This is a genomic window from Streptomyces sp. NPDC018693 (assembly GCF_044391385.1).
Taxonomy (GTDB): Bacteria; Actinomycetota; Actinomycetes; order Streptomycetales; family Streptomycetaceae; genus Streptomyces.
Window position 1 is genome coordinate 133364 of the sequence record NZ_JBIRZZ010000007.1, and the last position, 57267, is coordinate 190630.

At 71.4% G+C, this 57267-nt stretch carries 48 protein-coding genes, 1 tRNA gene and 3 pseudogenes (1 of these 52 running past the window's edge); 27 read left to right on the forward strand and 25 right to left on the reverse strand.

Annotated elements, in window-relative coordinates:
- The first annotated feature begins 92 nt into the window (after positions 1-92).
- A complete protein-coding gene (locus tag ACH5AC_RS20095) occupies positions 93-215 on the forward strand; it encodes a hypothetical protein (RefSeq protein WP_398863279.1) in 123 nt (40 codons plus the stop codon).
- A 1-nt stretch (position 216) separates the two neighbouring features.
- Positions 217-1122, forward strand: a pseudogene (locus ACH5AC_RS20100) (SDR family oxidoreductase); the annotation flags it as partial.
- A 52-nt stretch (positions 1123-1174) separates the two neighbouring features.
- Here ACH5AC_RS20100 and ACH5AC_RS20105 read toward each other — a convergent pair.
- Positions 1175-2068, reverse strand: a complete 894-nt coding sequence (locus ACH5AC_RS20105) for a hypothetical protein (protein ID WP_398863280.1) — start codon at positions 2066-2068, stop codon at positions 1175-1177.
- A 70-nt stretch (positions 2069-2138) separates the two neighbouring features.
- On the opposite strand from ACH5AC_RS20105, the gene ACH5AC_RS20110 reads away from it, so the two are divergent.
- From ACH5AC_RS20110 to ACH5AC_RS20125, 4 genes are all read left to right on the forward strand, one after another.
- Complete coding sequence (locus tag ACH5AC_RS20110) at positions 2139-2480, forward strand: chorismate mutase (protein ID WP_398863281.1); 342 nt, start codon at positions 2139-2141, stop codon at positions 2478-2480.
- Between the two features lie 93 nt (positions 2481-2573).
- Complete coding sequence (gene pepN, locus ACH5AC_RS20115; RefSeq protein ID WP_398863282.1) at positions 2574-5072, forward strand: aminopeptidase N; 2499 nt, start codon at positions 2574-2576, stop codon at positions 5070-5072.
- A 199-nt stretch (positions 5073-5271) separates the two neighbouring features.
- A complete protein-coding gene (locus ACH5AC_RS20120) occupies positions 5272-6630 on the forward strand; it encodes a pyridoxal phosphate-dependent decarboxylase family protein (RefSeq protein WP_398863283.1) in 1359 nt (452 codons plus the stop codon).
- Positions 6627-8066, forward strand: a complete 1440-nt coding sequence (locus ACH5AC_RS20125) for a lysine N(6)-hydroxylase/L-ornithine N(5)-oxygenase family protein (RefSeq protein ID WP_398863284.1) — start codon at positions 6627-6629, stop codon at positions 8064-8066. Before ACH5AC_RS20120 ends, ACH5AC_RS20125 begins: the two co-directional genes overlap by 4 nt.
- A 20-nt stretch (positions 8067-8086) precedes the next feature.
- Here ACH5AC_RS20125 and ACH5AC_RS20130 read toward each other — a convergent pair whose 3' ends face one another.
- Entirely contained in the window at positions 8087-9901 is a 1815-nt protein-coding gene (locus ACH5AC_RS20130) for a bifunctional metallophosphatase/5'-nucleotidase (RefSeq protein WP_398863285.1), read from the reverse strand.
- A 167-nt stretch (positions 9902-10068) separates the two neighbouring features.
- Here ACH5AC_RS20130 and ACH5AC_RS20135 point away from each other — a divergent pair, with 167 nt between their 5' ends.
- Both ACH5AC_RS20135 and pyk read left to right on the forward strand, forming a co-directional pair.
- Positions 10069-10764, forward strand: coding sequence for an SIMPL domain-containing protein (locus tag ACH5AC_RS20135; RefSeq protein WP_398863286.1), 696 nt, complete (start codon positions 10069-10071; stop codon positions 10762-10764).
- Between the two features lie 108 nt (positions 10765-10872).
- The gene (gene pyk / locus ACH5AC_RS20140; RefSeq protein ID WP_398863287.1) at positions 10873-12309 is read left to right on the forward strand and encodes a pyruvate kinase; all 1437 of its coding nucleotides are present in this window, start codon (positions 10873-10875) and stop codon (positions 12307-12309) included.
- 20 nt (positions 12310-12329) lie between these two features.
- On the opposite strand, the gene ACH5AC_RS20145 is transcribed toward pyk, so the two are convergent.
- Both ACH5AC_RS20145 and ACH5AC_RS20150 read right to left on the reverse strand, forming a co-directional pair.
- Entirely contained in the window at positions 12330-13118 is a 789-nt protein-coding gene (locus ACH5AC_RS20145; RefSeq protein WP_398863288.1) for a helix-turn-helix domain-containing protein, read from the reverse strand.
- An 86-nt stretch (positions 13119-13204) separates the two neighbouring features.
- Positions 13205-13287 (reverse strand) — tRNA-Leu (locus ACH5AC_RS20150).
- Between the two features lie 94 nt (positions 13288-13381).
- On the opposite strand from ACH5AC_RS20150, the gene ACH5AC_RS20155 reads away from it, so the two are divergent.
- Positions 13382-14038 (forward strand): ANTAR domain-containing response regulator, encoded by a 657-nt coding sequence (locus tag ACH5AC_RS20155; RefSeq protein WP_398863289.1) that lies wholly within the window; start codon positions 13382-13384, stop codon positions 14036-14038.
- 73 nt (positions 14039-14111) lie between these two features.
- Here the strand turns inward: ACH5AC_RS20155 and ACH5AC_RS20160 are convergent, their stop codons facing one another.
- From ACH5AC_RS20160 to ACH5AC_RS20190, 7 genes are all read right to left on the reverse strand, one after another.
- Entirely contained in the window at positions 14112-14828 is a 717-nt protein-coding gene (locus ACH5AC_RS20160; protein WP_398863290.1) for an ABC transporter ATP-binding protein, read from the reverse strand.
- Complete coding sequence (locus ACH5AC_RS20165; RefSeq protein ID WP_398863291.1) at positions 14825-15736, reverse strand: ABC transporter ATP-binding protein; 912 nt, start codon at positions 15734-15736, stop codon at positions 14825-14827. Before ACH5AC_RS20165 ends, ACH5AC_RS20160 begins: the two co-directional genes overlap by 4 nt.
- Before the next feature lie 5 nt (positions 15737-15741).
- On the reverse strand, positions 15742-17565 hold the full coding sequence (locus ACH5AC_RS20170; protein ID WP_398863292.1) for a branched-chain amino acid ABC transporter permease: 1824 nt from the start codon (positions 17563-17565) through the stop codon (positions 15742-15744).
- Between the two features lie 5 nt (positions 17566-17570).
- Positions 17571-18503, reverse strand: a complete 933-nt coding sequence (locus tag ACH5AC_RS20175; RefSeq protein WP_398863293.1) for a branched-chain amino acid ABC transporter permease — start codon at positions 18501-18503, stop codon at positions 17571-17573.
- Between the two features lie 112 nt (positions 18504-18615).
- A complete protein-coding gene (locus ACH5AC_RS20180) occupies positions 18616-19845 on the reverse strand; it encodes a branched-chain amino acid ABC transporter substrate-binding protein (RefSeq protein WP_398863294.1) in 1230 nt (409 codons plus the stop codon).
- Between the two features lie 511 nt (positions 19846-20356).
- Entirely contained in the window at positions 20357-20845 is a 489-nt protein-coding gene (locus ACH5AC_RS20185) for a hotdog fold thioesterase (protein WP_398863295.1), read from the reverse strand.
- A 76-nt stretch (positions 20846-20921) separates the two neighbouring features.
- Positions 20922-23201 carry an FdhF/YdeP family oxidoreductase gene (locus ACH5AC_RS20190; RefSeq protein ID WP_398863296.1) on the reverse strand — a complete coding sequence of 760 codons (2280 nt, stop codon included), beginning with the start codon at positions 23199-23201 and terminating at the stop codon, positions 20922-20924.
- 760 nt (positions 23202-23961) lie between these two features.
- On the opposite strand from ACH5AC_RS20190, the gene polA reads away from it, so the two are divergent.
- Positions 23962-26688, forward strand: a complete 2727-nt coding sequence (gene polA, locus ACH5AC_RS20195; RefSeq protein WP_398863298.1) for a DNA polymerase I — start codon at positions 23962-23964, stop codon at positions 26686-26688.
- A gap of 436 nt (positions 26689-27124) precedes the next feature.
- The gene (locus tag ACH5AC_RS20200; protein ID WP_398863299.1) at positions 27125-27481 is read left to right on the forward strand and encodes a hypothetical protein; all 357 of its coding nucleotides are present in this window, start codon (positions 27125-27127) and stop codon (positions 27479-27481) included.
- Here the strand turns inward: ACH5AC_RS20200 and ACH5AC_RS20205 are convergent.
- Entirely contained in the window at positions 27447-28322 is an 876-nt protein-coding gene (locus tag ACH5AC_RS20205; RefSeq protein WP_398863300.1) for a DUF4184 family protein, read from the reverse strand. The genes ACH5AC_RS20200 and ACH5AC_RS20205 overlap by 35 nt on opposite strands.
- A 234-nt stretch (positions 28323-28556) precedes the next feature.
- Here ACH5AC_RS20205 and ACH5AC_RS20210 point away from each other — a divergent pair, with 234 nt between their 5' ends.
- The 3 genes from ACH5AC_RS20210 (at position 28557) to ACH5AC_RS20220 (ending at position 31614) form a co-directional block, all read left to right on the forward strand.
- Positions 28557-30320 carry a lytic transglycosylase domain-containing protein gene (locus tag ACH5AC_RS20210; protein ID WP_398863301.1) on the forward strand — a complete coding sequence of 588 codons (1764 nt, stop codon included), beginning with the start codon at positions 28557-28559 and terminating at the stop codon, positions 30318-30320.
- Positions 30321-30465: 145 nt separating this feature from the next.
- Positions 30466-30600 carry an SPW_0924 family protein gene (locus ACH5AC_RS20215; RefSeq protein ID WP_398863302.1) on the forward strand — a complete coding sequence of 45 codons (135 nt, stop codon included), beginning with the start codon at positions 30466-30468 and terminating at the stop codon, positions 30598-30600.
- A gap of 21 nt (positions 30601-30621) precedes the next feature.
- Positions 30622-31614, forward strand: coding sequence for a DUF3068 domain-containing protein (locus ACH5AC_RS20220; protein WP_398863303.1), 993 nt, complete (start codon positions 30622-30624; stop codon positions 31612-31614).
- On the opposite strand, the gene ACH5AC_RS20225 is transcribed toward ACH5AC_RS20220, so the two are convergent.
- Both ACH5AC_RS20225 and ACH5AC_RS20230 read right to left on the reverse strand, forming a co-directional pair.
- Positions 31604-34387, reverse strand: a complete 2784-nt coding sequence (locus ACH5AC_RS20225) for an ATP-dependent RNA helicase (RefSeq protein ID WP_398863304.1) — start codon at positions 34385-34387, stop codon at positions 31604-31606. The genes ACH5AC_RS20220 and ACH5AC_RS20225 overlap by 11 nt on opposite strands.
- A gap of 35 nt (positions 34388-34422) precedes the next feature.
- A complete protein-coding gene (locus tag ACH5AC_RS20230) occupies positions 34423-35262 on the reverse strand; it encodes a class I SAM-dependent methyltransferase (RefSeq protein ID WP_398863562.1) in 840 nt (279 codons plus the stop codon).
- A gap of 366 nt (positions 35263-35628) precedes the next feature.
- Here ACH5AC_RS20230 and rpsA point away from each other — a divergent pair, with 366 nt between their 5' ends.
- The 6 genes from rpsA (at position 35629) to ACH5AC_RS20260 (ending at position 40638) form a co-directional block, all read left to right on the forward strand.
- Positions 35629-37119 (forward strand): 30S ribosomal protein S1, encoded by a 1491-nt coding sequence (gene rpsA, locus ACH5AC_RS20235; RefSeq protein ID WP_398863305.1) that lies wholly within the window; start codon positions 35629-35631, stop codon positions 37117-37119.
- Between the two features lie 174 nt (positions 37120-37293).
- A complete protein-coding gene (locus tag ACH5AC_RS20240) occupies positions 37294-38232 on the forward strand; it encodes a PAC2 family protein (RefSeq protein WP_398863306.1) in 939 nt (312 codons plus the stop codon).
- Between the two features lie 46 nt (positions 38233-38278).
- On the forward strand, positions 38279-38926 hold the full coding sequence (gene coaE, locus ACH5AC_RS20245; RefSeq protein WP_398863307.1) for a dephospho-CoA kinase: 648 nt from the start codon (positions 38279-38281) through the stop codon (positions 38924-38926).
- A 50-nt stretch (positions 38927-38976) separates the two neighbouring features.
- The gene (locus ACH5AC_RS20250) at positions 38977-39357 is read left to right on the forward strand and encodes a tetratricopeptide repeat protein (RefSeq protein ID WP_398863308.1); all 381 of its coding nucleotides are present in this window, start codon (positions 38977-38979) and stop codon (positions 39355-39357) included.
- Between the two features lie 59 nt (positions 39358-39416).
- On the forward strand, positions 39417-40100 hold the full coding sequence (locus ACH5AC_RS20255) for a class I SAM-dependent methyltransferase (RefSeq protein WP_398863309.1): 684 nt from the start codon (positions 39417-39419) through the stop codon (positions 40098-40100).
- Between the two features lie 106 nt (positions 40101-40206).
- Complete coding sequence (locus ACH5AC_RS20260) at positions 40207-40638, forward strand: DoxX family protein (RefSeq protein ID WP_398863310.1); 432 nt, start codon at positions 40207-40209, stop codon at positions 40636-40638.
- Positions 40639-40721: 83 nt separating this feature from the next.
- Here ACH5AC_RS20260 and ACH5AC_RS20265 read toward each other — a convergent pair whose 3' ends face one another.
- Positions 40722-41417, reverse strand: a complete 696-nt coding sequence (locus ACH5AC_RS20265) for an RNA-binding S4 domain-containing protein (protein WP_398863311.1) — start codon at positions 41415-41417, stop codon at positions 40722-40724.
- A gap of 70 nt (positions 41418-41487) precedes the next feature.
- Here ACH5AC_RS20265 and ACH5AC_RS20270 point away from each other — a divergent pair, with 70 nt between their 5' ends.
- Positions 41488-42207: a uracil-DNA glycosylase gene (locus ACH5AC_RS20270; RefSeq protein ID WP_398863312.1), complete on the forward strand. Its 720-nt coding sequence runs from the start codon at positions 41488-41490 to the stop codon at positions 42205-42207.
- Between the two features lie 9 nt (positions 42208-42216).
- On the opposite strand, the gene ACH5AC_RS20275 is transcribed toward ACH5AC_RS20270, so the two are convergent.
- The 5 genes and pseudogenes from ACH5AC_RS20275 to ACH5AC_RS20295 all read right to left on the reverse strand — a co-directional run bounded on the left by ACH5AC_RS20275 (position 42217) and on the right by ACH5AC_RS20295 (position 46487).
- Positions 42217-43623, reverse strand: coding sequence for a LamG domain-containing protein (locus ACH5AC_RS20275; RefSeq protein ID WP_398863313.1), 1407 nt, complete (start codon positions 43621-43623; stop codon positions 42217-42219).
- Positions 43624-43897: 274 nt separating this feature from the next.
- Complete coding sequence (locus tag ACH5AC_RS20280; RefSeq protein WP_398863563.1) at positions 43898-44383, reverse strand: GNAT family N-acetyltransferase; 486 nt, start codon at positions 44381-44383, stop codon at positions 43898-43900.
- Positions 44384-44440: 57 nt separating this feature from the next.
- Positions 44441-44872, reverse strand: a pseudogene (locus ACH5AC_RS20285) (RidA family protein); the annotation flags it as partial.
- A complete protein-coding gene (locus ACH5AC_RS20290) occupies positions 44770-45798 on the reverse strand; it encodes a GNAT family N-acetyltransferase (RefSeq protein WP_398863314.1) in 1029 nt (342 codons plus the stop codon). The gene ACH5AC_RS20290 and the pseudogene ACH5AC_RS20285, both read right to left, overlap by 103 nt.
- Before the next feature lie 65 nt (positions 45799-45863).
- Positions 45864-46487, reverse strand: coding sequence for a hypothetical protein (locus ACH5AC_RS20295; protein ID WP_398863315.1), 624 nt, complete (start codon positions 46485-46487; stop codon positions 45864-45866).
- 135 nt (positions 46488-46622) lie between these two features.
- Here ACH5AC_RS20295 and ACH5AC_RS20300 point away from each other — a divergent pair, with 135 nt between their 5' ends.
- From ACH5AC_RS20300 to ACH5AC_RS20315, 4 genes are all read left to right on the forward strand, one after another.
- Entirely contained in the window at positions 46623-47387 is a 765-nt protein-coding gene (locus tag ACH5AC_RS20300; RefSeq protein WP_398863316.1) for a nucleotidyltransferase domain-containing protein, read from the forward strand.
- A gap of 259 nt (positions 47388-47646) precedes the next feature.
- Entirely contained in the window at positions 47647-49503 is a 1857-nt protein-coding gene (locus ACH5AC_RS20305; RefSeq protein WP_398863317.1) for an FUSC family protein, read from the forward strand.
- A 52-nt stretch (positions 49504-49555) separates the two neighbouring features.
- Entirely contained in the window at positions 49556-50929 is a 1374-nt protein-coding gene (locus ACH5AC_RS20310) for an amidohydrolase (RefSeq protein WP_398863318.1), read from the forward strand.
- Positions 50930-51113: 184 nt separating this feature from the next.
- Complete coding sequence (locus tag ACH5AC_RS20315; protein WP_398863319.1) at positions 51114-51290, forward strand: hypothetical protein; 177 nt, start codon at positions 51114-51116, stop codon at positions 51288-51290.
- An 8-nt stretch (positions 51291-51298) separates the two neighbouring features.
- Here ACH5AC_RS20315 and ACH5AC_RS20320 read toward each other — a convergent pair whose 3' ends face one another.
- Both ACH5AC_RS20320 and ACH5AC_RS20325 read right to left on the reverse strand, forming a co-directional pair.
- Positions 51299-51739: a hypothetical protein gene (locus ACH5AC_RS20320; protein WP_398863321.1), complete on the reverse strand. Its 441-nt coding sequence runs from the start codon at positions 51737-51739 to the stop codon at positions 51299-51301.
- Between the two features lie 296 nt (positions 51740-52035).
- Positions 52036-52674 (reverse strand): annotated as a pseudogene (locus ACH5AC_RS20325) (ATP-binding protein); the annotation flags it as partial.
- 212 nt (positions 52675-52886) lie between these two features.
- Between ACH5AC_RS20325 and ACH5AC_RS20330 the strand changes: the two are divergent.
- On the forward strand, positions 52887-53747 hold the full coding sequence (locus ACH5AC_RS20330; protein ID WP_398863322.1) for a helix-turn-helix domain-containing protein: 861 nt from the start codon (positions 52887-52889) through the stop codon (positions 53745-53747).
- Entirely contained in the window at positions 53748-54002 is a 255-nt protein-coding gene (locus ACH5AC_RS20335; protein WP_365472439.1) for a DUF397 domain-containing protein, read from the forward strand.
- A 215-nt stretch (positions 54003-54217) separates the two neighbouring features.
- Here ACH5AC_RS20335 and ACH5AC_RS20340 read toward each other — a convergent pair whose 3' ends face one another.
- The 3 genes from ACH5AC_RS20340 to ACH5AC_RS20350 form a co-directional block, all read right to left on the reverse strand.
- The gene (locus ACH5AC_RS20340; protein WP_398863324.1) at positions 54218-54964 is read right to left on the reverse strand and encodes a dual specificity protein phosphatase family protein; all 747 of its coding nucleotides are present in this window, start codon (positions 54962-54964) and stop codon (positions 54218-54220) included.
- A 126-nt stretch (positions 54965-55090) separates the two neighbouring features.
- Positions 55091-56098, reverse strand: a complete 1008-nt coding sequence (locus tag ACH5AC_RS20345) for a hypothetical protein (protein WP_398863325.1) — start codon at positions 56096-56098, stop codon at positions 55091-55093.
- Positions 56095-57267: the end of a PEP/pyruvate-binding domain-containing protein gene (locus ACH5AC_RS20350; RefSeq protein WP_398863326.1), read on the reverse strand. It continues 1308 nt past the right edge of the window; only the last 1173 of its 2481 coding nucleotides appear in the window; its start codon lies beyond the right edge, outside the window; it ends in the stop codon at positions 56095-56097. Before ACH5AC_RS20350 ends, ACH5AC_RS20345 begins: the two co-directional genes overlap by 4 nt.

Genomic DNA, 57267 nt, shown 5'->3' on the forward strand with positions numbered 1-57267 from the left:
CGTCGTCCGGGGCGGGCGCCGGGGTGTCGGGCGGGTGTACGGCGAGTGGCCGGTGTCGTTGGATGCCGCCGCGATCGGCGAGGGGGAGTGAGATGAGCGGAGGTATCTGCGACGGCCGGGTGGTCGTCGTCCGGGGCGGGCGCCGGGGTGTCGGGCGGGTGTACGGCGAGTGGCCGGTGTCGTTGGATGCCGCCGCGATCGGCGAGGGGGAGTGAGATGGGCGGAGGTATCTGCGACGGTCGGGTGGTCGTCGTCACCGGTGCCGGACGCGGGCTCGGGCGGGCGCACGCGCTCGCCTTCGCCGCCGAGGGCGCCCGGGTCGTCGTCAACGACCTCGGCGTGGGCCTGGACGGCCGCCCCGGCCCCGACAGCCCGGCCGCACACGTCGTCGCGGAGATCCGCGCGGCCGGCGGCGAGGCCGTGGCCCACGGCGGCGACATCGCCACCACCGCCGGCGCCGCCTCCCTCATCCGCACGGCCCTGGAGACGTACGGCCGCCTCGACACCCTCGTCAACAACGCCGGCTTCCTGCGCGACCGCATGCTGGTCAACCTCGACGAGGACGACTGGGACGCCGTCGTACGCGTCCACCTCAAGGGCCACTTCCTGCCCCTGAAGCACGCAGCCGCACACTGGCGCGCCGAGACCAAGGCAGGCCGCCCACCCGCCGCCCGCGTCATCAACACCAGCAGCGGCGCCGGCCTCCTCGGCTCACTCGGCCAGGCCAACTACAGCGCCGCCAAGGCCGGCATCCTCACCCTCACCCTGGTCGCCGCCGCCGAACTCGCCCGCTACGACGTCCAGGTCAACGCCATAGCCCCCGCCGCCCGCACCCGCATGACGGAACAAACCTTCGCCGACACCATGGCCGCCCCCGACTCGGGCTTCGACACGATGGCCCCCGAGAACGTGTCTCCGCTGGTGGTCTGGCTGGGATCCGCAGCGAGCGCCGGGGTGACAGGGAGGGTCTTCGAGACCGAAGCCGGTCGCATCACGGTGATGGAAGGCTGGAGCCGCGGCCCGACGGCGGACAAAGGGGCCAGATGGAGCGCAGGGGAGATCGGCGAGACGGTGCTGAAACTCTTGGCGAGCGCACAGACCCAGGACCAGGTGTACGGCGCTCAGGGGCGCGGGGAACTGCGCGACCAGCCACAACACACCGGCACCGAAAAAACTACGTATCGCACTCCAACACAGTCCGGCACAAAGCACACCGCGCCCGAACCCGCCCCCGCACCGGCACCCGAATCCGCTGATGACACGTAGGACAGGGAAACGTGACCCGCAGCGAGCCAGGGCTGTCCGGCGTGAACGAATACGCCGTATCCGTACCCAACACCGCCCGATGATCCTGCGCATGCCGACGATCCCGCGCATACCGCCGCCGCCCCGCCCACCCCGCCGCCGTCAGCGGCGGCTGCCGCCCGTCATACCGGGCCCGCTCCCGCCCCCGCACATACGCCTCGTACGCCTGCGCACTGGTGAACCACGTCGACGGATCCTCCCCGAACACCAGCGACCGCTTCGCCAGCACATACCCGAACTCCTCCGGCGTCAGATAGCCCAGCTTCTGCGAGGACACCCCGTCCTCCCGGAACGCGTCCAGCAGCAGCCACCCGGCGCCCAGATACGTCGTCGCCGTGTCCGTGAGGATCTCGTTCGCACGGACACCGGGGAAGGACAGATCCAGCCGGTGCAGATACACATGCATGATCTCGTGCGCCAGCGCCGCGCCGATGTCCCGGCGATGACGACGAAAACGCGCGTTCAGCTCGACGAAGTACTCCGGTCCGGCCGTCAGCTCGACGTTCGCCGCCTGCTCCATCTCCCGGAAACTCACGATCAGCCGGGCGTCCGGCAACCGGAAGTGCCGCACCAGCTCACGCGCCACCCGCTGCGCCCCGAGATGAAGATCATCCGTGTCGCAGAACGCCACATCGACCGGCGGCACACTGCAGTCGAACGTGTGGATCGTGTCGTACGACAGCCGCCTGTACAGCGCCGTGATCGCGTCCCGCACCGTCTGAAGATGCGGAAACCCGTGCTCGACCGGTCCGCCGTTCGCCACGCCGCACCCCCAGGACAGCCGTGAACCCGATTCCACTGTACGAGGAGGACGCCGACTAGGGTGAACGCCCATGACCACCAGCAACACCGGAAACGGTGACGTCGATCCCGCCGTCACCGAGGAGCTCGCCCGGCTGCGCGACAGCATCGACAACATCGACGCGGCCGTCGTCCACATGCTCGCCGAGCGGTTCAAGTGCACCCAGCAGGTCGGCCTCCTCAAGGCCCGCCACCAGCTGCCGCCCGCCGACCCGGCCCGCGAGGCCCGCCAGATCGCCCGGCTGCGCGCCCTCGCCGAGAGCGCCAAACTGGACCCGGCGTTCGCCGAGAAGTTCCTCAACTTCATCATCGGCGAGGTGATCCGCCACCACGAGCGGATCGCCGAGGACGCGGTCGCCACCGACCGCCCGTGAACCGAGGGCGCGGGCGGCGGCGCACGAAGCGACACAGGCCGCGTACCGAACCGCCCCTGTGCCCCGTCGAAGCCATCAGGCAGCATGTCGTCCATGTCCGTACTGACGCGCGACGAAGCGCAGACCCGTGCCCAGCTGCTCGACGTCCACCGCTACACCATCGACCTCGACCTCACCACCGGTGACGAGACCTTCGGGTCCCAGACCGTCATCGGGTTCTCCGTGCGCACAGACCGCGACGTGACGGACACCTTCGTCGAACTCAAGCCCGCCGAACTGCGCTCCGCCACCCTCGACGGACAACCCCTCGACCCGGAATCCCTCGACGGCAACCGGCTCCCACTGAAGAACCTCATCCCCGGCGCACACGAACTGCGCATCGACGCGACCATGCGCTACTCCCGCACCGGCGAGGGCATGCACCGCTTCACCGACCCCACCGACGGCGAGACCTACCTCTACACCCAGCTGTTCATGGACGACGTCCAGCGCGTCTTCGCCGCCTTCGACCAGCCCGACCTCAAGGCCGTCTTCGACCTCACCGTCAAGGCCCCCGAGAGCTGGACCGTCCTCGCCAACGGCATCACCGAACACACCGGCGACGGCGTCTGGAAGGCCGCCACCACCCCGCTGATCTCCACCTACCTCGTCGCCGTCGCCGCCGGCCCCTGGCACTCCGTACGCACCGAACACCGCGGCCTGCCCTTCGGCATCCACTGCCGCCGCTCCCTCGCCCCCCACCTCGACGCGGACGCCGACGAACTCCTCGAGGTCACCCGGCAGTGCTTCGACCGCTACCACGAGAAGTTCACCGAGCCCTACCCCTTCGACTCCTACGACCAGGCGTTCGTGCCCGAGTTCAACGCCGGCGCCATGGAGAACCCCGGACTGGTCACCTTCCGCGACGAGTTCGTCTTCCGCTCCGCCGTCACCGACACCGAACGCCAGACCCGCGCCATGGTCATCGCCCACGAGATGGCCCACATGTGGTTCGGCGACCTGGTCACCCTGCGCTGGTGGGACGACATCTGGCTCAACGAGTCCTTCGCCGAGTACATGGGCTACCAGACCACCGCCGAGGCCACCCGCTTCACCGACACCTGGACCGACTTCGGCGTCGTCCGCAAGGCATGGGGCTACGACGCCGACCAGCGCCCCTCCACCCACCCCGTCGCCCCCGAGAACGTCCCCGACACGGCGTCGGCGCTGCTGAACTTCGACGGCATCTCCTACGCCAAGGGCGCCTCCGCGCTCCGCCAGCTGGTGGCCTGGCTCGGCGAGAAGGACTTCCTCGCCGGCATCAACATCCACTTCGACCGGCACAAGTTCGCCAACGCCACCCTCGCCGACTTCATCGACTCCCTCGCCGCCGCCACCGACCGCGACGTCCACGCCTGGGCCGACGCCTGGCTGCGCACCACCGGCGTCGACACCCTCACCCCCACCGTCGGCGGCGCCAACGGCTCCCACACCCTCACCGTCGACCGCACCGGCAGCCGCCCCCACCGCATCACCGTCGGCCTCTACGACCAGGACCTCGCCGACGAGGGCCGCCTCACCCTGCGCGAACGCGTCGAGGTCGACGTCCCGCAGACCACACCCCAGCCCCTCGGCAAGAAGCCCGCGCTCCTCCTCCTCAACGACGGCGACCTCACCTACGCCAAGATCCGCTTCGACGCCGACTCCTTCGACGCGCTCCGCGCCGGCCTCTCCGGCCTGCCCGCCCCGCTCACCCGCGCGGTCGTCTGGAACGCCCTGCGCGACGCGGTCCGCGACGGCGAACTCCCACCCGCCGCCTACCTGGAGGCCGCCCGCGCGCACCTCCCGCACGAGACCGACCTCGCCCTCGTCCAGGGCGTCCTCGCCTTCGCGGCCACCCAGATCACCGACCGGTACGTCACCCCCGAGGACCGGCCCGCCGCCCTCGCCACCCTCTCCGCCCTCTGCCGCGACCTCATCCGCCGCACCGAGGACGGCGACCACCCCGGCCTGCGCCTGATCGCCGTACGCCACTTCATCGACGTCGCCGCCCACCCCGACACCATCGCCGCCTGGCTCGCCGACGGCACCGTGCCCGGCGGGCCCGAACTCGACGCCGACCTGCGCTGGCGCGTCCTCGGCCGACTCGCCGTGCTCGGCGCCACCGACGAGGCCGCGATCGCCGCCGAGCTGGAACGCGACCCCTCCGCCACCGGGCAGGAGGGCGCCGCCCGGTGCCGCGCGTCCCTCCCCGACCCGGCCGCCAAGGCGGCCGCCTGGGACGCCATGTTCGCCGGCGACGACCTCTCCAACTACCTCTTCACCGCCACCGCCCAGGGCTTCTGGCAGCCCGAACAGGCCGACCTCGTACGGCAGTACGTGCCACGCTTCTACGACGACGCCGTCACCCTCGCCGCCCGGCGCGGGCCCGCCATCGCCGAGGCGGCCGGCCGGTGGGCCTTCCCCTTCCACGCCGTCGACACCGAGACCCTCCGCCTCGGCGAGACCTGCCTGGAGGAGGCGGACCCGATCCCGGCCCTCCGCCGCAAACTGGTGGACCAACTGGACGACCTGGCACGGGCGCTTCGCGTCCGGAAGGGGGCGGTGAGGTAGTCAGCCGCCTGCGGGCGCGCGGGGGCTGGTCGCGCAGTTCCCCGCGCCCCTAGGTACGTCCCACCTGGCTGCGCCCCGTCGTGCGCGGCACCTCGTCGCGCCGAGCTGCGCTCCCACCCGCCCGCCCACGTACCCCCTTTCGGGTTCGCTCCCCGCACTTTCCGGGCGCGTCGGCCACAGCGCCGTACAAGCTGTGCGCATGAGCATGCCGCCCCTCGCCTCCGGCCCCGAAGGCCCCGGTGCCCTACGGGAGTTGCTCGCCACCGTTGTGGACGCCCTCGACGCCGGCACCCGCGCAAGGGGCGGCCCCCTCCCGGCAGGCGGCCCCGAGACGGTCGCCGCACGGGTCAGAGCCGCCCTCGGGGACCCACTCCCCGAGACCGGTGACCCACACGCCCTGGCGTCCCTCGTACACGCCCTCACCGAAGGCGCCGCCGACCCCGCCCACCCCCTGTGCGCAGCCCACCTCCACTGCCCACCCCTCGCCGTCGCCACCGCCGCAGACCTCGCCGCATCCGCCCTGAACCCGTCCCTCGACTCCTGGGACCAGGCCCCGGCCGCCTCCGAACTGGAAGCCCTCGTCACCCGCGCCCTGGCCCACCACACAGGGCTCGCCGACGCCCTCGTCACCACCGGCGGCACCGAGGCCAACCACCTCGCCCTGCTCCTCGCCCGCGAGACACACGGCGCCGCCGTACGCCTCATCTGCGGCGCCAACGCCCACCACTCCCTGCCCCGCGCCGCCTGGCTGCTCGGCCTGCCCGAACCCGTCGTCGTCCCCGCCCCGGCCGGCACCCTCGACCCCGCCGCCCTCGACGCGGCCCTCACCACCCTGCCCGGCCCCTTCCTCGTCGCCGCGACCGCCGGTACCACCGACGCCGGCCTGATCGACCCCCTGCCCGACATCGCCGCCCGCTGCGCCGCCCACCGCGCCCGCCTCCACATCGACGCCGCCTACGGGGGAGGGCTCCTCTTCAGCGACCGGCACCGCCCGAAGCTCGCCGGACTCGACGCCGCCCACACCGTCACCCTCGACCTGCACAAACTCGGCTGGCAACCGGTCGCCGCCGGCCTCCTCGCCGTCCGCCACCCCACCGACCTCACCGCGCTCCACCAGCGCGCCGACTACCTCAACGCCGACGACGACACCGACGCCGGCCTCCCCGATCTCCTCGGCCGCTCCCCACGCACCAGCCGCCGCCCCGACATCCTCAAGATCGCCGTCACGCTCCGCACCCTCGGCCGCACCGGACTCGGCGCCCTGGTCGACCGGGTCTGCGACCTCGCCCAGGAGTTCGCCGACCTCGTCGCCGCCCGCCCCGGCCTCGAACTCCACGACCGGCCCACCCTCAGCACAGTCCTCTTCCGGCCCGCCCACGCCCCCGACGACACCGTGGCCGCCGTACGCCGCACACTCCTCACCGACGGCCGCGCCGTCCTCGGCCGCGCCCACCTCGACGGCCACCTCTGGCTCAAGGCCACCCTCCTCAACCCGCACACCCGGCCCGACGACCTGGCCGCCCTCCTGGAACTGGTGGAAGGACACACCCCCCGATGACCGCCCCACAGCCCGCAGACACCCCCGACAACACCGGCGCCCACACCGGCGACACCCCCCGCGACCTCGTCGGCATCGGCATCGGCCCCTGCAACCTCTCCCTCGCCGCCCTCGCCCACCCCCTCCCCGAACTCGACACCGTCTTCTACGAACAACGCCCCGCCTTCCACTGGCACCCCGGCCTGCTCCTCGACGGCGCCCGCGTCCAGGTGCCCTTCCTCGCCGACCTCGTCACCCTCGCCGACCCCGCCAGCCCCTGGACCTTCCTCAACCACCTCAAGACCCGCGATCGGCTCTTCCCGTTCTACTTCGCCGAACGCTTCCACATCCAGCGCGCCGAGTACGACGCCTACTGCCGCTGGGTCGCCGAGAACCTCCCCGCGCTCCACTTCAGCCACCAGGTCGACGCCGTCCGCTGGAACCCCGAACGCGACGTCTTCGAGGTCGACTTCACCCAGCTCGACCCCGACGGCGAGGCCGAGGCCCTCGGCCGCACCTACACCCGGAACATCGTCCTCGGCATCGGCACCCAACCCCACGTCCCCGACCCCCTGCGCCCCCTCGTCGACGCCCCCGGCGTCCCCGTCGTACACGCCGCCGACTACCTCACCCACCGCGACACCTTCCTCGCCGCCGGCCACATCACCGTCGTCGGCTCCGGACAGAGCGGCGCCGAGATCTTCCTCGACCTGCTCCGCCACCGCCCCGCCGGCCACGAACGGCTCCACTGGATCGGCCGCACCCCCGCCTTCGCCCCCATGGAATACTCCAAACTCGGCCTGGAGCACTTCACCCCCGACTACACCCGCTACTTCCACGCCCTGCCCGAAGGCGTCCGCGACAAACTGGTCGCCGCCCAGTGGCAGCTCCACAAGGGCATCGACACCGACACCCTCGCCGCCATCCACGACGAGCTCTACCGCCGCACCCTGCACGGCGGCTGGCCCGACGCCGTCCTCACCCCCGGCGTCCGCGTCCGCACCGCCGGCCGCATCGCCACCAGCCAGGTCGAACTCCACCTCGAACACATCCAGCAGAACACCCGCTCCCGCCTCACCACCAACGCCGTCGTCCTCGCCACCGGCTACCACGAGCGCCCCCTCGGCCGCCTCCTCACCGGCCTCGACCCCTATCTGCGCCGCGACAGCGCCGAACGCCCCCGCATCGACGACCGCTTCCGGCTCGCCACCGACCCCTCCGTCACCGGCTCCGTCTTCGTCCAGAACGCCGAACGCCACACCCACGGCGTCGGCGCCCCCGACCTCGGCCTCGCCGCCTGGCGCAGCGCCACCATCCTCAACACCCTCACCGGCAAGGAGACCTACCCCCTGCCGACCCGCACCGCCTTCACCACCTTCGGCCTGGAACAACAGCAGCCCCAGATCCCCTCGGCGCGTCAGCCGAAAGAGCTGACACCCCTCGTGGAGGGAATCTGAGGCCGCCGCCACAGAACCGACTAGAAGACCGGCGTACCGTCACGCGTCAGCTTCCAGTCCACCGACGCGAACTCCCTCGGGTCCAGCACACCCTTCGCGGTCACCCACTCCGCGATCCGGGTCCGGATCTCCGTCGACTCCGACCACAGCTCCTGCGCCGACGCGACATGCGGGAACGCACCGCCACCGTTGGCACGATAGTTGTTCACCGCGAACACGAACCGCTGCGCGTCGTCCAGCGGCGCACCGTTGTACGTCAGGTTCTTGATGCGCGAACCCGCCGCCTGGGCGATGTCGATGTCGTACGACAGCCCCGACACATAGTCGTAGTTGTAGTCCGGGCGGCCGTTCGCGTTCGTCAGCGCCGCCACGTCGACCGGGGCGCCGGGGGCCGTCCGGACGAAGTACTCCGCCGAGTACTCCAGGTACGCCTTGATCTGGGCGCCCGTCATCAGCTTCGCGACCAGCGTGTTGTCGTACACGTACAGGCTCGACAGATCGCGGATCGTCACCTCGCCGGCCGGGATCTCCGAGGTGCGGGAGAAGGGGGACGCCTGCGAGATCACCGGCAGCGCCGCGTACTCGGTGCCCGTCAGGGCCTCCCTGACGACGTCCTCCTGGACCTTGGTGATCAGGTCGATGATCGGGGCGTCCTTGTAGCGGGCGTCGACCGTCGTGAGGGTCTCCGTCGCGGTGCCGACCACCTGGTTGACGTACGCGACGACCAGGTCGTGCTCGTCCTGCAGCAGCTTGGTGATCTCCGGGTCGTCGGGAACCGTCCGGGAGTCCCGCACCGTCGCCGCCACCGACTCGACCGTCCACCGGCCCTTGGCGAACACCAGCTCGATGTCGAAGAGGGACAGCCGCTGGGCGTAGGCCAGCGGCTCCGACAGCACCACTGTCCTGCCGGTCTGCTCGTTCGTCACCTTCAGCTCGACGATCTCCGTGTGCGCGTGGCCCACCAGGATCGCGTCGATGCCCGGCACCTTCTGCGCGACGAGCGCCGAGGAGTTCTCGATGTACGGCAGCTGGTCACCGTACGACGACGTGCCGGACGACCCGGAGTGCGCCGAAACCACCACGACGTCCGCACCCATCGAACGCAGCTTGGGCACCCACTTCGCCGCCTGCTCCTCCAGACCGGGGAACACCATCTTCCCCTGGACGTACGCCTTGTCCCAGATGGCGATGCCCGGGTTGGTCAGACCGAGCACCGCGACCTTGACCGGCGGGGCGTCCTTCACACAGAACGTCTTGATGAAGTAGGGCGGGAAGGCCGGCTTCAGGGTCTTGGCGTCCAGCGCGTTGGCGCCGAGCAGCGGGAAGTCGCACTGCTCCTCGAACTTGCGCAGCGTGTCGATGCCGTAGTTGAACTCGTGGTTGCCGAGCGCCACCGCGTCGTACCCGATGGCGTTCATGGCCTGCGCCATGGGGTGGACCGGCCCGCCCGGGGCGGTGATCGGGTCGACCTTCGCGTAGTAGTACGTCAGCGGGGTGCCCTGGATCGTGTCGCCGGCGTCGATCAGCAGCGTGTTCTCGCGGCCCTTCTCCTCCCGGACCTGCTCGACCAGCGTCGCGACCCGAGCCAGGCCCTTCGCGTTGCCCTTGGAGTCGGAGTAGTCCGCGTTCTTGAAGTAGTCCCAGTTGAAGATGTTGCCGTGCAGGTCGGTCGTGCCCATCACGGTCAGGGAGTACCGCTTGGGCTGCTTCCGCGCCGCCGAAGCCGCCGTGGTCTCCGCGGCCTGCGCCGACGGAGCGGCCGCCGCACCGGCGATCGCCACCCCCGCCCCGGTCGCGGCCGACTTCTTCAGGAACTTCCGGCGGTTCAACGGCATGTCTTGCTCTCCTCGGGAAACGATCACCGATATGCGCGCACGTAGATACGCGCGTAGATTCTGACCCGCTCACGACCGACCGCAACAGGGCCGAGAGGTTTCGATCTGGTGACCGGAAGGGGCAACTCCTGGTCCCCAAACGGGAAAGAGATGACAGAGTGGGGCGTATGACCTCCCCCTCCAGCGCTTTCCACGGCACACCCGACGCCCCCCTCCTCACCGTCCGCGGCGAAGCCGAACTCCAGACCGAACCCGAACTCGCCCGCATCACCGTCACCGTCACCGCCCGCGGCCGCGACCGCCGCACCACCCTCACCGACCTCACCCGCCGCAACGCCACCGCCCTCGACCTCATCAAGTCCTACGGCGACGCCGTGGAAAACCTGTCCACCGGCACCCTCACCGTCACACCCGAACTCACCGAACGCGGCCGGGGCGAACGAGTCCGCGCCTACCACGGCCGCGTCCACATCGGCGCCGACCTCACCGACTTCACCGCCCTCGGCGAACTCACCACCCGCCTCGCCGACCTGGAACTCACCCGCATCGACGGCCCGTCGTGGGAACTCCGCCCCGACTCCCCCGTCCACCGCCAGGCACGCGAACACGCCGTCCACGCGGCCCTCCAGCGCGCACGGGAGTACGCGCAGGCGCTCGGCACCAGCGTCGCCGCCCTCATCGAACTCGCCGACGCCGGCACCCAGAACGGCCGCCCCCGCGCGGCCTTCGACAGCCGTACCGTCCGCGTCTCCGCCATGCACGCCGTCGAACAGGCCCCCGAACCCCTCGACCTCGAACCCCCCACCCTGCACGTCAGAGCAGAGGTCGGCGCGCAGTTCACGCTGGTCCCGCCGCGCATCTGAGCACCCCGGCGCACACTTCAACACTCGTCAATAACCCTTCACCCAAAGGTTGTTGAGCAGTCACGCGCGGCTGACTACCTACTGAGTGGTAAGTCATAGGCTCGTGCCATGCGCCGAGCGAAAATCGTCTGCACCCTGGGCCCCGCCACCGACTCATACGACCAGATCAAAGCCCTGGTCGACGCGGGAATGGACATCGCCCGCCTCAACCTCAGCCACGGCGGCCACGCCGAACACGAGGAGCGCTACCACCGCGTACGCAAAGCCGCCGACGAGACCGGACGCAGCGTCGGCATCCTCGCCGACCTTCAGGGCCCGAAGATCCGCCTCGGCCGATTCACCGAAGGCCCCGTACTTCTCGAACGCGGCGACACCTTCACCATCACCGTCGAAGAAGGCGTCGAAGGCGACCGCGCGATGTGCGGCACCACCTACGCCGGCCTCGCCGCCGACGTCACCCCCGGCGAACGCGTCCTCGTCGACGACGGCAAGGTCTGCCTGGAGGTCACGACGGTCGACGGCCCCCGCGTCCACACTCGCGTCATCGAGGGTGGCATCGTCTCCGACCACAAGGGCCTCAACCTCCCCGGCGTCGCCGTCTCCGTCCCCGCCCTCTCCAAAAAAGACGAGGACGACCTGCGCTGGGCGCTGCAGACTGGCCTCGACGTCGTCGCCCTCTCCTTCGTCCGCAGCGGCCGCGACATCATCGACGTCCACCGCATCATGGACGAAGAAGGCCGCCGCCTCCCCGTCATCGCCAAGGTCGAAAAACCCCAGGCCGTCGAAGCCATCGACGACATCGTCGCCGCCTTCGACGGCATCATGGTCGCCCGCGGCGACCTCGGCGTCGAAATGCCACTCGAACAGGTCCCCATCGTCCAGAAACGAGCCATCAAACTGGCCCGACGCAACGCCAAACCGGTGATCGTCGCCACCCAGATGCTCGACTCCATGATCGAGAACTCCCGCCCGACCCGCGCGGAGGCATCGGACGTCGCCAACGCGGTCATCGACGGCACGGACGCGGTCATGCTCTCCGGCGAGACCAGCGTCGGCAAGTACGCGGTGGAAACTGTCAGCACCATGGCCAAGATCGTGGCCGCGGCGGAGGAAGACCTCCTGGCCAAGGGCCTCCCCCCACTCACCGAAAGCAACAAACCCCGCACCCAGGGCGGCGCGGTCGCCCGTGCGGCAGCCGAAATGGGCGACTTCCTCGGCGCGAAGTTCCTGGTCGCCTTCACCCAGTCCGGCGACACAGCCCGCCGCCTCTCCCGCTACCGCTCCCCGATCCCTCTCCTGGCCTTCACCCCCGACCCGGCCACCCGCTCCCAACTCAGCGCCAGCTGGGGCGTGGAGACCTTCCTGGGCCCCCACGTCGACTCAACGGACGCGATGGTCAGCCAGGTCGACGAACTTCTCCTGAAGTACGGCCGCTGCGAAAAGGGCGACGTGGTCGTGATCACGGCAGGCTCCCCGCCTGGCGTGTCCGGTTCCACGAACATGGTCCGCGTCCACCACATCGGCGAGGCCGACGACCTCAAGTGACGGGCGGAGGGCCCCTGTCATCAGTACTTGGGGCCCACGTGCGCGTCCATCAAAGCCACTGAGGCTTTGCGGGCAATCGAGATGTTGAAGGGGTCGCTGCCGCGAGCGAGGGTGGTCCACTCGACGCCGACCCTGTCGAGGGCGTCGGTGAAGAGCTTCCGGATGTCGTCTGACTTGTTGGAGAAGAAGTACCGGGGGTATTCGTACCGCTTCCGCTCACCGCCGACCATACGGGTCGTCCAGTTGGTGATACGGCACCCGTCCGAGTGGATCAGACCACGGATGAAATCCCAGGGGTACGCATCGACGATCTCCTGCTGCCACGGTTCGAGGGTGATGGCGCGCTCGTGCTTCTTGCCGGGGCCGTGCTGGGGGAACAGGCAGGGCAGGTGTGTCGAGTAGATCTTCACGTTGTGGCAGCCCTTCTTGCGGACACGGCATACAGAGTTGCCGGGGAGGACGCTGCGCATGGCCTCCTCGCAGGCGCACATGAGGCCAGGCCACGAATCCGCGCACGTGATCATGAGGTTTGGTGCTCCCTGCCCCGAGTAGTGGCTGATATGGCCGTCGCCGAGGTAAAGACCCAGCAGATAGCTGTAGGCCGCCTCGTCGAGCGGCCGACCAGCGCAACGCGGACATGGTGGGCTGTATCGCCCCGGGCATTCGCCGCGTTTCGCCCGGTCCACGTGTTTCCAGTAGCTGATCGTTCCGGTCGGGATGCCGAACTGGCGAGCCACGTCAGCGTTCCGTGCTCCGTCGCGCAGCAGTGTGAGCACCCTCTGTCGAACCTCAGTGTTGTGAAAGTTCATACGGATACTCTGAGTGAGTGATCGCGACTGGGGGCAGCAAAAAGCGGATGTTCACGAGAACGTGGACATCCGCTTCTGGTCAGAAGTGCCGGGTGCGGGATTCGAACCCGCACGCCCTTTCGGACAGATGTGTTTGAGACATCAGCGTCTGCCATTCCGCCAACCCGGCTGGGCAACCCGAGAGGAGTGTACCGGGTCACCGCGCGGAGTCGCAGCTAGGTAGGCTCTTGTCAGCAGCACCCCGCCCTGAACGAGGAGCCCCTGTGACCGCCCCCGAGTCGCCCCAGCCCACAGACGTGCCCGACGACGACAAGTCGCACGTGCCTCCGGTGACGACCCGTGTCGTCATTGCCGAGGACGAGGCGCTGATCCGGCTCGATCTGAAAGAGATGCTGGAGGAGGAGGGGTACTCCGTCGTCGGTGAGGCCGGGGATGGGGAGCAGGCGATCGAGTTGGCGCGGGAGCATCAGCCCGATCTGGTGATCCTGGATGTGAAGATGCCGAAGATGGACGGCATCTCGGCGGCGGAGAAGATCGCCGAGGAGCGGATCGCGCCCGTGCTGATGCTGACGGCGTTCTCGCAGCGTGACCTGGTCGAGCGGGCCCGGGATGCCGGGGCCATGGCTTATCTGGTCAAGCCCTTCAGCAAGAGCGATGTCGTGCCGGCGATCGAGATGGCCGTGTCGCGGTTCACGGAGTTGAAGGAGTTGGAGAAGGAGGTCGCGGACCTCTCCCAGCGGCTGGAGACGCGGAAGCTGGTGGACAGGGCGAAGTCGATTCTGCAGACGCAGTACGGGTTGACGGAGCCGGCCGCGTTCCGCTGGATCCAGAAGACGTCGATGGACCGGCGGATGTCGATGCAGCAGGTCGCGGAGGCGGTCATTCAGGACGCTGAGGAGAAGAAGGCGTCGAAGGGCTGAGCAACCCGGGCATGGGAGAGGCCCGCGTCCCTGTCACCAGGGGCGCGGGCCTCACTCATGGGTGGCGGGGCTGTCAGTCCTCGCCGAGGTATGCCTTGCGTACCGACTCGTCGTGGAGCAGGTCCTGTCCGGTGCCGGAGAGGACGATGTTGCCGACCTCCATGACGTGGCCGTGGTCGGCCAGGGACAGGGCGGCCTGGGCGTTCTGCTCGACGAGCAGGATGGTGGTGCCCTGGGACTTCAGCTCGGCGATGGTCGCCATGATCTTCTGCATCATGATGGGGGAGAGGCCCATGGAGGGCTCGTCGAGCATGAGCAGCTTGGGCTGGGACATGAGGGCTCGGCCCATGGCCAGCATTTGCTGCTCACCGCCCGACAGGGTTCCCGCGGCCTGCTTGCGCCGTTCGCCCAGGATGGGGAACAGGTCGTAGGCGCGCTGGATGTCCTTTTCGATGCCTTCCTTGTCGCTGCGGAGGAAGGCGCCGAGGCGGAGGTTGTCCTCGATGGTCATGCGGGGGAAGATGTGCCGCCCCTCGGGGGAGTGGGCGAGTCCCAGCGAGACGATGTGGTGGGCGGGGACTTTCTTCAGTGAGCGGCCGTTGAACTTGATCTGGCCGCCGACGGGCTTGAGCAGGCCGGAGAGTGTGCGCAGGGTGGTGGTCTTGCCGGCGCCGTTGGTGCCGATGAGGGTGACGACTTCGCCGGCTTCGACCTTGAAGGAGATGCCCTTGACGGCTTCGATCTTGCCGTAGGCGACCCGGAGGTCTTCGACTTCGAGGAGTGCGGTCATCGGTCGTTCTCCTTGCCGGGCGCGGCGTCCGTCGGGGTCTCGGCGTGTGCTTCCGCGGCCTCGACCTCGGCGACTTCTTCCTGGCCGGGGTCGCCTTCGAAGGGTTCGCCCAGGTAGGCGGCGACGACGCGTTCGTCGCCCTGGACGGTGGCGCTGTCGCCTTCGACGAGTTTCTCGCCCTGGACGAGTACGGCGACGCGGTCGCAGAGGTTGAAGATGAACCGCATGTCGTGCTCGATGACGAGGACGGCGATGCCCTTGTCGCGGATGGCGAAGACGAGTTCTTCGGTGGCCCGCGTCTCCTGGGGGTTCATGCCGGCGGTCGGCTCGTCGAGGAGGAGCAGGCCCGGTTCGCTGGCGAGGGCTCGGGCGATTTCCAGCTTGCGTTGCTCGCCGTAGGGGAGGTTGCGGGAGAGGTGCTCGGCCTTGTTCGCGAGGCCGACGAACTCCAGGAGTTCCATGGCGCGTTCGCGGGAGGCCGCTTCGGCCTTGTGGAAGCCGGGGCCGCGCAGCAGGGCGGACCAGAGTCCTTCCTTGGTGCGGGTGTGCCGGCCGACGAGGACGTTTTCCAGGACCGTCATGTTGGCGAACAGGCGGATGTTCTGGAAGGTGCGGGCGATGCCGGCGGCGGTGACCTTGAACGACTTGGGGGGCAGGACCTGGCCTTTGTAGCGGACCTCTCCCTCGGTGGGGATGTAGAGGCCGGTCAGGCAGTTGAAGAAGGTGGTCTTGCCGGCGCCGTTGGGGCCGATGAGGCCGACGATCTCGCCGCTGTTGACGGTGAGGTCGACGTTTCGTACGGCGGTGAGGCCGCCGAAGCGCATGGTGACGCCGCGGGCGTCGAGGACGGTTTCGCCGGGTGCGGCCGGGCCGGGGGCGGTGTCCTTGGTGGTGGTGTCGGTTGTCATGGTGGTCAGACCCCTGCCTTGCTGAGGACCGTGGGCGGTTCGGCTTCCTCGTGGAATTCGAGCTGCCGGCGCCGGTTGGGGATGAGGCCCTCCGGGCGGAAGCGCATGAGCAGGACGAGGGCGAGGCCGAAGGCGAAGAGCTGGTAGTCGCCGAGGAACTGGAGCTTGGCCGGGATGAGGTAGAGGAGGGCGGCGCCGACGAGGGGGCCGCTGATGGTGCCCATGCCGCCGAGGACGACTGCCGCCAGGAGGAATGCCGAGTTGGGCGGGACCACGTGGGCGAACTGGTACTGCTCGGGGGTCACGGTGTAGGTGACGTGGGCCTGGACGGTGCCGGCGAGGCCGGCGAGGGTGGCGCCGAGGGCGAAGGCGATGAGTTTGACCCGGAAGCCGTTGATGCCCATGGCGAGGGCGGCGGTCTCGTCCTCGCGGATGGCGATCCAGGCGCGGCCGATCCGGGAGTCGGTGCTGCGTCGGAAGACGATGACCACGACCAGCGTGATGAGGAGCATCAGCAGGAAGTAGTTGGCGAAGCGGCCGATGGTGAATCCGAGGATCTCGTGCTGTTGGCCGAAGTCGTAGCCGAGGATTTTCAGGTTCGGGATGGAGGAGATGCCGTTGGAGCCGTTGGTGATGTCGGGGCCGGAGGTGCCGTCCATGTTGAGTGCGGCGATGCGGAAGATCTCGCCGAAGCCGAGGGTGACGATGGCGAGGTAGTCGCCGCGCAGGCGGAGGGTGGGGGCGCCGATGATGACGCCGAAGACCATGGCGACGGCGGCGCCGAGGAGGGCGGAGGCCCAGAACGGCAGGTGGATGTCGAACGGTGAGGCGGGGGATCCGGAGACCAGGGCGGCGGTGTAGGCGCCGACGCCGAGGAAGGCGACGTAGCCGAGGTCGAGGAGGCCGGCGAGGCCGACGACGATGTTCAGGCCGAGGGCGACGGTGGCGAAGATCAGGATGTAGACGCCGATCGTCGCGTACTGGTCGTCGGACTGGGTGAAGGGGAAGGCGGCGGCGGCGATGAACGCGCCGATCATGGTGATGGTGCGGTATTGGCCGGTGATCGCGGCGACGCGGCGGATGAGTCCGGACTTGGCGGCGGCGGCGAAGCCGAAGCCGGTGGTGATGAGGAAGCCGATGAACAGTTCGTCGTACTCGGTGCCGATGCCGTAGGTGAAGACGGTGAGGCCGATCGCCATGACGGCGGTGATGATCAGGATTTCGGCGTAGGAGGGCAGTTTGCGGGCCGGGGCGAGGGGGCCGGAGGCGACTGCCGCCTTGAGGACGGCCCAGTTGTGGCGTCGTTCGTGCTTGAACTGCTCCCAGCCGGTGTCCTCGGGGTCGATGGGGTCCGGCTCGGGGTGGTCGAACGGCAGGGCTGCTGCGCCGATCACGGAGAGCAGGGTGACGACGGCGACGATCCAGCCACCTGGTTCGAGGTTGACCAGGCCGCCGAGCTTGCCGCTGATGGCGAGGACGGTGTACCAGGCGGTGGCGAAGGTGCCGAAGGCGGCGAGCTTGAGGGCTCCGTCGGCGCCGGCGGGGGTGAGCCAGCGCAGGCCCTTGACGCCGTACGAGGAGAGGCCGAAGAGGGTGGTGAGGACGCCGCCTATGAGGACGAGGACCTGCAGTCCGCCGGGGTAGCCGTAGACGGTGAGGTCGCCGGGGAACTCGGCGGTCCAGGTCCAGGCGAGGAAGGTGGACACGGCGGCGAGGGCGCCGCCGCCGGTGGCGAGGGCGCGGGCGATCTTGGGGGAGATGCCGCCGATGAGGCCGGTGGGCGCGGTGGCCGGGGTGCTGGGGTTCTCGGTGGTGTGGGTGGTGGTCATCGGTGTCACGCCCTGTCCGCGACGCGCTCGCCGAGCAGGCCCTGTGGCCTGAAGAGGAGCACGAGGATGAGGAGTACGAAGGCCCAGACGTCTGCCCAGGACTGGCTGCCGAACTTGTCCATGCCGGGGATGTCCGCGATGTAGGCGGTGGACAGGGCTTCCGCGACGCCGAGGACGACGCCGCCGAGCATGGCGCCGTAGATGTTGCCGATTCCGCCGAGGACGGCCGCGGTGAACGCCTTGAGGCCGAGGATGAAGCCCATGCGGAAGTCGATCTGGCCGTACTTGAGGCCGTAGGCGACACCGCCGACGGCGGCGAAGGCGGCGCCGAGGGCGAAGGCGATCACGATGATGCGGTCGGTGTTGATGCCCATGAGCTTGGCGGTGTCCGGGTCCTGGGCGGTGGCCTGCATGCCGCGGCCGGTGCGGGTCTTCATGACGAAGAACGCCAGGAACGCCATGCTGACGGGGGCGGCGACGACCAGGAAGATGTCACCGGTCTGGATGGTGACGTTGCCGATCTCGAAGGGGCCGCCGTCGATCTGAGGGAACTTCAGGGCGGACTTGGCGTCGGGGTACCAGGCCCAGACCGCCTGCTGGAGGGCGAGGGAGAGGCCGATGGCGGTGATGAGGGGGGCGAGGCGGGGACCGCCGCGCAGGGGCCGGTAGGCGAACCGTTCCGCTCCGACGGCGACGAGGACGGCGACGAGGATGCCTCCGATGAGCATCAGGGGCAGCGCGATCGCCATGGAGGTGCCGTCGGGTAGCGCGTAGAGGTAGACCGAGATGGCGCCGAAGGCCCCGGTCATGAAGATCTCGCCGTGGGCGAAGTTGATGAGCTGGACGATGCCGTAGACCATCGTGTAGCCAATGGCGACCAGCCCGTACATGGATCCCAGTAGCAGGCCGTTGACCAGCTGCTGCGGCAGTTCGTTCACCGCATGTCCTCCGAGACGGTTCGGATGTTTCGACGTATGTGGCCGGATGCGAGTCCGCGCGGGGCGCCAGTGGTGCAGCGCCCCGCGCGGCTCATGCGTGGTGCGGGTGTGGTCAGTCGGCGAGGGTGCCGGACTTCACGTCCTTCCACGCGCCGTTCTCGACTGCGTAGACGGTGAGCTGCTTGTTGGTCGTGTCACCGAACTCGTCGAAGGAGACCTTGCCGGTCACTCCGTCGAAGGAGATGTTCTGCACGGCGTCGACGACCTGGGCGCGGGCGTCTTCGGGGAGCTTGCCGTCGTTGCCCTCGACGACCTTCTTCACGGCCTCGATGATCGCCCAGACCGAGTCGTAGGCGTAGCCGCCGTACGCCGCGTACGGCTCCTTGTAGCCCTCGGTCTTGTAGTTGGCGATGAACGCCTTGGCGGAGTCGAGGGTCTCGATGGGCGCGCCGACGGAGGTGGCGATGTCGCCCGCGCTGCCGGCGCCGGCCAGCTTGATGTACTCGGGGTCGTAGAGGGCGTCACCGCCGGCGAAGGTGACCTTGGCGCCCGCGTCCTTGATCTGCTTGGCGAGCGGGCCGGCCTGCGGGTATTCGCCGCCGTAGTAGACGACTTCGGCGCCGGAGTTCTTGACCTTGGTGGCGACCGCGGAGAAGTCCTTGGTGTCGGGGTTGATGTGCTCGGTGCCGACGACGGTGCCGCCGAGCTTCTTGAACTCGTCGGTGAAGGTGCCTGCGAGGCCGGCGCCGTAGGTCTTCTTGTCGTCGATGACGAAGACCTTGGTCTTCTTGGCCTCGTTGAAGATGTACTGCGCCGCGAACGGGCCCTGGATGGCGTCCGTGGTGGAGGTGCGGAAGTACGACTTGTACGTGCGGACCTTCTCGGTCTGCCACTTCTGACCCTGGGTCAGCGACGGGCCGGTGTTGGCCGGGGAGATCTCGACCATCTTGGCGTCGTCGAAGACCTTCTGCATGGACTCGGCGACGGAGGAGTTCAGCGGGCCGACGACGCCTATGACGTCCTTGTCGGCGACGAACTGCACGGCGTTCTGCTGGCCGGAGGAGGGCTGCGCCTGGTCGTCGAGGGCCTTGATCTTGAAGGTGATGCCCTCGACGTACTTCTCCTTGTTGGCCGTCTTGGCCGCCAGGTCCGCGGAGTTCTTGATGCCGAGGCCCAGCGCGGACAGGTCGCCGGTCAGGGGAGCGTCGACGCCGATGACGACAGTGGTGCCGCCGCTGCCGGTGTCCTTGCTTTTGTCGTCGTCGCGCGAGCCGCATGCGGTGAGGGTGAGTGCCCCGGCCGCCAGTGCGGCGGTGACGGCGATGAGCGAACGTTGACGCACGATCCAGTCCTTTCCCTGGCACGACCTCTCCGCCTCTGGAAGGGGTCGAGTCGAGCGCTGGGTCGAAGTGACATTCCGACTGCGCGGTGACTGGGCGTGACTCTAAGGGTGTGTAGGGAACGTGGAGGAGTATCTGACTCAGGCTGTGACGCTCTTGTTATGACACGAGGTAATGCAGAGCGGTACTGAGTGGGCGGAACAGCGGAATTCCAGCCGATTCGCCCTGTCCACATGGTGAGAACTCCCAGGAGGGGGCGCCGGGCCGTTCAGGTGTCTCGGGCGTTTTGGTGATTACCGGGAATCGTTGCTACAGGCGACTTGTGGTGCCTGTATTGCGCGCGTATTACGCAGAGTTACGCGGAGGAAAGGTGTCCGGCGTTCTCCGGTACTTTTCCGCATTCCGGCCCATGGGCGGTGAGGGTGATCCAGTGGGGGAAACCGGGCGGAAACCGGAATGTGTTGGGGGGAGCCGACCGGAAGTCGGCCTCCCTCTCCACGCCGTGGGTGCGCGTCAGTCCGCCGCGCGCACATGTGCTCCGTCGTCCGGCCGCACGTCCCGCAGCAGGCAGGTCAGCCGCGCCGTGCACACGCGCCGGCCGGCCTCGTCGCTGATCACGATCTCGTACGTGGCTGTCGACCGCCCCTGGTGTACGGGCGTGGCCACGCCGGTGACCAGGCCGGAGCGGACCCCGCGGTGGTGCGTGCAGTTGAGGTCGACGCCGACGGCGATCTTCCCGCTGCCGCCGTGCAGCATCGACCCGACCGAGCCGAGCGTCTCGGCGAGCACCGCCGAGGCGCCGCCGTGCAGCAGCCCGTACGGCTGGGTGTTGCCCTCGACCGGCATCGTGCCGACGACCCGGTCGGCCGACGCCTCGACGATCTGCACGCCCATGCGGGTGCCCAGATGCCCGGCGGAGAACAGGGCCGGCAGGTCCACGCCCAGCGCGGCGTACTCGTCGATGACCTCTTGCGGGAACTTCACGTGCTGCTGCTCACCCATGGGGCCCGGCTCCGTTCAATCGTCGTACGTCAGGTCGTACGTCAGGTCGTACGTGAGGCTTCGGCTGAGCGAACGCTCAGTCGGCCGCCGATTGTTCCAGACGGACCACGACGGACTTGCTGGCCGGGGTGTTGCTGGTATCGGCGGTCGCGTCCAGCGGCACCAGGACGTTCGTCTCCGGGTAGTACGCCGCCGCGCAGCCCCGTGCGGTCGGGTAGACCACGACCCGGAAACCGGGCGCCCGCCGCTCCACGCCGTCCTTCCACTCGCTCACCAGGTCGACATACGAGCCGTCGGCGATCTTGAGTTCCCGCGCGTCCTCGGCGTTCACCAGGACCACCCGGCGGCCGCCCCTGATGCCCCGGTAGCGGTCGTCCAGGCCGTAGATCGTGGTGTTGTACTGGTCGTGCGAGCGCAGCGTCTGCAGCAGCAGCCGGCCCTCGGGCAACTCCGGGAACTCCACCGGCGCGGCGGTGAAGTTGGCCCTGCCCGTGGCCGTCGGGAAGCGGCGCTCGTCGCGCGGGGCGTGCGGCAGGGCGAAGCCGCCCGGGCGGGCCACGCGCGCGTTGAAGTCCTCGAAACCGGGGATCACGCGCGCGATGCGGTCACGGATCGCCGCGTAGTCCTTCTCGAACTCCTCCCAGGGCGTGCGGGATTCGGCCCCGAGCACCCGACGGGCCAGCCGGCACACGATGGCCGGCTCGGACAGCAGCCGGCCGCCGGCGGGCTCCAGCCGGCCGCGTGAGGCGTGCACCATGCCCATGGAGTCCTCCACGGTCACGAACTGCTCACCGCTGCCCTGCACATCCCGCTCGGTGCGGCCGAGGGTGGGCAGGATCAGCGCCCGCGCGCCCGTGACCGCGTGCGAGCGGTTGAGCTTGGTCGACACGTGCACGGTCAGCCGGGCCCGGCGCATGGCGGCCTCGGTGACCTCCGTGTCGGGGGAGGCGGAGACGAAGTTGCCGCCCATGGCGAAGAAGACCTTCGCCTCGCCGTCGCGCAGCGCGCGGATCGCCCGCACGACGTCGTAGCCGTGCTCACGCGGGGGCGCGAAGCCGAACTCCCGCTCCAGGGCGTCCAGGAAGGCCGGGGCGGGCCGCTCGAAGATGCCCATGGTGCGGTCGCCCTGCACGTTCGAATGCCCGCGCACCGGGCACACGCCCGCGCCCGGACGGCCGATGTTGCCGCGCAGCAGAAGGAAGTTGACGACCTCACGGATGGTGGGCACCGAGTGCTTGTGCTGGGTGAGACCCATGGCCCAGCAGACGATGGTGCGTTCGGAGGCGAGGACCATGCGCAGGGCCTGCTCGATGTCCGCGCGCGTAAGGCCGGTCGCGGTGAGCGTCTTGTCCCAGTCGGCGGCTCGGGCGGCCTCGGCGAACTCCTCGTAGCCATGGGTGTGCTCGCGGACGAAGTCCTCGTCGACGGCGCCCTGCGTCTCCACGATCAGCTTGTTGAGGAGACGGAACAGGGCCTGGTCGCCGCCGATGCGGATCTGCAGGAACAGGTCGGTGAGGGCGGCGCCGGTGGTCAGGCCCTTGGGGGTCTGCGGGTTCTTGAACCGCTCCAGACCGGCCTCGGGAAGCGGGTTGACGCTGATGATCCGCGCGCCGTTCGCCTTGGCCTTCTCCAGCGCGGAGAGCATGCGCGGGTGGTTGGTGCCCGGGTTCTGCCCGGCGACGATGATCAGATCGGCCTGGTACAGGTCCTCCAGCAGGACGCTGCCCTTGCCGATGCCGATCGTCTCCGACAGCGCCGAGCCGGACGACTCGTGGCACATGTTGGAACAGTCCGGCAGGTTGTTGGTGCCGAGCTCACGCGCGAAGAGCTGGTAGAGGAACGCGGCCTCGTTGCTGGTCCGGCCCGATGTGTAGAAGACGGCCTCGTCCGGGGAGCCGAGGGCGGCGATCTCCTCGGCGACGATGTCGAAGGCGCGCTCCCAGGTGACCGGCTCGTAGTGCGTGCCGCCCTCGGGCAGATACACGGGGTGCGTGAGCCGGCCCTGCTGACCGAGCCAGTAGCCGCTGCGGGTCGCCAGGTCGGCGACCGGGTGCGCGGCGAAGAACTCCGGGGTGACCCGGCGCAGGGTGGCCTCCTCGGCCACCGCCTTCGCGCCGTTCTCACAGAACTCCGCCTTGCTCCGGTGATCCGCCTCGGGCCAGGCACACCCGGGACAGTCGAAGCCGTCCTTCTGATTGACCCGCAGCAGGGTCAGCGCGGTCCGCTTCACACCCATCTGCTGCTGCGCCATGCGCAGGGTGTGCCCGATCGCCGGCAGCCCCGCCGCGGCGTGCTGCGGCCCGCCGACCCGCGGTGCGTCCTGCACCGGATCGGTTTTGGGCGGCTTCGTTGCCATCGCGCAGTCTCCTTCACGCACATGTGAGGTACGTCTCCGATCCTCGCACGCGCCACCGACAACGATCGTGGGCGGTGCTCGACCGGGGCCGCGACGCTTGGCTGGGGCTGGGGCTGGGGCTGGGGCTGGGGCTGGGGCTGGGGCTGGGGCTGGGGCTGGGGCTGGGGCTGGGGCTGGGGCTGGGGCTGGGGCTGGGCTGGGGCTGTTGCTCGCGTCCTGGTTGGTGCCCGTCCGCGGCACTGCCGTGCGGCTGGGGAGGGCGGCGTGGGGCCGGGGCACCGCGGGGGGTTTGTGCCGTGCCTTCGAGAGGGTGCCGGTCGTCCGCGTTGGGCGGACCCCGCACGGTGCGTCCTCGTCGGCACCGCGCACCGCGTGTACAGCGCCGGTTCCGCGGTCGTCGCGGCGGGGCCGGCACCGTTCCTTGAGGCGGGGCGCCCCTTCGACTGTTGCTCGTCCCCGACTCCCGGCCTCGCTCCGTTCCGCCAGGACATGATCCCGCTCCGCCCCGACTCGGTCACCTCCACCCGCACCGGCTGTCCACCCCTCCGTGCCGTTCTCCAGCCGGCTGTCTCCCGCCGTGTCTCTCTCCGGCCGGTCCGTCTCCCGCCGGTCGTCCTTCCGAGTCCGCTCACTCCTCCCGGCTCCGCAGGACCTGTCGGCGCGACGGAGAACAGCCACGGCGGTGTGGCCCGGCGGTGCCGGAGCGGCCGGAACCACGGGTGGCGGTCGAGTGTCAGTGGGCCGTGGCAGGATCGGGGGCGTGGCAGAGACAGCATCGAAGAAGACCGACAGCACCTCCGGCGAGAGCCGCCCGCGCCTGATGCTCATGGACGGGCACTCGCTGGCCTACCGCGCGTTCTTCGCGCTGCCCGCGGAGAACTTCACCACCGCGACGGGCCAGCCGACGAACGCGATCTACGGCTTCGCGTCGATGCTGGCCAACACCCTGCGCGACGAGGAACCCACGCACTTCGCGGTCGCCTTCGACGTGTCCCGCAAGACCTGGCGCTCCGAGGAGTTCACGGAGTACAAGGCGAACCGCTCCAAGACCCCCGACGAGTTCAAGGGCCAGGTGGAGCTGATCGGCGAGCTGCTGGACGCGATGCACGCGCAGCGCTTCGCCGTCGACGGCTTCGAGGCCGATGACGTCATCGCCACCCTCGCCACCCAGGCCGAGGCCGAGGGCTTCGAGGTCCTGATCGTCACCGGCGACCGCGACAACTTCCAGCTGATCACCGAGAACGTCACCGTGCTGTACCCCACGAAGGGCGTCTCGGAGCTGACCCGCTTCACCCCGGAGAAGGTCGTCGAGAAGTACGGGTTGACGCCCGCCCAGTACCCCGACTTCGCGGCCCTGCGCGGCGACCCGTCCGACAACCTCCCCGGCATCCCCGGCGTCGGCGAGAAGACCGCCGCCAAGTGGATCAACCAGTTCGGTTCCTTCGCCCAGCTCGTCGAGCGCGTCGACGAGGTCAAGGGCAAGGCCGGGCAGAATCTCCGCGACCATCTGGAGGCGGTCAAGCTCAACCGCCGCCTGACCGAGATGGTCCGCACCGTCGAGCTGGACCGCACGGTCGCCGACCTGGAGCGCGCGCCGTACGACCGCAAGGCCGTCGCGATGGTCCTGGACACCCTGGAGATCCGCAACCCCTCGCTGCGCGAGCGCCTCCTCGCCGTCGACCCCGGCGCCGAGGAGGCCGAGACCACCCCGGTCGTCTCCGGCGGCGCCGAGCTGGACGGCACCGTGCTCGGCACGGGTGAGCTGGCCGGCTGGCTCGCCGAGCACGCCACCGACACCCTCGGCGTGGCCACGGTCGACACCTGGGCGCTGGGCACCGGCTCCGTCGCCGAGATCGCGCTGGCCGCGGCCGGGGGAGCGGCTGCCTGGTTCGACCCGGCCGAGCTGGACGAGGCCGACGAGACCGCCTGGGCGGCCTGGCTGGCCGACCCGGCCCGGGCAAAGACCTTCCACAACGTCAAGGGCGCGATGCGCGTCTTCGCCGAGCACGGCTGGACCATCGCCGGCGTCTCCATGGACACCGCCCTGGCCGCCTACCTGGTCAAGCCGGGCCGCCGCTCCTTCGACCTGGACGCGCTCTCCCTGGAGTACCTGGGCCGGGAGCTGGCCCCCGCCGCCACCGCCGACGGCCAGCTGGCCTTCGGCGCGGACGACGGTGCCGAGGCCGAGGCCCTCATGGTGCAGGCCCGCGCGATCCTCGACCTGGGCGAGGCGTTCCGGGGCCGGCTGGCGGAGGTCGGTGCGGCGGACCTGCTGCGCGACATGGAGCTGCCCACGTCCACCCTGCTCGCCCGCATGGAGCGGCACGGCATCGCGGCCGACCGGGCCCACCTGGAGGCCATGGAGCAGATGTTCGCCGGTGCCGTCCAGCAGGCCGTGAAGGAGGCCCACGCGGCAGCGGGGCGTGAGTTCAACCTGGGCTCGCCCAAGCAGCTCCAGGAAGTCCTCTTCGGCGAGCTGGCGCTGCCCAAGACGAAGAAGACCAAGACCGGCTACACCACGGACGCCGACGCTCTCGCCTGGCTCGCCACCCAGACGGACAACGAACTGCCGGTCATCATGCTCCGCCACCGCGAGCAGGCGAAGCTGCGCGTCACCGTCGAGGGCCTGATCAAGACGATCGCGACGGACGGCCGTATCCACACCACGTTCAACCAGACCGTCGCCGCGACCGGCCGCCTCTCCTCCACGGACCCCAACCTGCAGAACATCCCGGTCCGCACGGACGAGGGCCGCGCGATCCGCCGCGGCTTCGTCGTCGGGGAGGGCTACGAGTCCCTCATGACCGCCGACTACAGCCAGATCGAACTGCGCGTCATGGCCCACCTCTCCGAGGACGAGGGCCTGATCGAGGCGTTCACCTCCGGTGAGGACCTGCACACCACGGTCGCCTCCCAGGTGTTCGCCGTCGAGCGGTCCGACGTGGACGCGGAGATGCGCCGCAAGATCAAGGCGATGTCGTACGGCCTGGCGTACGGGTTGTCGGCGTTCGGCCTCTCCCAGCAGCTGAACATCGACGCGGGCGAGGCACGCGCCCTGATGGACACGTACTTCGAGCGCTTCGGGGGCGTACGGGACTATCTGCGCCGGGTGGTGGACGAGGCCCGGGCGACCGGCTACACCGAGACCCTCTTCGGGCGCCGCCGCTACCTCCCCGACCTCAACAGCGACAACCGCCAGCGCCGCGAGATGGCCGAGCGCATGGCGCTCAACGCGCCCATCCAGGGCACGGCGGCCGACATCGTCAAGATCGCCATGCTCAAGGTGGACACGGCCCTGCGCGAGGCGAACCTCACCTCCCGCATGCTCCTCCAGGTCCATGACGAAATCGTCCTGGAGATCGCCCCCGGCGAGCGCGCGTCCGTGGAGGACCTGGTCCGCCGGGAGATGTCCACCGCAGTGGAGCTGAGAGCCCCCTTGGACGTCTCGGTAGGCGCGGGCCCGGACTGGGAATCAGCCGCACACTGACCCCCACGGCCCAGGGGGCGGCACCGCACAACCGCCGCCCCTGGGCCCTGCTCCACCGCGCCGCCCCTCATCTCCCGGCCCGCTCTCTCCGCCGGCCCTTCGCGCCCGCCGCCCCCATATCCCCGTTGCGACGGTGGGCAACCGCGACGACGCGCCCCGGCGGTGCGGAACTACTCGCACCCCGTCCACCGCCGTCCGTTCTTTGCCCGCTTCCCCGCCCTGGACCCGCCGTCCCGTCTCCTCTCCGCTTCTCACTCTCCGGCCCGCTCTCTCCGCCGGCCCCTTCGCGCCCGCCGCCCCCATATCCCGCGCAACGGCGAGTACCCGCGACGACGCATCCCGGCGGTGCCGAACAACCCGCACCGGGCCGCCACCCCTTCACCCACGTGGCCCCCGCCAACAGGCCCCCGTCCCCGCCGCCCGCCAAGATGCCGCCATGGGTATACGCATGCTCCACCGCCGGACGGCTACCGCACGCGTTGACGCCACGGCGACCGCAGACACGCAGGTCCACCCCCACGCGGCCCTCTTCCGACCGCTCCGCGCGATCGCCCCCGGTGCCGCGACCCCCCGTCTCCCGGCGACCCCGGGCAGGGTCCTCCGCGACACCACCGCGCCCCTGCGCCGCGGGCTCAGCCGCCTTCAGGAGGCCACGGCCTGGCAGGTGGCCCGCGGCTACCTCGACCTGGCGCTCGGCGTCCTCAGCCGGCTTCCGAGGCCCCGCACACTCCGCCGCACCCGCCGCACCCTCACGGTCTTCACCGGGCCCGCGAACCGCTCCGCACCGCACTGATCCCGGCCCCCGAGTCCGGCCCCCCGACCCCGCGGGAACCCCGGGCGGCCGGACGCCACACCCGCACTCCCACGGCGTACGCGAACATCCCCACGACCAGCCCGGCGCCCGCGCCGAAGCACACCGTGGGGATCAGCTCCCACGGCTTGGCCCGCGACCCCCAGTAGTCCCACCAGACCACCGCCCGCCGCACCGCCGCGACCAGCGCACAGCCCCCGATGACCACCCCGGCCCACCACCGGTCCCGTACCGACAGCTCCGGCACACCGACCGGCGCGCCCGAGGGCGCCCGTCGTAGCGCGTGGGCGAGGAACGCGACGATCACCGCCGCGGCCACGGCCGAACCGCCGTACTGCAGGTACCAGTACAGCGGTGCCCCGGCCACCGTTTCGCCGAGCACCGGGAACAGCCGCATGCCCCACCGGTCGAGATGCGTGAACGCGTCCCAGACGACATGCGTCAGCGCGCCGAGCACGGCGGAGACGTACCACCACAGCAGCAGCGACGGCCGTACACGCGCGCGTGGCGCCCCGCAGCGCGTCAGGGCGGCCGTCCGCCCCTGACGCGCCCTCGGCAACAGCGCCACCAGCGGCTCCCGCACGAGCAGCCACAGCCCCACCAGCAGCCAGGCGAGGAGCACATCAAGGGTGAACACCCCCGGGAAGGAGTGAGTGACATCACCGAACTCCATCGCCCCGGACACGGCACTCGCCGCGTAGTAGGTCATGTCGGGAGCAAAGGACCCGGCGACGAGAACGGCGGGCACCAGCCGCCCCCGCCCGGTCCCGTCCGTGCGCACGGCCGGCAGCACCGCCGCCGCATGGCTCAGGGTGAACGGCAACAGTGCTCCCGAGGACCGAGGTTGACGGGCCGACCGGCCTGGTGATCGACACGTTCAGTATGCGGGACGCCGTCCACACGCCCGTGTCCTCGATCCCACCGGGAAAAGGCGAACGCGAACTGGGTCCCGGCGCAAAAGAAGTTGTCGTAGGGTCGCTGGAGCACAACACAAGAACAACAGCAGACGGAACAGGCAGAGACAGGCGCTCGCGCGTCCACGGGAGGGGTTCGGTTCATGGCGGCGCTCAACGGCAGGCGGCTGCGCAAGGGGGCGGTCACCACCGCCGTCGCGGCGGCGGCGGTCGCGGCACTCTCCGCGTCCCAGGCTCCCGGCGTCACCACGGACGGCCAGGCCAGACAGACCGCCGCCGACGCCCAGCCCACCCCCGACGAGGCCGCCGAGAACAGCGCCACCGGCAATTCGCCGTACTACACGGACCTGCCGCCGCTGAACAGCCCGGCCCCCGCGCCGAGCGCGAGCACCGCCCCGAGCACGGGCACCGTCGGCCCCTCCGAGGCCGGCATCCCCGCGACCGTCCTCGACGCCTACAAGAAGGCCGCGGACCGGCTCGCCACCTCGAAGCCCGGCTGCAACCTCCCCTGGCAACTCCTCGCCGCCATCGGCAAGGTCGAGTCGGGCCACGCCCGCGGCGGCCGCGTCGGCGCGGACGGCACCACGCACTCGCCGATCCTCGGCCCGGTCCTCAACGGCGTCGGCTTCGCCAACATCTCCGACACCGACAACGGCGCCTACGACGGCGACACCCGCTACGACCGCGCCGTCGGACCCATGCAGTTCATCCCGTCCACCTGGGAGTGGGCGGGCCGCGACGGCAACGGCGACGGCCGGGCCGACCCCAACAACATCTACGACGCCGCGCTCGCCGCCGGCCACTACCTGTGCCGCTTCGACTGGGACCTGTCCACCGACCGGGACCTGCACAAGGCGATCCTCAGCTACAACAACTCGCGGGAATACCTGAACCTGGTCCTCAGGTGGCTGGAGTTCTACCGCAAGGGCACCCACGAGATCCCGGACGGCACGGGCACAGTGCCCTCCAACCGCAGCGACGGCGGCACGCCCACGCCCGGCGTCACGCCCACCCAGCCGGTGACCCCCGCGCCGAGCACCACCCCGACGCCGACCCCGAGTCCGGGCACCGCGTCCCCCAGTCCCAGCCCCAACCCCACCGCGCCCGGCACCGGTTCCAGCACCCCGCCGCCGACGACGCAGCCGCCCACCATGAACCCGCTGCCGCCCACGCCCACCGAGTCGGTCCACCACCTTCAGGCCGTGGGCGCGACCGGCATCGACGCGATGGCCGGCGACACCTTCGCCGAGCGGATCGCCGCCCGTGCGGAGACCTCCGCGGGCCAGCCGGTCGGGAAGGTCCGGATCCGCTTCACCATCACCGGCGACACCGACGCCACCTTCGCCGGCGGCGAGACCGTCGCCACCATCATCACGGGCAGCACGGGCGTCGCCGTGGCGCCCGCGCTGCAGGCGGGCGAGAAGACCGGCACCTTCAAGGTCAGCGCCACCCTCGTCGGCCGCACGGTCACCCCCGTGACCTACACCGCCACCGTCACCCAGCGCGCGGCCGACACCCTCGCCCGCACCACCACGACCGAGCTGACCTGCGTCCCCGGCGGAGAGTTCGCCGAGCAGGTCGAGGTGAAGGCCACCTACCAGGGCGCCGTGGCCGACGGGGTCGCCGCCACCGCCACCCTCGTCAAGTCGGCGGACGACCCGACGGAGAACGACAAGGGCCCCCACTTCAGGGACGCCGACGACAACCCCGTTCGCACCCTCACCGGCCTGCGGACGGACGCGAACGGCCTGCTGACGCTGCCGAAGCTCTACGCGGACGACACCACCGGCACCTTCCTGCTGCGCATCACCACCGCGGGCGGGGCGACCCTGACGGTCGAACTGACCGTGGCGGCACCCGCGTCCCCGTCGCCGAGCCCGTCCCCGTCGGGGACCACCGGCGCCTAGGCCCGTCCCGTACGACGCTGACGGCGCCCCCTTCCGGCAAGGGGGCGCCGTCAGCGTGCGCGATGTGTTCTCTTCTCACCCGCCCGTTGCTACGGTGCCGCACCTGACGATGCATCAGTTGCCCTGGAGTCCGAGAGGGGACGGCATGCGCGCCCTGATCGCCGCCGCGACCGGTCTCGCCGTCGCGCTCGCCCTGGTCCTCACGCTCACCGCCCTGGGCACCCCCACGGGCAGCACCTCCCCGAAGCCCCTGCTGACGACGGTGCCCGCACACCCGTGACCACCCGGGAGGGAGGCCGAGATGAGCCGCAAGGCCAGCCTGATCCTGCTCGCCCTCGCCGTGTTCTTCGCGACGCTGTCCCCGCTGCTGCGCTGGTACGCCTTCCCACGCCTGGCGAAGATCCCGCCGAACACCTACCAGACCATGGTCCTGGAGGCGAAGAACGCCACCCTCCTCGACTACGGCACGATGACCGCCCGTACCGTCCCCAAGGTCACCATCGTCCAGACACTCAAGGGCAACGTGGAGGAATCCGAGCGGATCGAGAAGACAGCCGGCCGCGACGTCGTCGTCTGGGACGGACTGTCCTACATCCAGGGCCCCGACGGCACGATGGTCTCCAAGGTCCCCGAGCGCTACATCTTCGACGCGCACACCCAGGAACCCGTCCACGCCACCGGCGAGATGGTCGACGGCGACCCGGTCGAACGCACCGGCATCGAGTTCAAGTGGCCGTTCCTGACCGAGAAACGCGACTACGAGTACTTCGACGCCCAGACGCGCACCAGCGCCCCCATCCACTACAAGGGCACCCGCACCTTCCGCGGCGTGCACGTCTACTACTTCGAGCAGACCATCCCCTGGACGAAGGTCCGCATGCCGAAGACGATGCCCGTCGAGGGCATCACCCCCGAGACGGTCGCCAGCACCGGCACCACCCGCTGGTACACCACCGTCCGCAGGTTCTGGGTGGAACCGGTCACCGGGGCGCCCGTCTACGGCGAGGAGATCCACCGGGAGGAACTGCGCGGCGGCACCCTGCTCGGCGACCGGGACAAGGTCACCGCGTTCGCCGGGCACGTGAAGATGCGCGAGGACTACATCCAGCACACCGTCGACCTCGTCAAGTCCAACCGGACGGCGGTCCTTGTGCTGAGGTCCTACCTGCCCTGGACCTTCCTGACCCTGGGCGTGCTCCTGCTGGCCCTCTCCCTGTATCTGGAGGCCCGCGGCCGCCGTCCGCACGCGCCGTCCCCGGCCGAGCCCGCCGCGCCGGAGCCGGTCAGCGCCTGAGCCGCGCGTTGGTGTGCCGGGTCGGCTCGGCGGCGGCCGGGTCCTCCGGCCACGGGTGCTTGGGATACCGGCCACGCAGCTCCGCCCGTACGCCCTTGTAGCCGTCCTTCCAGAAGGACGCCAGGTCGGCGGTCACGGCGGCGGGCCGCCCCGCGGGCGACAGCAGATGCACCAGCAGCGGCACCCCGGCGACGCGCGGCGACTCCTGAAGCCCGAACATCTCCTGCAGCTTCACCGCCAATACGGGCCGTTCCGGGTCGGCGTAGTCGATCCGGATCCTGGACCCGCTCGGCACGGTGATCCGCTCCGGCGCCAGCTCGTCCAGCCGCCCCGCCTCCCCCGAGGCCCACGGCAGCAGCCGCGTGAGTGCCTCCCCGGCGTCGATCCGCCCGAGGTCGGCCCGCCGCCGGGCCCGGCTCAGCTCCGGCTCCAGCCACTCGTCCACGCGCGCGTGGAGCGCGTCGTCGGACACGTCGGGCCAGGGCTCACCCAGACGCGACCGCAGGAACGCCAGGCGCTGCCGCAGTACGACCGCCTCGGCCGACCAGCGCAACAGCCCCAGCCCCTCCTGCCGCAGCCCGTCCACCAGCGCCCGCCGTACGAGCCCGGGCTCGGCGTCCCGCAACGGCCGCACCGCCAACTCGATCGCCCCCAGCCGCTCCACCCGCCGAGCCACGACCTCACCGTCCGCCCAGCGCACCTCCTCCCGCTCCTCGAGCAGCGCCCCCGCGGCGAGCCGCGCGACCTCCTCGTCGATCACGGCCCCCAACTGCACACGCGCGTGCCCCCGCCCGAGCGGACGATCGGCAACCGCGACGGCGATCCACGGCGAGCCACGCAGAGGCGACCCTTCCCGGAGCTCGGCACGCGTACCGGACGCCATCAGATACGACACACCGTCAACCCTGGCCACCCGCTCGGGAAACGCAAGCGCGACGACGACCCCGGCGCCCGTCCCATGGACATCAGCGGGAACACCAGCGAAGCGAGCCACCAAACCCGCCGAGAGCGCATCGCCGCCGGGCACACCCGCTCCGGCTTCGGCGTTCGCCTCCGCGTCGTTGCCCGGGACACCTGATCCGGGTTCGGTGTTCGGTTCCGCCGTGGGGGAGTCGCCGTGGGCTGGCTGGTGCGAGGGCGCGTCGGCGCCGTCGGCGTTTGCCTCCGCAGGAGGAGCGTCGCCGTCGGCCCGCCCGGCCGAGGGTGCGTCGCTGTGCGGGGTGCGTGGTCCGGCCTGGGCGGTCACTTCCGTCGGAAGGGAGTCATGGGTGGGTGGGTGGGAAATCTCCCCCGCGACCGACCGCAGGCGCCGTACCTCGGCACGCCACCGCGCGGCGTAGGCGTCGCCGCCGCGCCGGGCACCCCGCAGAGCCGCGTCGAGATCGTCGACGTACTCCCGCGGCACCTCCTCGGACAGCAGCGCCACGACTTCCGCACCCCCGGCGGGGGTGTCCAGCAGCGCCCGCCCCAGCCGTGGGTGCAACCCCAGCCGAGCCATCCGCACCCCCCGCTCCGTCGCCCGCCCGGCGGAGTCCACCGCGCCCACTCCGGCGAGAACGTCCCGCGCCGCCGCCATCGCCCCACCCGGCGGCGGATCCAGCAGCGCCAGCCCGGACGCGTCAGGATCGCCCCAGCAGGCCGCCTGGAGGGCGAACGCGGTCAGGTCGGCCACCTTGATCTCGGGTGACGGAAAACGCGGCAGACGCGCGTCCTCGGCCTCCGCCCAGCACCGGTACACCGTCCCCGGCGCCTCACGCCCGGCCCGCCCCGCCCGCTGCCGCCCGGCCGCCTGCGAGGCCCGTACCGTCGTCAGCGCGCTCAACCCGCGCGCGTGGTCGACACGCGGCTCACGCGCCAGCCCCGAGTCCACGACGACCCGCACCCCCGGCACGGTCAGCGACGACTCGGCCACGGAGGTGGCCAGCACCACCCGCCGCCGCTCCCCGGGCGCCAGCACCGCGTCCTGCACCGCCGCCGGCGCCCGCCCGTGCACCTGGAGCACCTCGACCCCGCCCGGATCCCCGAGCTGCCCCGCCACCCGCGCGATCTCGCCCACGCCCGGCAGAAAACACAGCACGTCCCCGGACCGCTCGGCCAACGCCCGCCGCACCACCGACGCCACGTGCGCCAGCAGCGCCGGGTCGACGCGCGTGCCGTGCGGCGGCCGCACCGGACGTACGGGCGGGGCCCACACCACCTCCACCGGGTGCGACACACCGTCCGCCTCGACCACCGGCGCGCCGCCCAGCAGCCGCGCCCACCCCTGCGCGTCGGTCGTCGCGGACGCGGCCACCAGCCGCAGTTCCGGCCGCAGCGCCTCCCGTACGTCCCACAGGAAGGCCGCGGCCGTGTCGGCGTCCAGATGCCGCTCGTGGCACTCGTCGAGCACCACCACGTCGAGGCCGGTCAGCTCCTGGTCGCGCTGGAGCCGCTGCAGCAGCACACCGGTCGTGACGACCTCCACGCGCGCGTGGCGGCCGACGACGCGTTCCCCGCGCACGGTGTAGCCGACGCTCCCGCCGGCCTTCTCGCCCAGCAGCCACGCCATGCGCCGGGCCGCCGCCCGCGCCGCGATCCGCCGCGGCTCCGCCACGACCACCCGCCGGGCCGGCCCGTCACCCAGCAGCCCGGCCAGCGCGAGCGGCACCAGGGTCGTCTTGCCGGTGCCGGGCGGCGCGACCAGCACGGCGGTGCCGGGCCCGTCCAGGGCGTCGCGCAGAGCGGGCAGGGCACCGCGTACGGGAAGGGCGTCGAGGGCGTCGTAACGGATCACGGGCTCAGTCTCGTACGGGGCTCGTGCGGGCCTGCTCAGTCCCGCACGCACACGAAGATCGCCGTCCCCGGGATCAGGCCCCCGCGCAGCGGCGACCAGCCGCCCCACTCGGAGGTGTTCCAGGCGGGCCACTCCGGCTCGACCAGGTCCACCAGCCGGAAGCCGGACGCCACGATGTCGCGGACCCGGTCGCCGAGCGTGCGGTGGTGCTCGACGTACACCGCGACACCCCGCTCGTCCTGCTCGACGTACGGCGTGCGGTCGAAGTACGAGCCCGACACGCTCAGTCCCTCGGGGCCCGGCTCGTCCGGGAACGCCCAGCGGATCGGATGCGTCACCGAGAACACGAACCGCCCGCCCGGCCGCAGCACCCGGCGCACCTCGCCCAGCACCAGCCGCGGGTCGGCGACGAAGGGCAGCGCCCCGTACGCCGAGCAGGCCAGGTCGAAGGAGGCGTCCGCGAAGGGCAGCGCGCCCGCGTCCGCGCACACCAGCGGGAAGGAGCCGCCGATGCGCAGCGCGTGCTGGAGCTGGCGGTGGGAGAGGTCCAGGGCGACCGGGCGGGCGCCCTGCGCGGCCAGCCAGCGCGCGCACTGGGCGGCGCCGGCGCCGATCTCCAGGACGTCCTTGCCCTTCAGCTCCTCCGGCGGCCCGAGCAGCTCGGCCTCGACCTCGTCCAGGCCCTCCGGGCCCCACACGAAGCGGTCGTCCCCGAGGAACGTGCCGTGCTCGACCTGGTACTCGTCCGCGTTGCGGTCCCACCAGCCCCGGTTGGCCCGGGAACTCTCCGCGACACCGGCGTCGCGCCGGGTCGCCTCCGCCTCGGGCTCGCTGTCGTCGTCCCCGGGCCCGGGTGATACGCGCTCTTGGATGATCGGCTCCCTCGTCGTACTCTTCCGTCCAACCCGTCCCCGAGGGCGAGCCGAAGGGGTTTCGTGCGGCCTGCGCGGCCTCAGGGGACGGATTGTGTGCCGGGTATGCGGCGATCCGCCCCGGGTGTGCGCCTTCGCGCATTGACCCCGCCCGGCTGCCCCCGTATGCTACAAGTTGCGCTGCGGGCCTGCGCACCTCAGACGTAGCAGGCTGCGCTCGCATCTGTTGTATGTCCCCTCGGTTGTCGAGGCGCCGCCACCGTTTCGGTGGGGCGCTTCCTTGGCTGTCCGGCTTCTGCAGAGCGAAACGGGCTCCCGGCGCAAAGCAGTACCTACGACTTCAATGTCCGTACCGGAGCCCTTTCCCACATGACGAGCAGCACCGAGACCACCGCCACCACCCCGCAGGTTGCGGTCAACGACATCGGTAACGAGGAAGCCTTCCTCGCCGCGATCGACGAGACGATCAAGTACTTCAACGACGGCGACATCGTCGACGGCGTCATCGTGAAGGTCGACCGGGACGAGGTCCTGCTCGACATCGGTTACAAGACCGAAGGTGTCATCCCGAGCCGCGAGCTCTCGATCAAGCACGACGTCGACCCCAACGAGGTCGTCGCCGTGGGCGACGAGATCGAGGCCCTGGTCCTCCAGAAGGAGGACAAGGAAGGCCGCCTGATCCTCTCGAAGAAGCGCGCCCAGTACGAGCGGGCCTGGGGCACCATCGAGAAGATCAAGGAAGAGGACGGCATCGTCACCGGTACCGTCATCGAGGTCGTCAAGGGTGGTCTCATCCTCGACATCGGCCTCCGTGGCTTCCTGCCGGCCTCCCTCGTCGAGATGCGCCGTGTCCGCGACCTCCAGCCGTACGTCGGCAAGGAGCTCGAGGCCAAGATCATCGAGCTGGACAAGAACCGCAACAACGTGGTCCTGTCCCGCCGTGCCTGGCTGGAGCAGACCCAGTCCGAGGTCCGCCAGACGTTCCTCACCACCCTCCAGAAGGGTCAGGTCCGTTCCGGCGTCGTCTCCTCGATCGTCAACTTCGGTGCCTTCGTGGACCTGGGTGGCGTCGACGGTCTGGTCCACGTCTCCGAGCTGTCCTGGAAGCACATCGACCACCCGTCCGAGGTCGTCGAGGTCGGCCAGGAGGTCACCGTCGAGGTTCTCGACGTGGACATGGACCGCGAGCGCGTCTCCCTGTCGCTGAAGGCGACCCAGGAAGACCCGTGGCAGCAGTTCGCCCGGACCCACCAGATCGGTCAGGTCGTCCCGGGCAAGGTCACCAAGCTGGTTCCGTTCGGTGCGTTCGTCCGCGTGGACGAGGGCATCGAGGGTCTGGTCCACATCTCCGAGCTGGCCGAGCGCCACGTGGAGATCCCGGAGCAGGTCGTCCAGGTCAACGACGAGATCTTCGTCAAGGTCATCGACATCGACCTCGAGCGTCGTCGCATCAGCCTCTCGCTGAAGCAGGCCAACGAGGCATTCGGCGCCGACCCGGCGACGGTCGAGTTCGACCCGACCCTGTACGGCATGGCCGCGTCGTACGACGACCAGGGCAACTACATCTACCCCGAGGGCTTCGACCCCGAGACCAACGACTGGCTCGAGGGCTACGAGAAGCAGCGCGAGGAGTGGGAGCGCCAGTACGCCGAGGCGCAGACCCGCTTCGAGCAGCACCAGCAGCAGGTCATCAAGTCCCGCGAGGCGGACGCCGCCGCTGCCGCCGAGGGTGGCGAGGCCGCGGCTCCGGCCGCGACCGGTGGCTCGTACTCCTCCGAGGGCGCGGACACCTCCGGTGCCCTGGCCTCGGACGAGGCGCTGGCCGCTCTTCGCGAGAAGCTGGCGGGCGGCCAGAGCTGAGCTCTCACCGAGCAGCAGCTCTGAGCAGTAGCTCCTGACTGAGGGGCCGTACCTTTCGAGGTGCGGCCCCTCAGGCGTTCGCCGCGGGAGGCCGCCAACACCGGTGCCGGGGACGGGGAATGCCCACGTCCGCGCGGGCGTTGTGCAGTACGAACACGAGGAGGAGCGGTCCAAGTGCTTGATCCGCAGGGTTTGTACGCATGGGAGCCGAAGGGCCTGGCCGTCGTCGACATGGCGCTGGCTCAGGAGTCGGCCGGACTTGTCATGCTCTACCACTTCGACGGATACATCGACGCGGGCGAGACCGGCGACCAGATCGTCGACCGGCTGCTCGACGCGCTGCCCCACCAGGTCGTCGCCCGCTTCGACCACGACCGGCTGGTCGACTACCGCGCCCGCCGCCCGCTGCTCACCTTCCGGCGCGACCGCTGGACGGAGTACGAGGAGCCGGCGATCGAGGTGCGCATCGTCCAGGACACCACCGGCGCGCCGTTCCTGCTGCTGTCCGGCCCCGAGCCCGATGTGGAGTGGGAGCGCTTCGCCGCCGCCGTGAAGGAGATCGCGGAGCGGCTCGGCGTCCGCCTCTCGGTGAACTTCCACGGCATCCCCATGGGCGTCCCGCACACCCGCCCCGTGGGCCTGACCCCGCACGGCAACCGCACCGACCTGGTCCCCGGCCACCGCAGCCCCTTCGACGAGGCCCAGGTGCCCGGCAGCGCCGAGTCGCTCATCGAGTACCGCCTCATGGAGGCCGGCCATGACGTCCTGGGCGTCGCCGCGCACGTCCCGCACTACATCGCCCGCTCGCCGTACCCGGACGCGGCCCTGACCGTCCTGGAGGCCATCACGGCCGCCACCGGCCTGGTCCTGCCGGGCGTCGCCCACGCGCTGCGCACGGACGCGCACCGCACCCAGACCGAGATCGACCGGCAGATCCGTGAGGGCGACGAGGAGCTGACCTCCCTCGTCGAGGGCCTTGAGCACCAGTACGACGCCGTCGCGGGCGCCGAGACCCGCGGCAACATGCTCGCCGAGCCGGTGGACATCCCGTCGGCGGACGAGATCGGGCAGGAGTTCGAACGCTTCCTGGCGGAGCGGGAGGGCGAGGGCTGAGGCCGGGCCGGTCCACTGCCGGCGGCGGGGCCTTAAGCTACCGCTCATGCTGACAGTGGGCCTGACCGGCGGTATCGGTGCCGGCAAGAGCGAGGTCTCGCGACTGCTCGTCGCCTGCGGGGCCGTGCTGATCGACGCGGACCGCATCGCCCGTGAGGTCGTCGCGCCGGGCACCGACGGCCTCGCGGCCGTCGTCGAGGCGTTCGGCACCGACGTACTGGCCCCGGACGGCAGCCTGGACCGGCCCCGGCTGGGATCGATCGTCTTCGCCGACCCGGAGAAGCTGGCCCTCCTCAACTCGATCGTGCACCCCCTGGTCGGCGCCCGCTCCCGTGCCCTGGAGGAGGCCGCGCCCGAGGACGCCGTGGTCGTCCATGACGTGCCGCTCCTCACCGAGAACGGCCTCGCCCCGCTGTACGACGTCGTGGTGGTCGTCGACGCCGACCCCGCGACCCAGCTCGACCGGCTGGTCCGGCTGCGCGGCATGAGCGAGGAGGACGCACGCGCGCGTATGGCCGCGCAGGCGACGCGCGAGGAGCGGCGGAAGATCGCCGACATCCTGATCGACAACGACGTACCGCTGCCGGAACTGGAACAGCGCGTACGGGACGTGTGGGCCGATCTGCGGAACAGGGAGCGTACGGCGCACATCGGGCGGAAGCCGTCCGTGGACCGGGACAACCGCACGGAATAGGGGCACCCGGCCAGGGCGTTGAACCGTCGTAGCCAGGGAAGGAATTTTCCGTGCCCGAAACCACCGGTTCGACCGGACGTACTCCGGAGACGCACGTCATCGACTTCCGTGCCGCCGAGCAGTTGCTCGCCGCACGGGACCCGCGGGGTGCGGTGAAACTGCTCGACGGCGTCATAGCCGCGCACCCCGAGAACACCGCCGCCCGGCTGCTGCGCGCCCGTGCCTTCTTCGCCGCCGCCCAACTGAGGCCGGCCGAGCTGGAGTTCACCATCGTCCTGGAGCGAGAGCCGGACAACGCCTTCGCGCACTTCGCACTCGCCCGCACCTACGAGCGGCAGGGCCGCGACGACCAGGCCAAACGCCACTTCCGGCTGGCCGCGGCCCTGGACCCGAACCCGCAGTACCTCAAGGCGGCCCGCTTCGACACATGACCGGATGCCGCGGGAACGGCCTTGTGGGGGGCGGTCGTTGGACGGGCATGAGGCAGAGAATGCGAGAGGGATACGAGGGCACGGGGCCCGGCGTCATCACCCCCGACGGCTGCGCGGTCGAGTTCTACTCGCGGATCTCCGTGCGGGACGAGCCGGACATCATCGCCGCGGCGGTGCCCGCGGGGGCGCACATCCTGGAGCTGGGCAGCGGTGTGGGCCGGGTGACACACGCCCTGCTGGAGCGGGGGTTCACGGTCACGGCGGTGGACGAGTCCCCGCAGATGCTGGAGCGCGTCCGCGGGGCGCGCACCATCGTGAGCCCCATCGAGGAACTCGACCTGGGCGGCGAGACCTTCGACGTGGTGATGCTCGCGTCGTTCCTCGTGCACAACGGGGACCCGGAGGTGAGCCGGGGCATGCTGCGCACCTGCGCGCGGCATGTCGCGGACGGCGGCTGTGTGCTGATCCAGCGGGAGGGCGAGCACTTCCACACCGATCTGCCGACGGAGCGGGTCGATCCGAGCGGCTACACCGTGCGGATCCGGTCGGAGGGGCTGGGCGAGGACGGGGTGGACGCGCTGCATGTGGAGTATGTGTTCCCGGACGTCGTATGGACGCAGACCTTCCGGTCCCGGCCGCTGACCCAGGAGCAGTTCGAGGAGGCGCTGGCGGAGGCGGGGCTGCGGGTGGACCGGTATCTCACGGAGGACGGGATGTGGGTGAGGGCGGTGCCGATGGGCTGAGGAAAACCGGGAAACTCGGGCGGACAGCGATGAGTTCGGCGGCGCGGGCCGGTCTTTCTCTGTGACAGCAACACGGAGCGCCATCCACCCTCCCCGGGAGAACCTCATGTCCGAGACCACCGCCCCCGCCACTGCCGTCGCCGGTGGCCGCCGCGCCCGGATCGCCCTGCGTGGGCTTCAGGTGCTGCTCGCTCTCTTCTTCGGCATCGCCAGTGCCCTGCCGAAGCTGATCGCTCACCCGTCGGCGGCCGAGGCGTTCGACGACATGGGCTGGGGCAGCGCCGGCATGTACACCATCGGCCTGCTCGAACTCGTCGGCGCGGCGGCCCTGTTGGTCCCGCTCCTGCAGTCGGTGGCGGGGGTGGCGCTGAGCGGGCTGATGGTGGGCGCGTTCGTCGTCCAGATCACCACCTTCGACGGCCAGAACGCGGCGACCCCGCTGATCCTGATCGTCCCGCTGCTGCTCATCGCCTGGCTCCGGCGGGGGCAGAACGCGGAGCTGGTGCGCCGGGTGCGGCGAGTCCGAGGGACGGCGTGAGCCGCCGCCCGGCACCCCGGTCCGCACCATTCCGGTCGCCGACACCTCGGTCACCATCGGCCAGGCCGTCCCAGGCCGCTGCTTCACCGGTCGGCTGAGCCGCCTCGGCGGTCTGAGCCTCGTCGGCCACCGGTGGAACCGGGGCGCCCGGTGCCGCCGCGGCGATCGGCACCGCCTTGCCCACCGGCAGTTCCCCGGCGTCCGGCGCCGCCCCGGGCAGCCGCGCCGGCAGGGCCGCCCGTACCGCTTGGCGCGCCGGAGGCGGTCGTGTCGTCGAAGTCGGGGGGAGGGTTCAGGGGGTCGAAGCTGTGCAGGGCGCGGAGGCGTTCCAGTTCGCGGCGGTCTCGCTTGGTGGGGCGGCCGGTGCCGCGGTCGCGGACGCCGGCGGGGGCGACGGCCTCCCGGGGCGGCGGCGGTGGGCTGTTGTCGAGGTAGCACTGGACGGCCACGGGTGCGCCCACCCGCTTGCGGATCAGGCGGGTGACGACGACGATCCGCTCCCGGCCCTCCTGCCGGACGCGCACCTCGTCACCGACGCGCAGGGAGTGGGCGGGCTTCACCCGCTCGCCGTTCACCCGCACATGCCCGCCGCGGCAGGCGGTGGCGCCCTGGGAGCGGGTCTTGACCAGCCGTACGGACCAGATCCAGCTGTCGACGCGCACGGAGGCGCCGGGCGCGGCACCGGCGGCCTCGGCGGCGGCCACCGCGGCGGCGATCTTCGGATCGGTGGTCCCGCCCGTGGTGCCCGTCGTCTCGTGGTCCGCGTCTTCAGAGGCCATGTACCGACCTTAGCCGCCAGGGCGTGGCGTACCCGAACGGTTTCCGCGCGGCCCGGCCTACCGTGGGGGCATGGACAGCAGCGGGCCCGCCGGTCTGCCCGGCCTGGACGAGCGGCTCGCCGGGTGCCGGGCGTGCCCCCGGCTGGTCGCCTGGCGGGAGGAGGTGGCCCGGACCAAGCGGGCCGCCTTCGCGGAGTGGACGTACTGGGGGCGCCCGGTCCCCGGCTTCGGACCGCAGGACGCCCGGCTGCTGATCGTCGGGCTGGCGCCGGCCGCGCACGGGGGCAACCGCACGGGGCGGATGTTCACCGGGGACCGCTCCGGGGACGTGCTGTACCGGGCGCTGTACGAGGTGGGGCTGGCCTCGCAGCCGGAGTCCGTGTCGAGGGACGACGGGCTGCGGCTGCACGGTGTCCGGGTCACCTCACCGGTGCACTGCGCGCCGCCCGCCAACCGGCCGACGCCCGGGGAGCGGGACACCTGCCGGCCGTGGCTGGTGCAGGAGCTGCGGCTGCTGCGGCCGACGCTGCGGGCGGCGGTCGTCCTCGGGGCGTTCGGCTGGCAGGCGGCGCTGCCGGCGTTCGCGGCGGCGGGCTGGCGGGTGCCGAGGCCGCGGCCCGTCTTCGCGCACGGAGCGCGGGTGACGCTCGACCCGTCGGAGGGCCAGGGGGCCCTCGACCTCTTCGGGTGTTTCCATGTCAGCCAGCGCAACACCTTCACCGGCCGGCTGACGCCCGAGATGCTGCGTGAGGTGCTGCGCACGGCGGCGACGGCGGCTGGGCTGCCGTGAGCGGGTGGATCAGACGATCCGGGCCGCGGCGATGGGCCGCTGGGTGACGGTGTGGCTCGTCGAGGCGCTGGCGCTCCACCGGTAGCGGGAGAACTCGCCGCTGGTGTTGGAGGCGTAGAACATCATGTGGCCGATGCCCACGCCCTCGAAGCGGTCGGCGGCGGCGCTGCCTCCCATCCGGGTGTCGGGGAAGGGGGTGTAGGCGGCGTTCCCGTACGCGCCGTGCGGGGAGGAGGTGCAGTCGACGATCTCGACGGCGTACTGCGTCTCGCCGGTGACGGCGCCCGAGCCGGTGTGGACGCCCTTGACCTGGCGGACCATCACGATGTGGCCGGTGGCGTCCGGGTCGGAGCCGTTGTAGTCGATCGAGATCAGGTCGCCGGGCCGCAGGTCGGCGACCTTGCGGATGAGCCGGAAGCGCGGACCGCCGGTGCCGTCCGTGAACGCCTTGCGGTAGTCGGCGGCCTCGGGGATGCGGTCCTGGAAGTACTGGCGGAAGTAGTCGTCCGTGGCCCAGCCGTAGGTGTGCCGCAGCACCCAGGTGATGAAGGACGAGCAGCGGGCGTGGGCGATCCAGGTCGTGAGGTCGTCCGGGCGGCCCCAGGTCACGGTGGACGGGGAGCCGATGAGGTAGACGTTGTTGGCGCGGGCGGTCAGGCCGCTGACCAGCGCGATCTCATCGGCGTTCAGGGCGCGGTCGTAGGCGCGGACGTCGTCGATCGAGCCCTTGAACCGGTTGACGTACGCGCCGTCCCAGCGCGCCCGGCCGATGTTGAAGCCCTGGGTCGCGGCCCAGGACAGAGTGGCGTCGGCGCTGCCTTCGAGGGCACCGTCGACGTAGAGGTGGACGCGGCTGCCGTCCCACACTCCGGCGAGGTGGGTCCAGCGGCCCATCGTGACCGCGCTGGTGGACAGCGCCGAGATCTTGACGCTCTGGTCGGCGCTGCGCACCTTGAACGCCCACCTGCCGACGGTGTCGTCGTACTGGAGCAGGAAGCGGCTGGCCGTGGCGCCGTCCTGGCTCACGGCGGTGTACATGTTCGCCGGGTTGGCGTCGGCCGCGAGCCGGACCCACGCCGAGACGGTGAACGGGGCCGTCGTGTCCAGCGCGGAGGCCGTGGCGGCGTACGCCCCGGAGGTGCCGTCGAGGCTCAGTTCGCCACCGGCCCGCAGGGTGGTCCAGGACGCGCCCGAGCCGAGGGTGACGGGGCGGCCGAGGCCCGAACCGTCGGCGCCTGAGCCGTCCAGCGGCCAGTGCCCGGCCAGGCCGGTGGTCAGCTGACCGGCGGCCAGCAGCCGCTGGTAGTGCACCATCCGCTCGGCCTCCAGCAGATGCGGTGCGGCGACCGGGGTGAAGGGGGTGTCCAGCGGGGCGTCGGCCGCGGCCGGGCCCGCGCCTGCCATCACACCGCTCATGGCTCCCACCCCCACGAGTGCGGCTCCGCTCAACAGTCCGCGTCTGCTCACCATGATCGCGCTCCCCATCCCGACCCCGACCGCTGGGCCGAAGTCCCGTTCTCCAGTGACGGGAGAACTCTAGGGGAACGACTGTTCGCCTTGGTCGCCGAGGGTGATCGCCTCGTACAACTCCTGTTGTTCGGTGAGGAGTTGTGCCACATCCCGTTCGCGGGGTGCTGGGCGTGCCGGGGTCGACGGGGTCCCGGCCGCGGGAATGGACTGAGCGCCGCCTCTACGGCTGCCAGACGTACCGCACATCCGGCTCCCGCTCCTCGTTGCCGCTGCCGTCGGTGTGCTCGGCGGCGGTGAAGCCGTGGCGTTCGTAGAAGCGGTGGGCCGGGCCGTTGACCTGGAAGGTCCACAGGCTCAGTCCCTGCGGGCGGCGCTCCTTGGCCAGGGCGACGAAGCGGTCGCCCATGCCGCGCCCGCGCCACTCGGGGGCGAGGTACAGCTGGGACAGCGACTCGCCCTCCAGCACCATCAGCCCCACGACCTCGCCCGTGCCGGCGGCCTCGGCGACCCAGGTCTCCCGCATGGGTATGAGGACGTCCCGGAAGTAGGCGCGCACCTCGTCGTCGGTGTGTGCCCGGACGACCGTCGGCAGCGCGGCGCCGAACGACCGCAGATAGACATCCGCGGCGGCGACCGCGTCGCCGGCCGTGGCCCGGCGCAGGGTGACGTCCGGGTCGGATCCCTCCCCGACGGGACCGGAGGGCACCACCGCCGTCGCCGTGATCTCCACCAGCTGCCCCGTGTAGCCGAGACAGGCCACCCCGATGAGCGTCGACGAATGCGGGCCGATGCTCAGGCCGGACGCCTCGACCACGTCCCACACGGCGGACAGCACCGCGGTCTCACCGCTCATCACATACACATCGGTGCTCACGACATGGGCCAGATCGCTCCCGACCGCCCGCAGCTGCTCCCGCAGGTTGGCGATCACCTGCTCGGCCTGGCGGACCGGATCCCCCGCACCGACCAGCTTCCCCTCCGCGTCGAGGGGGACCGATCCGGCGAGGAAGGCCAGCCTGGTCCCGGCCTCGACCACGGAGGCGTGGGAGTAGCGGGGCGGCGGGAACAGAGCGGGGACGGTGACACGCCTGATCACGAGGGCTCCTGCGGTTGAACGGCCGGCAACCCGCCGATCATCGGCGGTGACGAGGAGTTCCGCATCCTCATTTCGGATGCGCTTCCCGGCGCGCCGCACGAACCGCCCCGCGCGGAGGGAGCCTCCACCCGCCAGCCGTCCTCCCGCGCCACCTGCTCGAAGATCTCGATCTTGCGGGCCAGCCCCTCAGGCTCCCCGATGTCGCACGACCAGGAGGCCCGGGCCCACTCCTCCTCCCCGCGCACCAACGGGTGCCCCCGCACGGCGAGATGCAGCGCCAGCGTGGACCGCGCGTACAGCCGCACCGCGTCGTACGGGTCCGGGATCCGGTGGTACCCGTCGGTCTCCCGGAGCCGCAGCCACCGTCCCTCACGCCCGGCCACCAGGAGCGGTACCGCCGGCCGGCCGGGACTCTCCTCGCCGCTCTCCACGAAGAGCGTCAACGCGCCGCCGGCCTCACGGACTTCGTACCGAGGCAGATAGGACAGCCGGGCGAGCCCGAGGCAGTGCTTCCAGGAGGTGACCCAGAGTCCGCGCCGGAGGTAGTAGCGGACGGTCGGCTGCCAGGTCCAGTGCGTGTCCAGCCGGTACCCGTGCAGCCCCTCGGCGCGGCAGGCGTCGTACACGATGTCCAGCGCGGCGGTGGCCGTCCCGTGCCGCCGGGCCACGGGGTGGACGTAGAGCGACGAGACGCGCAGTGCCCCCGCGCCCATGGGCCAGATGTCGACGGCGATGGTGCCGACCTCGCGGCGCCGGTCGTCCGGCGACAGGATCCAGTACCGGCTGCGGAACTCCTCGTCGAGCCGGCCCTCGCGCCCACCCGCGCCGAGCCGCATCCGGAGCCGTTTCTCCCCCGAAGCGGTGAGCGAGTCCGGGTCGACGCACGTGCCCAGGGCTCCCTCGGCCAGCGAGGCGAGATCGCAGAGCCCGAACCGCCGGCCCTCGCCCGGCCGGACGGGACGCAACTCGGGCCGGGCGGCGAGCCGTTCGTGCACACGCAGGGCCCGGAAGTGATTGTCCTCCATGCGCCCGGAGCGTAGGGACCCCGCCCGCTCTCCGCGCGGCCGTCGTGGAAGCCCGTTCGGGCAGGTCATCCGCACGATGGACGAACCTCCGGGGAGGACATTCGATGCGCGCACTCCTGAGCGAGGTGGGGGTACGCCTCGGCGACCGCCGCGTACACCCGCCGCCGCAGCAACGCCTCGGCGGCACCACGCCCCGCGCTCCCGCGCAGCCCCCGCAGCAGCTCCTGATAGCGGGTCAGCTGATCGAGCAGATAGTTGACCTGCCATCGCGCCGGCACGGACGCCGCGGAGTCACCGCCCCCGACCGCGCCCCGGCCGGCGCCGAGCCCCAGCTGCTCGCGATGCTCCGCCGCCAGCGCCGCCAGCCGCCGCGGAGCCATCCGCGGCACCTCGATGGGCTCCGCAGCGATGCGCGCCAGCACCTCCCTCCGCCGGCGCAACGCGGCCGCCTTCGCCGCGGCCGACCGCCGCGCCGCGCCACCGGCCAGGACCCGGAACTCTTCACTCCGCTCAGCCGCCTCCACCCGCTCCACGAGATAGAGCCGAACCGGCGGCGCCGCCCGGACGTGTGGATTGTCCCGCCTCGCATCCGCGTCCCCGAGCAGCCGCCGTACCATCCCCGGACTCCAGCCCCGGGCCCGCAGCCCGGCCGTGGACAGATACCGCCGCTCCTGTTCGTGCGCAGTCATCGCTGATTCCCCCGTCGTCGTTACTCTGAGTGACGACTTCATTGATAACGCGCACCACTGACAACGACGCCGGAGCGCCCGGCCGCAGCGCGAAAAGCCCTGGAGCCACAGCAAGCACCCCCTTACCCTGCGCGCATGACCTCCGACCCCGACACAGCCTTCCTCGACGCCACCGCCGAACGCCTCGCCACCCTCCCCACCGTCCGGGCCGTGGCCCTCGGTGGTTCCCGGGCGCAGGGCACGCACCGCCCCGACAGCGACTGGGACCTGGCCGTGTACTACCGGGGCCCCTTCGACCCCGACGGCCTGCGCGCTCTCGGCTGGGAGGGCGAGGTGTCCGACGTCGGCGGATGGGGCGGCGGCGTGTTCAACGGCGGCGCGTGGCTGACGATCGACGGGCGGCGCGTCGATGTGCACTACCGCGATCTCGACGTCGTCGAGCGGGAGTTGTCGGAGGCGAGGGAGGGACGCTTCCGGGTGGAGCCGCTGATGTTCCACCTCGCCGGGATCCCCAGCTACCTGGTGGTCGCGGAGCTGGCGATCAACCAGGTGCTTCGGGGTGAGCTGCCGCGGCCGCAGACCTACCCGGAGAAGCTGCGCGTCTCCGCCGCCGAGCGCTGGCACGGCACGGCCCGGGCGACCCTCGCCTACGCGCGGGCCGCCCACGCCCCGAAGGGTGCCGTCACCCAGGTCGCGGGTTCCATCGCCGTCGCTGCCACCCAGGCGGCCCACGCGGTGCTGGCGGCGCGGGGGGAGTGGGTGACGAACGAGAAGGGCATCGTCGAGCGCGCCGGGCTGAGCGCCGTCGACACCCTGATCCAGAGCCTGGCGGCGCGTCCGGACACCCTGTGCTCGGCACTCACGGAGACGGAGGGGCTCCTCCGCCGGGCTTGTCGATGAACACGGTGGACCGCTCGCCGAACACGGGGACCGGTCGCTGACCTTCCCCCGGCCTGCCCGACGGGCCTCCCGCCGGTGCACCCGACGGGGGCGGAGGCGTTGCGTTCATAAAGAACGTGGTCTTCCGGGGCTTTGTCATCTGTGGGTAACACCAGCGTTCCAGACACCCCGGCTTTTCGATCTACGGTGGAGGACACCACCCCGAGCCCGGTCACCGTCGCCCGAAGGCACACCCCGCCCTCGTCACGACAGGAGCCCCGTGTCCCGCGTCGCCCTCGCTCTGCCGCCCTGGCTCGCCCACGCCCTGCGCGCCCAGCGCGGGCCCGTTCCCTGGAGCGCGGTCGGGCGAGGGGCGCTGGGGGCCGGGCCCTTGCTGCTGCTGGCCATGGCCGCCGGGCGCACCTCCCTCGGAGTGGTCGCCGCCATCGCCGCGATGCTCGCCGGCATCAACGACCGGCCCGGCAGCCGACGGGCCTCCGTGCGGCGGCTCGGGGCGCCCGCGCTCGCGGGTGCGGCGGGGCTGCTCGTCGGGACGTACGCCGGGGACCACCTCGCAGCCGTCGCGCTGACGCTGCTCCTCACCGCCCTCGGGCTGCTCGCCGGCGGGGTCAGCGCCGTCGGGCCCGTCGCCTCCGGAGCCGGGACCCAGTTGCTCGTCGCGAGTGCGATCGGCGCGGGGATGCCGCTGCCCGACGGCGCGGGCCCGCGCGCCCTGGCCTATCTCGCCGGCGCCGCCTGGCTGCTCGCACTGCGGCTGCTCCTGCCCACACCCGGCTCGCTCACCGGGGACTTCCGGTTCGACGGGGAGCGCACGGCCGTCGCCGAGGTCTACGACGCGGTCGCCGCCCTGCTCGACGCCGCCGGGACCCCGGACGCCGCCGCCCGGCGCTCCGCGCTCACCGCCGCGCTCGACCACGCCCAGGACGCCTTCGCCGGACCCCGGTTGCGGCGGTACGCCGGCTCTGCCACCGAGCGGCGGCTGCACGCACAGTACGCCGCCGCGCTGCCCCTCGCCGAGGCCGCGACCGCCCTCGCCTGGGCCGGGGACGCCCTGTCACCGAGGACCTCCGAGGGACCCCGGCGCCTCGCCGCCGCCGTACGCGCCAACACCACCACCGGGCCGCTGCCCGCGCCCTCCCGCTCCGTGCCCGGCCTGCGCGCCCTCGACGACGCGCTGCTGCACGCCGCCGACGCCTTCGACCAGGGAGACGGCGGCCGGCTGCACCACCGGCGGCGCACGGCCGGGGATCTGCTCCGGGCCGCCTTCGGCGCCGGCGGGCGGGAGTACGGCGTGCGGGTCGCCCTCTGCTTCGGCGCCGCCGCGGGCATCGCGCAGGCGCTGCACCACTCCCACCGGTACGGGCAGCACGCCCACTGGTACTGGCTCCCCGCCACCGCCGTCTTCCTCGTCAAGCCCGACCTCGGGCCGCTCGTCTCCCGCGTGCTGTGCCGGGCCGCCGGTACCGTCCTCGGGGCGCTCGTCTTCGCCGGCTTCGCCGCCGTACTGCCCCGGCCCGAGGGACTCGTGGCGCTGGTCGCCGTCAGCGGGGCCCTCATACCCGTCGCCACCCGGCACTTCGCCGCGCAGACCGCCGTCGTCACCGTCCTCGTGCTCGCCCTGGTGATGATCGGAGGCGAGCCCCAGGCGTCCGTCAGCCGTATCGGGGAGACCCTGCTGGCCTGTGCGATCGTGCTGATCACCGGCCATCTGCCGCTGCCGGGCGCACACGGTGGGCAGGTACGGGCCCGGCTCACCGCCGCGACCCGCGCCGCGGACGCCTACCTCGCCCACGTCCTCGCCGGGTCCACCGACCGCGCCGCCCGCTGGACGCTGCGGCGTGAGGCGTACCGGACGCTTGCGGAGGCCCGTACGGCGATCGCCCTCGCGTCGGCGGAGCTGCCGGCGCTGGCGAAGCACTCCGTGGGTGGCTCGGAGGTCGCGGGGCTTCTTGAGCGGCTTGTCGACACGGTGACGGCTTGCGCTGTGCACCTGGACGACACGGGGTGGCTGGCACCGCAGTATGCCGAGCGGCTTCGGGAGCTTCTGGAAGAGGGCCGTGTGTTGTCCGCGGGCCGTCCGGGGCTGGTCGCGCCCCGCGGCGGAGCGGCATGTTGATACAGCCCCGCGCCCCTTATGGGGCGCGAGGGTGTGGCCCTACGTTGAGATCATGACGCCCGACATCCTCATCACCGGCTGCGCCGTTCTCCTGCACGACGCCGAAGGGCGCGTCGGATTCCGTGAGGGCGCCGCCGTCGTCGTACGCGACGGAATGATCGAGTCCGTCCTTGACACCGACCGCCCCGACCTCCCGGCCGCCGCCGAGCACATCGACGCCCGCGGGCAGGTCGCCCTCCCCGGGCTCATCAACTGTCATACGCACGCCCCGATGGTCGCCCTGCGCGGTCTCGCCGAGGATCTGCCCACCGAGGAGTGGTTCAACGACGTCGTATGGCCCGTGGAGTCCAACCTGACGGAGAAGGACGTCGAGCTGGGGGCGCGGCTCGCCTGTGCGGAGATGATCCGCGGTGGGGTGACCTGCTTCGCCGACCACTACTTCGCCATGGACGCCGTCGCGGCCGTCGTCGCCGAGTGCGGGATCCGGGCGCACCTCGGGGAGGCGTACTTCTCCTCGCAGGGGCTTGGAGGCAGGGAGCGGTCCCTGGAGTTCGCGCTGCGGCACCGGGGCGGCGCCGACGGCCGTATCACCACGGCCCTCGCCCCGCACGCCCCGTACACCGTCACCGACGCCGACCTCGCCGCGACCGCCGACCTCGCCCGTGAGCACGGCCTCCCGGTCCATCTGCACGCCGCAGAGAACCGCGCCCAGACCCAGGCGTCTCTCGACCGGCACGGTGTCACCCCGATCGAGGTCCTGGAGCGCACCGGCATTCTCGACGGGGATGTCCTGATCGCCCATGGCACCGGCATCCTCGACCGTGACCTGCCGGTCCTGGCACGCGCGCGTGGCCGTGCGGCGGTCGCCACCGCGCCCCGCGGCTATCTGAAGTTCGCGTGGCCGACCACCACTCCCCTCCGCGCCCTGCGTGAGGCCGGCATCCCCGTCGGACTCGCCACCGACGGCGCCGCCTCCAACAACTCCCTCGACGTGTGGGAGTCGATGGCGCTCACCGCCCTCATCCAGAAGTCGGACACGGGCGACCCCCGATGGCTGACGGCCCGCCAGGCACTCCACCACGCGACCGTGCAGAGCGCCGACGCCGTCGGACTCGGCGACCGCATCGGTTCGATCGCCCCCGGCCGGCGCGCCGACCTGATCCTCGTCGACCTCACCGGCCCGCACACCCGGCCCGTCCACGACCTCGCCGCCACCCTCGTGCACAGCGCCCGCTCCTTCGACGTACGCACCACGATCGTCGACGGGCGGATCCTGATGCGCGACCGCGAGCTGCTCACCATCGACGTGCCGTCCGTCGCGGAGGAGCTGGAAGGACGCCTGCCCGCGCTGACCGACCGGAGCCACGGCCGACGGATCCAGGAGTACGACATCCAGGAGTACGACATCCGGGCGTACGACACCTGAGCCGGTCATCACGACACGTACTGCTTCTGACGCGGTGCGTACCGACCCTGTTCGTAAGGTGATCGGATTCTCACATTCCGCAATGAAGTCGTGTCGCCTACGTCTCAGTCGCGTCACTGGGCGAGGTGCTGGGCCGCCGGAGGGCGTTAACTCCTACAAGTTACGACGCTTCTGGAGGTGCGAGATGGTGAACGGGCGAACCGTGCTCGAACGCTTTCCCGCCGGTGGCCCGCGGGGATCGTGGCCCGCGGAGGAGTTCGCGCACGCGCGACGCATGGAGGGGCTGCCGGCCGAGGTGGTCATGGACCTCGCGACGGACACGTTCCTGGTGATCGTCCGGAGCGCCGAGAGCGGCGAGTGACTCGGTGGCTATGCCGTGACCGGCCGTGACCAGGTGGGCGGCGTGTCGGTGAGGCGGCACAGGGCCAGGTAGAGCGGGAGGGGCGGGGTGTACGGAAGGGTACCGTCCGGTCGGTGGATGAGACCGGGGGTGGTGAGCGGCAGCTCGGGAAGGACCCCGTCGAGGGCGTAGCGGGCCGGGGCCGGCCAGTCCAGGGCGTAGTCGGAGTCGGACGGAACCAGCCACCACCAGTGCGTCTCGTCGGCGTAGACGCAGCCCACCCGGGGCAACCGGGGCAGGACCGGTGGCCCGAGCCGGGCCGGCACGCCGACGGCGTCGCAGCCCAGGGGGACCGTCATCCCGTCGGGCACGGTCAGGCGGCGGGGGTTGTGCGGCGCGGACAGTTCGCGCTGGACATGTATGAGGGTGTTGAGACTGAACGCCGGGCCGCGACCGGGGGCGGCGGTCATCCCCGTCCCCGCTCGCTGCCGTGTCCGAGCGGGGTGAAAGCCGACGAGGGCGTCCCGGGGCGGGTGTGAGGTGCGGGGTGGTGCTTGGGATGACCGTGACCACCGTGACCGCAGACGTGATCGTGTATGTGGTCGTGCACGTGGCAGTGGTCGTGCACGGGGGCGTGGCCGAATCGTGGGCCGCGGATGTCGTGCGGGCCGGTGGCGGCCGTCTCCTCCGGTGCGCGGTGGAGCTGGCGACCGACCCTCGTGGGCGTACCGGCGGTCTCCTGGCCCTCGTAGCCCTGCTGGGCCGGCTCGTCCTCGTCGCCGGAGCCGCGGGACGGGCCGCGCTTCGGGCGGGCGCCCCAGCCGAGGTCGTTGTGCGGGGCGTCGGCGCGGTCGGTCGCGGGAGCCTCGCGGGGCGCGTCGGCGCCGTCCGTCGCGGGTTCCTCGCGGGGAGCCGCGGCCCGGCGCGGGAGTTCCGCCCAGACCAGCAGGCCGGGGCCGTGCTCCTGGGCGCCCCAGGCATCGCAGAGGGCGTCCACGAGCAGCAGTCCCCGTCCGTGCTCCTCGTCGGGGCGCTGCGGGGACGGGTGGGGTTCACCGGGCGCGCAGCCCTCGTCGCGCACGGCTATGCGCAGGAGGTCGTCGCCGTCGTGCAGCTCGCACACGACGACTGCGCTCGCGGTGTGCACGACCGCGTTGGTGACCAGCTCGGAGACGATCAGAGCAGCCGAGTCGCAGGTGTCCTCGCACACCGACCAGCCGGTCAGCCGAGCCCTGGTCAGGCGTCTCGCCTGCGCGGGGGAACCCGGATGTGCGGCCAGTTCGAATCGGAACCGGCGCTCGGCAGCGGCCTGGTCGGGGCCTGCTTCCGTGGCGGCACCGAGACCGGCGGAGCGGCCTGCGGCGGCGTCTGTTCCTAAGGGGGCGGACGGAATCACGCTTGCCACTATCGCCCCGCCGTGAACACTTGGCAAGTGTCACTCTGAAAAGTGCAGAGTGCTGTGTGACTCTGTGGAGGGCCGTGGCACACTGCTCGCAACAGCACCTCGAGCGGCGCCAGTTGGGATCACCGAAGATCCGTACGGATGTGTACCGGACTTCGAATGGATCTTCGAATGGCGCCGCAGGGCTGTCGGGATTCTTTGGGTGGAGGTGGAGCGTGAGCGAGCCGCGGTCCGCGCCGACCGTGGGCCAGGTGGTCCTCGGCCGGCGCTTGCAGGACCTGCGGGAACGCGCTGGGCTCAAGCGTGAGGAGGCCGCCCGCGTCCTCCGTGTCGCGCCCGCCACCGTCCGACGCATGGAGATGGCCGAGGTCGGCCTCAAGATCCCGTATGTCCAGCTGCTGCTGAAGGCGTACGGCGTCACCGAGGAGGAGGCCGAGGGCTTCGTACGACTGGCCGAGGAGGCCAACAAGCCCGGCTGGTGGCAGCGGTTCCACGACGTGCTGCCCGGCTGGTTCTCCATGCACGTCAGCCTGGAGGGCGCGGCCTCCCTCATCCGCCAGTACGAACCCCACTTCGTCCCCGGTCTGCTGCAGACCGAGGACTACGCCCGCGGGGTGCTGAGGTCGGGCGCCATCGGCCAGACCCGGCCGGAGGACATCGAACGCCTCGTCGCCCTGCGCATGCAACGCCAGGAACTGCTCACCCGTCCGGATGCGCCACGACTGTGGGTGGTCATGGACGAAACGGTGCTGCGCCGCCCGGTCGGCGGCCCGGAGGTGATGTGCGCGCAGATCGACAAACTGCTCGAAGCCACGAAGCTGCCCCATGTGACGCTGCAGGTCGCCCCCCTGGAGAGCGGACCGCACCCCGGCACGTACGGGCCCTTCGTGCTGTTCCGGTTCGCCATGCCGGAGCTTCCGGACATGGTCTACAGCGAGTACCTGACCGGCGCCGTCTATCTCGACGCGCGCACCGAGGTGGCGACCCACCTGGAGGTCATGGACCGCATGGCGGCGCAGGCCGCTACGGCACATCGCACGAAGGAGATCCTCCGGGATCTCCGCAAGGAGCTGTGAATGGATCGCATCAAGCCGCGCAAACGGGTCTACAACGGCATGCCCGCGCGGGACTTGGGCAGCGAAGGCTGGCACAAGCCGTGGAGCGGCGGCAACGGCGGGAACTGCCTGGAGGCGATGAAGCTCGCGGACGGCCGGATCGCCGTGCGGCAGTCCACCGATCCGGACGGTCCGGCGCTGATCTACACCACCGATGAGATGACGGCCTTCATCGAGGGTGCGAAGGCGGGGGTGGCGGACTTTCTGCTGTCGTGATGTCTGTTCCTTTTGCTTTTGGTGCTGATTGCTCTGGGTGCTGCCTTGAATCAGCGGCTCACCGCGGTGTCCCGGTCGACGCGTGACAGCTCGGCCCGTACCACTCCGCCACTGTCGGTCAGGAGGGCGACGTCCGGCGCGGGGATTCTGCGAGGCCGGCAGACGAAGGGCCCGGTCCGGGATCGTTCGATCCGGACCGGGCCCGCGTGCTTCGGCTAGAAGTACGACCAGATACGCCGCGGCGCGTCCACCAGGCGGCTCACGGCCACGACCGCCGGCGGCGGCTGCTTGGCCTCCTGCCGGTCCAGGCTCAGCGCGTAGTAGATCTGCTCGACCGACGGCGGACCCACCGCGAGGTTGCGCCGGACCGCCGAGGTGGGCGACTCCTCACCGGTCTGCACCAGGTAGGACGCCACCACCGCACCGGTACGGCCCACTCCGGCGCCACAGTGCACGAACACCGGTCCGGACGCGTTCGCCACAACCTCCTGGAACCGCTTCACCTGCTCGGGCGTGGGCGTCTGCCCGTCCCGGATGGGCATCCGTACGACGTCGAGGCCGGCCTTCTCGGGCGCGGCGAGCTGGGCCGCGGTCAGCTTCTCGGCGCGCAGGTCGACGACGGTGCTGAAGCCGAGCTCGTCGAGGGTCTGGTAGCCCGCGGGGGACGGCGCGGCACCGCGCCACAGCTGCCCGTCCGAGTCGACCGGCTGGAAGTGGTGGATGCCCTGCACCGCGTGCGTGCCGGGCGGCGGCGGGGTCTCCCCGCGCGCCCAGTACGACGCGGCGAGGATGCCGAAAGTGCCGGTGGCCCACAGCGCCAGATACCCGATGACGGTGATCAGCAGCACGCGCACCACGCGCCTGCGGACGGAACGGGGGCGGCGGGTGGCCGCGGGTGCGGGGGCCAGGGTGGAGGGGGGAGTGGGGGAGGAGGTGGGGGAGGGGGAGGCGGTGACAGCCATGGGCGACCCGGGGGACTAGGGGACGGGGGCGCATCTGCATCGTACCCGTCTGGTGATATGTCCCGAGTTGCCCGTGATGAGGCTCTCATTCCCGGTTTGGGGGTTGCCATGAGTGGGGGTGATGTGTCACTGGGTATCGGCGTCCGCGTCGCCGATGCCCATCACGGTGAGGTGGGCGCGGTCGACGGTCGCGTCCTCCAGGCAGCCGCGCAGCCGCAATTGGTCGTGATGGCCCAGCGCGGGCCTGACCACGCCGGCGAACACACCGTCGTCGAGACTGCCCAGCGTGGTGTGCCCGAGCGGCACGGAGGTGGAGTCCCGGCAGCGCTCCCAGATCTGCTCCGCCGCGAGCGCCTGCCGTTGCACCGTCATGTCCGCGCCGCGCACGTCGATACGGAGTAGTATCGACGTCGCCTCGTTCTCGTTCGGGCGCTCCGCGCGCGTCTGGGTGAGGTCGGCGAGGCCGACCACCAGCGCGGTGAGCAGTCCGGCGGTGACGACGGCGCCGACTCCGAGGACGGCGGTACGGCGCGGGGAGCGGCCCGGCGGCAGCGGCGGCAGGTCCTCCAGGTCCACCGGGGCGGCCGGACCGCCCGTGCCGAGGTCGACGGGGTTGTCCTGGGCCAGGAGGAACGAGGCACCACGGCCGGCCGGGGCGGCGATGGCGGTGGCGGGACTGTCGATGGCGGTGGCGGCGGGGCTGGGGGGCGCGGCCAGCACCGCCAGCCGCCCGGCCAGTCGGCGCTCCGCCGGGCCGCGGACCGTGTTCGCCGCGATCCGCTGCACCAGCCAGGCCAGCCCGGACAGCAGCACCCCGGCGACCATCAGCACCGGCACGAACACGAACGTCCGCTCCGCCGGCTCGTCCAGCCAGCGGAACCGCCGCGTCTGCCGCTCCTGCTCCCGCAGCCGCGCCAGGACGTCCCGCTGCCGCCGCTCGCCGTCCTCGATGCGTCGCTCGATCCGCGCCAGCCGGCTCAGCAGCACGGCCCCGAGCAGCATCACCTCGACGACCAGCAGCAGCACTCCGCACAGGATCGCCCGCTGCCACTGCCAGCGGTAGAGATAGACGACCAGGTAGCTACCGGCACCGGCCGCGGCCAGGCCGCCGAACACATAGCCGACGCGCTTCATCGCGGGCTCCCGGTGAGATCACGCGCGGCCCGGCCGCCGTCGTCCCCGCGCTGCCTGTCGTCCCCGTGCTGCCCGTCGTCCTCGTGGTGCTCGTCGTTCCCGTGCTGCTCGTCGTTCCCGCGCTGCCCAGCGTTCCCGCGGTGCTCGTCGTTGCCATGCTGCCCGGCGATGGCGCGCTGCCCGTCGTCCCCGCGCTGCCCGGCGATGCCGCGCAGCTCGCCGGTGGCGCGGTCGGCTTCCTCCCCGACGTCCACCACCTCGCCCGTGGTCCCGTCCACCGTGACGCGGGTGCCCGGCGGGAACCGGCGCACGGCGTCGGTGGCCCCGACCACCGTGGGCAGGCGGAACTCCCGGGCCAGCACGGCGAGATGGGACAGCGGGCTGCCGGTCTGCGCGACCAGACCGGTGAGGCCGGGCAGCAGGGGTGCCAGCGCCGGATCGAGCGTGCGCACGACGAGCACCGCGCCGGACGGGGGCGGCCCGGTCCCGTCCCAGGCCGTGCCGACGGCCCGCCCGCCGGAGACACCCCGTCCGCCGCGGACCGCGCCACCGCCGGACGCGGCGCGCTCGGCCACGACGACCGAGCCGTCCGCGAGCCGGAAGGCGTCGGGCAGCGGCGCCGAGTCCGGCAGCGGCCGGCGTGCCGCCAGATCGGGCGGGAGCGGTCCGCCCTCCAGCGCACCGGCGAACTCCAGCCAGCGCAGCAGCCCCGCCCGCTCGACGTCCAGCCCCAGCCGCCGCGCCCCTTCGCGCACCAGCCGCACCTGCAGCTCCTGCGTCCAGCGGACCCGCAGCCGGAGCGCCTCACGCGGCGGGAGCGAGGGGACGGCCGGGCGCCGCCGTGCCTGCGGTCCTTGTCCTTCTTGTTGCCCTTGTCGACCTTGTCGTTCGCCTTCTCCCCGGGTCTGCCGTCCTGTCTCCCGCCCTTCTCTGTTCGCCTGGCCACCCACGCGCGGGGCGGCCGCCGGCAACCGTCCCGGTTCCCGCAGGCTTGGTCCCAGCAGGGCCAGCACCGCCGGCTCCTCCGCCACCAGGCGCTCGTCCGGCACCCCGCGCTCCCGTGCCGCCGCGAGCGCGGTGAGGGCCGAGCCCGCCGCCGTCCGGGACCGCGCCGGCGCGGGGAGCAGCGCCCCGGCCAGGGCCTCCTGCGCGTGCAGGGACACCAGGGC

Excerpts from the sequence above, each read along its gene's own strand:
- ACH5AC_RS20335 (WP_365472439.1), top strand. The coding sequence starts at position 53,748 with ATGGATCGCATCAAGCCGCGCAAACGGGTCTACAACGGCATGCCCGCG.
- ACH5AC_RS20160 (WP_398863290.1), bottom strand. The coding sequence starts at position 14,828 with ATGACCGCACTCCTCGAAGTCGAAGACCTCCGGGTCGCCTACGGCAAG.
- ACH5AC_RS20120 (WP_398863283.1), top strand. The coding sequence starts at position 5,272 with ATGAGCATGCCGCCCCTCGCCTCCGGCCCCGAAGGCCCCGGTGCCCTA.
- ACH5AC_RS20145 (WP_398863288.1), bottom strand. The coding sequence starts at position 13,118 with ATGAACTTTCACAACACTGAGGTTCGACAGAGGGTGCTCACACTGCTG.
- ACH5AC_RS20270 (WP_398863312.1), top strand. The coding sequence starts at position 41,488 with ATGGACAGCAGCGGGCCCGCCGGTCTGCCCGGCCTGGACGAGCGGCTC.
- ACH5AC_RS20110 (WP_398863281.1), top strand. The coding sequence starts at position 2,139 with ATGACCACCAGCAACACCGGAAACGGTGACGTCGATCCCGCCGTCACC.
- ACH5AC_RS20310 (WP_398863318.1), top strand. The coding sequence starts at position 49,556 with ATGACGCCCGACATCCTCATCACCGGCTGCGCCGTTCTCCTGCACGAC.
- ACH5AC_RS20295 (WP_398863315.1), bottom strand. The coding sequence starts at position 46,487 with ATGACTGCGCACGAACAGGAGCGGCGGTATCTGTCCACGGCCGGGCTG.
- coaE (WP_398863307.1), top strand. The coding sequence starts at position 38,279 with ATGCTGACAGTGGGCCTGACCGGCGGTATCGGTGCCGGCAAGAGCGAG.
- ACH5AC_RS20200 (WP_398863299.1), top strand. The coding sequence starts at position 27,125 with ATGGGTATACGCATGCTCCACCGCCGGACGGCTACCGCACGCGTTGAC.
- rpsA (WP_398863305.1), top strand. The coding sequence starts at position 35,629 with ATGACGAGCAGCACCGAGACCACCGCCACCACCCCGCAGGTTGCGGTC.
- ACH5AC_RS20265 (WP_398863311.1), bottom strand. The coding sequence starts at position 41,417 with ATGGCCTCTGAAGACGCGGACCACGAGACGACGGGCACCACGGGCGGG.
- ACH5AC_RS20320 (WP_398863321.1), bottom strand. The coding sequence starts at position 51,739 with ATGACCGCCGCCCCCGGTCGCGGCCCGGCGTTCAGTCTCAACACCCTC.
- ACH5AC_RS20255 (WP_398863309.1), top strand. The coding sequence starts at position 39,417 with ATGCGAGAGGGATACGAGGGCACGGGGCCCGGCGTCATCACCCCCGAC.
- ACH5AC_RS20190 (WP_398863296.1), bottom strand. The coding sequence starts at position 23,201 with ATGGCAACGAAGCCGCCCAAAACCGATCCGGTGCAGGACGCACCGCGG.
- ACH5AC_RS20315 (WP_398863319.1), top strand. The coding sequence starts at position 51,114 with ATGGTGAACGGGCGAACCGTGCTCGAACGCTTTCCCGCCGGTGGCCCG.
- ACH5AC_RS20340 (WP_398863324.1), bottom strand. The coding sequence starts at position 54,964 with ATGGCTGTCACCGCCTCCCCCTCCCCCACCTCCTCCCCCACTCCCCCC.
- ACH5AC_RS20185 (WP_398863295.1), bottom strand. The coding sequence starts at position 20,845 with ATGGGTGAGCAGCAGCACGTGAAGTTCCCGCAAGAGGTCATCGACGAG.
- ACH5AC_RS20125 (WP_398863284.1), top strand. The coding sequence starts at position 6,627 with ATGACCGCCCCACAGCCCGCAGACACCCCCGACAACACCGGCGCCCAC.
- ACH5AC_RS20135 (WP_398863286.1), top strand. The coding sequence starts at position 10,069 with ATGACCTCCCCCTCCAGCGCTTTCCACGGCACACCCGACGCCCCCCTC.
- ACH5AC_RS20345 (WP_398863325.1), bottom strand. The coding sequence starts at position 56,098 with ATGAAGCGCGTCGGCTATGTGTTCGGCGGCCTGGCCGCGGCCGGTGCC.
- ACH5AC_RS20300 (WP_398863316.1), top strand. The coding sequence starts at position 46,623 with ATGACCTCCGACCCCGACACAGCCTTCCTCGACGCCACCGCCGAACGC.
- ACH5AC_RS20210 (WP_398863301.1), top strand. The coding sequence starts at position 28,557 with ATGGCGGCGCTCAACGGCAGGCGGCTGCGCAAGGGGGCGGTCACCACC.
- ACH5AC_RS20165 (WP_398863291.1), bottom strand. The coding sequence starts at position 15,736 with ATGACAACCGACACCACCACCAAGGACACCGCCCCCGGCCCGGCCGCA.
- ACH5AC_RS20170 (WP_398863292.1), bottom strand. The coding sequence starts at position 17,565 with ATGACCACCACCCACACCACCGAGAACCCCAGCACCCCGGCCACCGCG.
- pepN (WP_398863282.1), top strand. The coding sequence starts at position 2,574 with ATGTCCGTACTGACGCGCGACGAAGCGCAGACCCGTGCCCAGCTGCTC.
- ACH5AC_RS20215 (WP_398863302.1), top strand. The coding sequence starts at position 30,466 with ATGCGCGCCCTGATCGCCGCCGCGACCGGTCTCGCCGTCGCGCTCGCC.
- ACH5AC_RS20095 (WP_398863279.1), top strand. The coding sequence starts at position 93 with ATGAGCGGAGGTATCTGCGACGGCCGGGTGGTCGTCGTCCGGGGCGGG.
- ACH5AC_RS20130 (WP_398863285.1), bottom strand. The coding sequence starts at position 9,901 with ATGCCGTTGAACCGCCGGAAGTTCCTGAAGAAGTCGGCCGCGACCGGG.
- ACH5AC_RS20220 (WP_398863303.1), top strand. The coding sequence starts at position 30,622 with ATGAGCCGCAAGGCCAGCCTGATCCTGCTCGCCCTCGCCGTGTTCTTC.
- ACH5AC_RS20290 (WP_398863314.1), bottom strand. The coding sequence starts at position 45,798 with ATGGAGGACAATCACTTCCGGGCCCTGCGTGTGCACGAACGGCTCGCC.
- pyk (WP_398863287.1), top strand. The coding sequence starts at position 10,873 with ATGCGCCGAGCGAAAATCGTCTGCACCCTGGGCCCCGCCACCGACTCA.
- ACH5AC_RS20260 (WP_398863310.1), top strand. The coding sequence starts at position 40,207 with ATGTCCGAGACCACCGCCCCCGCCACTGCCGTCGCCGGTGGCCGCCGC.
- ACH5AC_RS20275 (WP_398863313.1), bottom strand. The coding sequence starts at position 43,623 with ATGAGCGGTGTGATGGCAGGCGCGGGCCCGGCCGCGGCCGACGCCCCG.